This is a genomic window from Psychrobacter sp. DWR1-2-3 (assembly GCF_049896465.1).
GTDB lineage: Bacteria > Pseudomonadota > Gammaproteobacteria > Pseudomonadales > Moraxellaceae > Psychrobacter > Psychrobacter maritimus.
On record NZ_JAFCUJ010000001.1, the window covers coordinates 268,186 to 325,856 of the forward strand.

Consider the following 57,671-nt stretch of genomic DNA (forward strand, 5'->3'; position numbering starts at 1 on the left):
GTTGGTTGGTGTAAAAGATGCTAAGCCGAAGAATAAAGGCAAAGCCAAGCCAAGTTTGCATAAGTAAGACAATAGATTCAGCGTTGGTTTATGCAGGGCTAAGTAAGTATAAGCACAATGTAGCTTTGGAAATATACAGCGCTAATCTAAAAGACACCTCTTTAAAAGGTGTCTTTTTTTATGTGGCAGTTATGCTACCGTTAGCGCTTTTCAGCCAATAATGCTTGAATTTAGCAGTGCCATCCCCACTTTATACTGAGCAGCATCGAATAGATTTGCAATTTACATATTGGTAACGGATTATGCTCATTTCTAGGCTATGATTTTTTATATCACTATTTATCATATTACTTATAATAAAACTGTTGCCGCATAAATTTATAAACAAGGATTAACCATGACTGTATCTGTGAAAGTTTACACCACCCCTATCTGCCCATACTGCTCAAACGCCAAGCAATTGCTAAAAACCAAAGGCGTTGATTATGAAGAGATTGGCATGCATGATATAAGCCGTGAAGAGCGCCAAGCATTGATGCAAAAAACCAATAACTATCGCACGGTGCCACAGATTTTTATTGGCGATACCTTTGTCGGTGGTTTTGATGAGCTTAACCAAATGAACCAACAAGGCAAACTTGACGAGCTATTGGCAGGTTAATTTGCTATCTTGTTTTGCGGTCTGTTTTTATCGAGGTAAAAATAGACGGCGGCAAGGGTAAAGCACCTTGCTAAAAACTATATTGCTGAAAAACATCGAGATAAAATCTCAAAATTCTATCTCGATTTATATTACAATGATATTTTATGACAATGACCATTTGCCCATTATTTGATTAACTTTTAGAGGAATTACCATGGCTGAAGAACAAGCACAACCACAATTGGCACTAGAACGCATTTATGTAAAAGACATGTCACTTGAAGTCCCAGGTGCGGGCGTATTCACCAAAGAGTGGAACCCTGAGCTTGATATCAATCTATCTAGCAATGCGGAAAAATTGGATGACGACCATTACCAAGTAGTATTGACAGTCAGTGTAAACGCTAAAAACGCAGAAGAAGCGGCATTTATCGCCGAAGTTCATCAAGCGGGTATCTTCTTATTAAAAGATATTCCAGAAGACCAAATCGGTCAAATCCTAGGCGCTTACTGCCCGAACGTGTTGTTCCCGTACGCTCGTGAAGTCATCAGCGACATCGTAACGCGTGGTAGCTTCCCGCAGTTATTGCTTGCGCCAGTGAACTTTGACCAAGCATACGCACAAAGCCAACAGCAAGCACAAGTTGATGCGCAAGGTAATGCGTAACACTTAGCAGGATAAAGCATTAGCTAAGCTACATTAAACTAATAGTAGCGAAAAGCCGTTTACTTCTCTAAGTGAGCGGCTTTTTTTATGGAGGTTTTTTAGCGTTTATCTTGACCATTAAAAAACCCTGCTGCTTGTGATTACAAGTAGCAGGGTTTTGAATATGACTGTTAATCAACAAGTCCTATCAGCAATTCTAAAAAAGCATTAGCCTTTTAGCGCAGATAAAATTTGCTGTTTAACATCATCAATGCCTTGAGTGCCATCGAATTTGTCATATTTAGGAGCGTCGCCGCCTTCTTTGGCTTTATCTTGATAGAAACCAACCAAGGTTGACGTCTGCTCATGATAAGTCGCTAGACGGTCACGAATGGTAGATTCTTTGTCGTCTTCACGCTGAATCAACGGCTCGCCCGTCACATCGTCAATACCATCGACCTTAGGTGGATTGTGGTCGATATGATAAACGCGACCAGAACCTGCATGCTGACGACGACCTGATAAACGCTTAACGATTTCATCATCAGGCACGCTGATTTCAATCACATGGTCAATCGTCACGTTGGCATCTGCAAGCGCTTGGGCTTGTGGAATGGTACGCGGGAAACCATCTAAAATACAGCCGTTGACACAGTCAGGCTTAGCGATGCGTTCTTGCACGAGGTTAATGATAAGATCATCAGAAACCAAACCACCAGCGTTCATTACGTCTTTGGCTTGTTTGCCAAGCTCGCTGCCTTCTTTGATTGCGGCACGTAGCATATCGCCCGTTGAGATTTGCGGGATATCATATTCTTTAGAAATGAACTGGGCTTGGGTGCCTTTACCGGCGCCTGGTGGACCTAGCAAAATAATACGCATCATTATACGACTCTCCTTAAAAGATAGGATTTTGGGACTAATAAAACTTAGGGATTGGTGGGTTGCAGAGCTTACCTTACCTTGTGGCCTTCAAAAGCTCAAGTATTTTTAGTCTTGATGCAGCAAGTTACGATGACTTATCTGTTCATAGGATAAGATTGCGCGCCATCAGAAGCCCGATAGCGCGCAATTATTAACCACTTATATCTTGATATTTAGTCATTAAGGAATCTGCTGATTAATAGCCACATTGACCTGATTTTGGTCAGCGCTAATCACCACAGGATTACCAGATAAGTCGCCTGACTCAGCAGTAGCAGTACCGCTATGGCTGATACGCGCAATGACGGCAAGCTGAACTTTATCGCTGCGAGCAGAAGCCAGCGTACGCTCAGGCATCATCGCATCTAAGTCGCTTAGGCTAATATTTGCCTCACCTTGCTTAATCACGCTAATCGGTAAACGCTTGGCGGCAAATGGCGGCCCACCTTTGACATCACGGATAGCGACAAACAGCACATCATCCGCTTTGACCAATGGCAACAGACTGTCACTAATAGAGACAGTCACGTCAATGCCTTCAGAAGCTTGCTGCTGCTGCGTGCTTACATTCGCACTCAACTCATCAAGACTTGCCAGCGCTTGGCTATGGTCGCCCGGTTTGGCGGCTATACTGGCGCGTAGACGCTTAATCCAGCCTTGTGCTTGCTCAAAGTTATTACCGCGTGCCTCACCCATTGCCATTAGCATTTGAGCGCCTTCATGCTGCGGGTTTTTCGCCAGTACATCTTGTAAGACGCGGCGACTATTGGCATCGAGCTGGCCTTTATTGGCAAAAAAGCTGATTTGTGCATAAGTCGTGGCAATCTCTTCGTTGTCTGGTGACAAACGATAAGCGCGCGACAATGCTTCAAGTGCTGAATCAGTGGCTTCTAATGATAAGAATAGTTCAGACAGACGCATCCAGCGATCAGGGTCATCAGCATGACGATAAACGTTGGTCTGCATGGCACTAATCAGTTGCGTACCATCTTCAATCGCCCAAGCGGGCGGCTGATCGATTTTACCGGTCAATAAGTCATCTGCTACTTGCGCAACTTTATCTTCCGCTGCCCACAATTCAAACACCGGCGTGCGGTCGCTGATTAAAAAGTACGCTAGTCCCGCTAATGCTGGCACCCATACCATGATAATTAGACGGCTTTTGATACCGGGCGCAACCATCGGCGTTACGGTACGCTGCGCATCCAATAACTGACGCTCAAGCTCCAGCTTTTGATTTTGGTAATGCACTTCATCGATAGTGCCACCGTCTTTATCCGTTTGCAGCTCTGCTAGGCGCTCACGAAATACCGCAATATTAATATCTAGCAGCTGATTGTCAACCGGCTTGTCTCGTAAGCGTGATGCTCGTAACCATGGCATGATAACGATGACCGCCAGTAACAGCGCAATCAGTAAGCTTAGGGCAATAAATAAGCCAAAAGTAGAAAATAGGGTCATTTTTTGTCCTCTGTACTGGTGATGTCATGCTCGTTATTGTCATTGCTATGTTTATTGCTACGCGATAACAGACGATCAAGTTCCGCTTTTTCTGCCGCTGATAACGCCGCAACGCTATCTACGGTGACGCCGCTTTGACCACGGGCAACGCGCTGGCTGCGTTTGCTTTGCCAAAACCAGCCAATCACCAACACAATCAATAGTAATGGCGGGAAAAACCATAGTATCCATGTCGACGGACGTACGGGCGGCTTATAAGTAATAAAATCGCCATAACGCTCTTGCATATAAGCACGTATCTCGGTATCACTACGACCTTCTTTAATCAAATCATAGGTTTTTTGCTTTAAATCTTGCGCAATCGGCGCATCAGAACCCGCTAGATTTTGGTTTTGGCATTTTGGACAGCGCAGCTCTTCGATAAGACCGCGATACTGCGCTTCTTGTTGTACGGAGTCGAAGTCATAAACTTCAATCGCTGCATGCGCACTAAAACTAATGCCAAAACTGAGCAGACAAGCAAGCAGTAAGCCTGCTAGCTTTATCGTGAGGTTTTTCATTTGCATAACTGTTAGGTGCATTGCTTGTACGCGCCTAGCTTTTAAGTAGAGAGCCGTCATTTGCACATCTCCTTAACCTGAGTAGCGTCTGGGCTAACATTGTTCTTATCAGCTTCGTTGAGCAGCATCAAACAAGGCGTGATACGGCTTTGCCAATTGCTCTCATTAATTTCACCAACGATATGCTGACGAATAATACCTTCACCATCAACCACAAAGGTTTCAGGCGCGCCAGTCAGCCCTAAGTCTAGAGCAAATTGACCGGACAAATCCTGAATAGACATCGAAAAAGGATCGCCGCCGCGATTTAGATATCCTAGGGCATTACCGATATCATCTTTATAGTTCACCCCAACCAGATTGACACCGCGTTCTTCTAATTGCATCAAAAAAGGATGTTCGATGATACAAGTTGGGCACCAAGAGCCCCAAATGTTCATCAAAAACGGCTGATCCGGCAGATTGTCGTTGGTCATGATACGACTGGTATCTGACAATAATGGCAGCTCAAACGTCGGCACCGGACGCTCAAGGGCGGTGTTGGTGACGATATCCGTCGGCTGACCCAAGCGCATATATAGCATGACCACAAAACCAGCAAAGACAATCAGCGGAATCAAAAACCATATTTTCATCTGGCTTTTTTTCATGGTTTTAGTAGGTTTATTATTAGCAGCCGCTTTGTTGTTAGCAGCACCTTTATTGTCAGGCGTTTTTTGGGAAGAATTATCTGATGGACTCATCTTATTTCTCCCCTATTTCAGCTTCAGTGATAAAGCCGGCTTTATTTGCCGCAATTTGAGCGGATGTTTTAGTCTTTTTAATACGATAGCGGCTATCGAGCATACTTAATAAACCACCTAATGCCATGATAATCGCGCCAAGCCATATCCAGCGAATGAGTGGCTTAACATAAATACGTACCGCCCACTTATTGCTGTCTTCAGCGATAGGCTCGCCGAGTGCCACATAGACATCACGCATGAGGCTGGCATCAATCGCCGCCTCGGTCATTGGCATCATACTAATCACATAAGTACGTTTTTCAGGATATAAAGTCGTCACTTTTTGACCGTCTTTAGTCACCTCGACCTGCGCTTGCATACCATCAAAGTTACTGCCTCTGACTTCATGGAAGTCTTTAACTTCAAAATCATAGCCCTGCACATGCACGGTATCATTTTCGCCCAATGCCACATCACGCTCGATACTCAAGGTACTGGTAAAGGCAACACCTATGACGGCTATGATTACCCCAATATGCGCGGTCTGTTGACCCCAATAGCTCAAACGTAATTGACCTAGACCCTTAAAGAAACTCGGGGCATTTTTGGTTTTGTCTTTAAAGTCGACGACCATCCAAAATAAGACCCAAAAGCTCACCGCTAGCGTCACGCCAATATTAAGCATATCGGACGGGCTGACAAAATAAGCAATAATCGCCGCCAATACCAGACTGCTGACCGCAATGACCATGCCTGCGCCCAATAGCGGACGACTGTCTTTCTTCCAGCGGATATTAGAACCCATGCCCATCGCTATTAGCAGCAACCAAGTTAATGGCACAAATAGCGCATTAAAATATGGAGGGCCTACAGAGACCTGACCCAAATTAAAGGAGTCAGCGATAATAGGATAAAGCGTCCCAAGTAATACCACTAAGGTTGCAATGAGGATAATAACGTTATTAATCACTAAAAATGATTCACGCGATACCAGCTGATACTGACTTTCAACCGTCAAACGCCAACCGCGAATGGCAAACATCAACAGTCCACCACCAACGATAATGCCCAGAATCACTAAAATGACTAGGCCACGCGTTGGGTCAGCAGCAAACGAATGCACCGAGGTAATGACCCCTGAACGTACAAGGAAAGTACCCAAGAGACTTAAGGCAAAAGCAAAGATGGCCAGCATAATGGTCCACGCTTTAAACACACCGCGCTTCTCAGTCACTGCCAACGAATGCAGCAAGGCTAAACCGGCAAGCCAAGGCATCAGTGAAGCGTTTTCTACCGGATCCCAGAACCACCAACCGCCCCAGCCAAGCTCGTAATACGCCCACCAAGAGCCAAGTGCGATACCAATTGTTAAAAAGCCCCAAGCAGCCAGCGCCCATGGACGCGACCAACGGGTCCAGACTGCATCCAAGCGCCCTTCCCATAATGCCGCCATACAAAAGGCAAACGGCACAACCATACCCACATAGCCCATATAAAGCATCGGTGGATGGATAATCAAACCGAAATCTTGGAGCACAGGATTTAAATCCGCGCCATCGACCGGTAAGTTTGGCAAAGTGCGATCAAACGGTGACGAGGTGAAGATTAGCATCGCCAGCATCATCATCTGTACGCCCGCCAATATCACTAGTACGCGTGCGCGCATTGACAATGGCAAACCACGGCTAAAGTAGGAGACCAAGGCACACCAAGTGGCCATAATGGTCATCCAAAGCAATAGCGAGCCTTCATGCCCGCCCCACGTCGCGGACAATTTATAATACCAAGGCAACAAGGTATTAGAATGCTGAGTGACGTAGACCAAGCTAAAGTCATTAAAATAAAAGCCTGCCATCAATGCACCAAACGAGACAATCATGGCCGCAAATTGTGCCCATGCTAAGCTTGGTGCAAGACGCTGCCAAGCAACATGGTTATTCATGACGCCAATAGTTGGTAGTACCACCTGCAAAATCGCCAATACGAAAGCGGCCAGCAAGGCAAAATAACCCAATTCTGTGATTAACATACGGTCTAACCTTGTTTACCTTAATACGGTCATTGTTTATTTTAGGGATTGGTGTTGCGGGATATTCGAAAGTATCCCGTATTCGTTACTGTAGGTGTTTTCGGTTGCTATTATTATACGCTTATCGCCATCAGCCGTTGCAGCTTCAGGCGCTTACAGCATGGTACATTAGCGTCAACTTGTCACGTTTCTGTATCCACTCTGTATGCGATGTGTGTAAAGAACATAAAAAACCATCTATCACTGCATGGCAGGGAAAAACACCAAGACCAGATGCAGCCAACCTGCCAAAAAGCCTGTCAAGCCGCCCAGTACAATCAGCGTCATCTCATCTTCACGAAAAGCGGGACGCAATAGGTTTTGAAACTCATCGGGTGATAACGCGCGAATACGGTCGCGAAACAGCCCAAAAATTTTACTGGCTCGGCTTTCATTGAGCTCAGGGTCACGCAGTGGCACCATGGTAGCGACGATTGATTTGTCGATAATGGTATTTTTTAATTGTCCAAACTCACGGCGACCCAGTCCTACTCTTAATGTGGTACTGATAACTGGCGATTCTAACACCTTATACAGGTGAGATTTCATCAGCTCACGCGTTTCTATGGCGCGGTCACCATACATCATCTCATTCATGATGTTCTCAAGTGTCACCAAATCTTTGACCACAATCTCAGCAAAAACCTCAGAGACTTCCTCTTGGCGCTTCATAAAGCCACCTTGAAAGCGGTATTGAGCGATATGCGGTAGCTGCAGCTTAATAAATGGAAAGCGGCTTTGCAGCGCAAAAAACTTCACATAAGGGATAAAATGCGGCTCAACTGGGTTAAAGACCATCCAAATCGCAATCCAGTTGGTCAGAAAACCCCAAATGGCGGCAAAAAACGGTACGGTCCAATGCTGCGGCACCACCAAAAATATAAACATTTGGATAATACCGAATATCAAGCCAATCAAAGCACTGATATGCCAAATAAAATCGATCTCTTTTTGCCCGACTTTGAGGAACATATTGACCATCAAGCGACGGTCGCTTTCCATTTTATTGACAATCATCTTACGCATATCGACCAAATCTTCGACGTGATAGGTCAAATCTGTCACCAAGGATTGCATAATATTTGGCAACTCTTGATGCGCTTGGGCATAGACGCGGCGCTTTAATGCGTAAGGAAGATTGCCCCACAGCGCTGGCGAATGGTCAAGCATAATCTCATCAATCAATACTTCAAGGTTTTCATCGACCGCATTGGTGATAAATACCGCCATCTGCGCAGGCTCCATCGCCTGAAAAAACTCATCGAGCGAACCGAGCTTTGAGAGCGTCTGATCAACGATAACGCCCGATATCTTGCCAGCCTTTCGCGGTACAATACCTTGCCAACCTAACCCCGGTAAGCCAAAAAACGGGAAGTTTGGAATCCGAATGCCCCAAAACTTAACCGGATAAAATAGCATCTTGAGTGCCATCCACACATGTATCCAAGTGACAAATGCGGTCACCGGTGGAATGGTCAGCATAGCAAAAAACTCGGGATGTTCCGCTATCGTCTGCCACAATGAATTTGCATCCATGACTCTAATTATCCTTGAGGTAATGATTGTCGTTGTTAACCAAATATCCTGAGCAGATTAAGAACGCTTAACAAAAAGCCGCTCTATCCCCAATAACCACATAGCTAAGAAATAACGCGCTAACTGGCTAAAATAAATCGCCTGATTTTAGCATACTTGCTATTCATTAGCACATATCGACCCTCGGCAAGTTGTGACTAGCGATGACACGTTTTGCCCGCTACTCTCAACTCTAAAACCTTTACTATCATCTAGCAGCATGAACCATCAGCATATCAACCGTTACAGTGTCTAATTCGATGAAAAGAGAACCCAGATAGCCACACTAAAAACGGCGACAACAGCCATGCTAACAACAAAGATAATTATTATAATGACGACCCTCTAAAATAAATAACAGCGTACTGCGTCAATGCATTTGTTCTGTTATAATTTATGGTTGCCTTGCGTGAATGGTTAGCCGCTATACTCAAGCAAATCAATCGAGATTTATTGATAAAATATCAGGCTATGTTATTGAAAGAGTGTGGCTTATCCTTTATGCTCACCTCGCTTTAAATACCTGAACCTAGCACTCTATTTCTCACTAACTGTTATTGATTTATTCATTATCAACTTATCAATTCATAAACGACCGATTCACTGACCGTCCGGGTACTGACTTTATATGAACAAACCGCTCACTCCCGATACCGAACAGGTTAATCGCATATTTACCAGCCGCGTTATTATCCTTGGGCTGTGCATGTTTTTGGGTTTGACGGCTTTGATTGCGCGCTATGGTTATCTGCAAGTCTATGCCCACGATAAGTACACCACCCAAGCCGATAACAATCGCATTAAGCTGATTTCTGCGCCGCCCAGTCGCGGTTATATTTACGATCGAAACGGCGTTATCCTTGCGGACAATCAGCCAGTATTTACTGCCATGCTGAGCCCTGATGAAGTCGAAGACCCAGAACGCACGCTAAATTTGCTCGCGCCTATCTTTGATTTAACAGATGAAAATATCACCGATATCTTGGCTCGCTTAAGCAAAACCAAAAACGACCCTGTGACCATCAAGATTGATTTAACTGAAGCACAATTGGCACAGTTTAGTGAGCGAAAACCCTTTTTTCGTGGCGTCAGTATTCAGAGCAAGCTCACGCGCTCTTATCCTTATGATGAGCTGTTTGCCCATGTGATTGGTTACGTCGGACGGATTAACGATAAAGAGTCGAAGCAAATCAATAAAGATCGCTATGCCGGCACCGACCTTATCGGCAAGATTGGCATTGAAGATTTTTATGAAGATATTTTACTTGGGCAACCGGGCTATCAGTCCGTAGAAACCGATGCGCACGGCAATGTCATACGCCAGCTCGATACCAAAGCGCCAATCGCCGGTAATGATATAACTCTAAGTTTAGATTATGGCTTACAGACCATTGCTCAGCAGCAGCTTGATGGTCGCCGCGGCGCCATCGTCGCCATCGACCCAAAAAACGGCGATGTATTGGCGTTCGTCAGTAATCCAAGCTATGACCCCAATCCCTTTATCTCTGGTATCTCTTTTAGAGATTATGGCGACCTGCGAGAAGACCTTGATCAGCCGCTCTATAATCGCGCGCTACAAGGCACCTATCCGCCCGGCTCAACGATTAAGCCCTTTGAAGGTTTAGGCGGTATTCATTACGGCTTACGTGATTGGGAAACCACCATTTATGACCCCGGTTATTTTAGTCTGCCCGGTGATTCACACCGTTTTCGTGACTGGAAAAAAGGCGGACACGGTACGGTGAATTTAAAGAAATCTATCGTGATGTCGGTCGATACTTATTATTATAAGCTGGCATATGAGATGGGTATTCAGCGCTTGCACGACTGGATGGTACGCTTTGGTTTTGGCGAACAAACGGGTATTGACCTGCCCAATGAAAAACCAGGCATTATGCCCTCGCCAAAATGGAAAAAAGACACTTATGACAAGGGCTGGCTACCGGGTGAAACCATCTCTGTCAGTATCGGACAAGGGTATTTCTTGGCCACCCCGTTACAGATTGCCAATGCCACCGCCATGACCGCCAATAAGGGCTATCATATCACCCCGCATTTATTAAAAAGTAGCGATGGGGCAGCAGCGGTCGACGTGATTACCAAGCCTGATGGCAAAATCGAATACAACGGTAAACCTTCTGACTGGTTGCGTATGCACGATGCGATGGAAGACACCATCAAAGCAGGTACAGGGCGTGGTATTTATACGCCACGCTATCGCATTGCTGGTAAAACCGGAACGGCACAGGTGAAATCGATTGCCCAAGGTAAAAGCTATAACAAAGCCGCCCTTGATAAACGCCATTGGGATCATGCTTGGTTTAATGGTTTTGCTCCTGTTGAAGCACCAGAAATCGCTCTTGCGGTACTGGTCGAAAACGGCGGTGGCGGTAGTGCCGTTGCAGCTCCTATCGGGCGCGCCTTATTTGATTACTGGATGTTACAGCGTAAAACCGACCCTATTTTGCCACCTACTGCCGATCAATTAAAAGTCATTAAACGGCAAAAAGCGTTTGAAAAAGCCATGCGTGATGCGGTACGTGATAAAGAACAGGCGCTCGCAGAGCAAGCAGAAGCGCAAGGTGCGGAAACAACTACGACCGCTGCTACCTCTGAGTGAGGATAGCGTGAGTCAATAAAACGGTTGATAAGATGGTTAATAACAGGGTTAATAAGAAAGCGCTATGAAAAAAATATCCAGTACGCGACAGCCTAAAAAAACACATAAAGCAAAAACGAAAAACAGTGCTGCTGGTGATGTACGTATTATCGGTGGTCAGTTTAAGCGCCGTAGCGTGAGTTTTATCGATGCCGAAGGCTTGCGTCCTACCCCAGACCGCCTGCGTGAAACCTTATTTAATTGGTTGATTGCTGATATTCATGACGCCCAAGTGCTTGATAGCTGCGCTGGCAGCGGTGTTTTAGGCTTCGAAGCATTATCACGTGGCGCGGCGCATACTACCTTTATCGAAATAAATCCGGCACAAAGCAACATGCTGCGCCAAAGCACCGAGCAATTACGCCTAGCCACTAATACTTATCAAATTATCCAAGGCACAGCTGAGCAAGTACTGACCCAAAACCAAACCCTTCCTCATCATTTTGATATCGTCTTTATCGACCCACCTTATGCGCAAGATTTATGGCAGCCGATTTTAACGGCATTGATAAAACAGTCCTTAATCACCACAGAAACGCTGATTTATTTAGAAGCGGATAAAGATTTAACGCTGCAATTGAATCAATTGATAGCCAGTCTTAACGAAAGCTCTGCGCCTCAAGCAGAGACAACGCAAGGCATCATAGGTTTTGATTGCCTAAAACAAACTAAAGTCGGACAAGTTGTCGCTGGACTTTATCGTCTATCATCGTCATAATTGTCTGGTTAATAAAAACGATTAACAAATTTTACAAATGTTTAAAACCGCTAAAAAACTGGCCAACGCTGCAGTTTAATGTATATAAGGCGAAAATAAACCCCAATGCAGCTTGCAAGCGTAGGCGCTACTGCTTATAATGTGCAGTCTGTTTTTTGAGAGCCCCGTTCCCAGCTAAACTCTCAACGAATTCTAATTTTAAGGTTTTATCATGAAAACACTTAGTGCAAAACCAGCTGAAGTGACCCATGACTGGTATGTCGTAGATGCTGACGGCAAAACCCTTGGTCGCCTAGCTACTCAAATCGCTACACGCTTACGTGGCAAACATAAAACTTGTTATACGCCTCACGTAGATACTGGTGATTTTATCGTTGTTATCAACGCAGAGAAAATCGCGGTAACGGGTAAAAAAGCACAAGATAAAAAGTACTATCGTCACAGTGGTTACCCAGGCGGTATTAAAGAAACCAACTTCACCAAGCTGATTGCACATAAGCCTGAAGATGTTCTACACAAAGCGGTTAAGGGTATGCTTCCAAAAGGTCCTCTTGGCTACGCGATGATCAAAAAGCTGAAACTATATGCGGGTACCGAACATCCACATGAAGCTCAGCAACCTAAAGAACTAGACATCTAAGGATATACTTATGGAACGCAATTACGGAACTGGTCGTCGCAAAACTTCTACCGCTCGTGTCTTTTTAGCTAAAGGTACTGGTGCTATCGTTGTTAACGGCAAACCACTTGATGAGTATTTCAGCCGCGAAACGTCGCGTATGGTTGTTCGTCAGCCTTTAGAATTACTTGACACCCCTACTGCTTATGACCTTTACATCACTGTAAAAGGTGGCGGTATTAGTGGTCAAGCTGGCGCAATCCGTCACGGCATCACGCGTGCATTGATTGAGCTTGATGAGTCTAACAAACCTGCTCTAAAAGCAGCTGGTTTTGTTACTCGTGACTCGCGTCAAGTTGAACGTAAGAAATTGGGTCTACGTAAAGCACGTAAACGTCCACAATTCTCGAAACGTTAATCAAAGCTATCTCTTTGCTTTTTACTGCTGCCGTCTTTATCTCAGAGTCGCCATAGTAGTATTAAGCAAAAGAATAGATTTGCAAAACCTTATAAGCTGGTCACAGCTTATAAGGTTTTTTTATGGCTGGTTTATAGCGATTATTTTTAGCCATGCTTTTTTAACGACAGTTTTTAGCGAGGATTTTTGAATGATGGTTTTTAGCTGTGCCAGTTTTTGTGCATAAATCACCTTGCAAAGCCGCGCTCACTGCCTCATCATAATCATAACTTTTATTACCTTGTCCTTATTATGAAAGCCCCCGAACAATACGACCCTAGTAAGCCCGCAAAAACCGATATGCCTACACCGACGGCCGGTGAGCATAACAATAAACATAGCAAAATGGCTAAGTCACCTGCTATCCCTATCGGCACGCCAACGATTACGCAAACGCATAAGCAAACGGCGCAAGTGGATAAGAAACCCTTTCAATGGCAGTTTTTATTGCCTAAATATTGGGGTATTTGGCTAGTCTTGGCGATCTTTCTACCGATGATATATCTGCCATTACGTTGGCAGTTTTGGCTAGGTCGTAAGCTGGGTATTTTAATCTACAAAGTAGCAAGCTCACGCAGACGTGATACCTTGATTAACTTAAGACTGGCTTTTCCAGAAAAGCCAGAAGCTGAGCGCGAGCTGATGGCAAAGCAAGTTTTTGTCAATCAAGGTATTGGGGTGTTTGAAACGCTATGCGCTTGGTTTCGTCCCAATATTTTCACGCGTACGGTTTCTATCTCAGGCTTACAGCACTTAGTTAATGCCCAAAAAGAAGGTCGTCCTGTGATTTTGCTTGGGGCACATTATACGATGCTCGATCTTGGCGGTATGCTATGTACGCAGTTTTTCCCTATGGATGGCATGTATCGTCCCCAGAATAACGCTTTGCTCGATTGGTTTATCTATAATGGACGCACCAATATATTAAGTAAGCAAATAGCCAGTAGAGACATGCGTAGCTTTGTTGAGTCGATTAAAGCAGGCCACGTGATTTGGTATTCACCTGACCAAGATTACGGATTAAAACAAGGCGTCATGGCACCATTTTTTGGTGTGCCAGCAGCTACTATCACGGCCTCACGGCGTATGGCCAAACTGGGCGACAAACAGCATCCGCCTGCACTTATGGCACTGCATACCTATCGGCAAACGCCAGATAGCCTACCAAAGGGCAAACGTCCGCATTATCATTTAACCATTACGCCAGAGCTTGATAATTATCCAAGTGATGACGAGATTGCCGATGCAACGCGCGTTAATGAAGTGCTAGAAGGATTGATTCGTATCGATCCGACCCAGTGGATGTGGTTTCATCGCCGCTTTAAAAACGGCCCTAATGGTCGTACTGATATCTATCGGTAGCCTTTTTTGGCAATAACATCGCGACGAAATTTGCTATACTTTGTAGCTGATATTTTATCCTGTATATTATCTATATTATTAACTTAGTTATATTAATAACTCATTTACATCAATAACTCACTGATATCAATAATAACGTGAGAAACAAAATAACGGATTTTTCATGAGCACCCAAACTGACGCAGTTACAGACGCAGCTAAAATAGAAAGTAAACGTATCCTAACCGGCATCAAACCGACTGGTACTTTACATTTAGGCAATTACGTTGGCGCGATTCGTCCAGCGATTCAGTCTATCCAAAACAGTGACGACGAAGCGTTTTTCTTTTTGGCAGATTACCATGGCATTATTGGCTGTTATGACCCTACTATTATTCATGAATCGACCAAAGCCATTGCAGCGACTTGGATTGCCTGTGGTCTTGACCCTGAGCGTGTGACCTTTTACCGTCAATCAGATGTGCCCGAAATACCAGAGCTTGCCTGGATTTTAAACTGCTCATGCGCCAAAGGTTTGATGAATCGTGCGCATGCTTATAAAGCGGCAGTCGACATCAATATGCAAAAAGAAGATGTCGATCCTGACCAAGGTATCAATATGGGTCTATTTGGCTACCCTGTACTGATGGCAGCCGATATCCTGATGTTCAACGCCACGCATGTGCCTGTTGGTCGAGACCAGATTCAGCATGTCGAGATGGCACGTGATATTGCAGGTACCTTTAACCATCGCTATAAACCCCTCTTTACGCTCCCATCTGCGGTTGTAGATGACGATATCCCACTACTGACGGGTCTTGATGGACGTAAAATGAGCAAGAGCTATGGCAATACCATCCCATTATTTGGTGATTCTAATCCGCAAGTCAGCGCCGAAAAACAGATGCATAAAGCCATCATGAAAATTGTGACCAATTCGCAGTTACCGTCTGAGCCAAAAGACCCTGATGATTCAGCTATTTTCGAGATTTATAAAGCTTTTGCGACGCCTACCGAGATTGCAGATATGCGGGCGCAGTATGCCGCCGGTATTGGCTGGGGTGATGCCAAGCAAGCCCTGTTTGACAAAATCAATAGCGAGATTGCTCCATTCCGCGCACGTTATGAAGAACTGATGGCCAATCCAAAAGAGCTGGAAGAAATCTTACAGATGGGCGCAGAAAAAGCGCGACGCCATAGTCGTAAGCAACTAGATAAGACTCGTCGTGCCATTGGTATCCGTCCACTTGCTAAGCTTAAGTAAGTCTTTGACTGCTTTAACTTATCGTAATCAAAGCGGATGCTAAGCGTGCAGACTGAGCTAACAAATCAACCAGCGGCTTTAACAAAAGCCGCTTCTCTTGTAGGCGCGTATCAAAACTCTGAGCTTATAGATAGCAATGGCGAGCATGATGGCCAACACGAACATTTAGCTATCAATGACATGTCGCTGCGCATTTATCAGACGCCGGTGCAGCATCTACCAGAAGATTTATATGTGCCGCCGCAAGCGTTTGCCATTTGGTTAGAGCAGTTTGCAGGACCATTAGATTTTTTATTATATCTGGTCAAAAAAAATAACGTTGATCTGACCCAAATGCCGATATTGCCGATTACAGAGCAGTATTTGGCTTATATCAGTGAGCTGGATACCGAACATTTTGAATTGGCCGGTGACTATCTGCTGATGGCATCAACCTTGATTGCGATTAAAACCGAGCTGCTACTACCAAAGCCCGAAACGCCAAGCGATGAGCGTGATCCAAAAACTGAGCTGATTGAGCGCCTTGAAGAATATGCGCAAATTAAAGTGGCCAGTCAGCGTTTGGACAATCTGGTGCGTCTTGAGCGCGATGTGTTTTTAGCGATGGTCAGTATGCCCAGTCAAGACGTTATGAATGCGGAATTACCCAGTTACTCGCCGAACCTTTTGATTGATAGCTTATTTAAAATGCAGCTACAGCCTGATTATCAGATGCATACTATCAAAGTTGATGCCGTGCCCCTTTCCGACCGTATTGCCAGTATTAGTAGGCAGCTAAGCACGGATGGCGAGCACTCTTTTTATGAGCTGTTGGATAAAACCCAAGGTAAGATAGGTGTGGTGGTTAGCTTTGTCGCAGTCTTAGAGCTCATGAAACGGCAGTTGGTTGGTGTTATAAACGCTGATTTAAAAGGTCACGGTACTGCTGCTGACGATGAGTTTGCAGAAAACAGCCACATAGGACAATTAACGTTACAGTGGCTGGCTTAATGCTTAATGGTCTTCTTTAATAGAGAATATGTGCAATGACAGATACGCAGCAGCGACACTTAGAAGAGATGAGCAAGCATATCGAGGTGCTCCTGCACGCCTCTGAGGCGCCTCTTACGGCTAATGTATTAAAGAAGCAGTTATCGTTAAATACTAACGAGCTTGCGCGAGCGTTGGAGATATTACAACAGCGTCTAGATGCTGGTGTACTGACCTTACATGAGACGGCCAGTGGTTATCGGCTACAAATCGCAGATAGCTATAGTCCGTTAATTCAGCGTGTATTCCCGCAGCGACAAGAACGCCTCAGCCAAGCCCTGCTTGAAACGTTGAGTGTCATTGCCTATAAGCAGCCAGTAACACGCGGTGACATCGAGCACGTGCGCGGTGTGACGCTATCGAGTAATATACTGCGCCAATTATTTGATAAAGGTTGGATTGAAGAGAAAGGTTACAAAGAAACCTTGGGCCGCCCTGCACTGCTACATACCACGCCGCAATTTTTAGATGCGTTTGGATTGACCAATTTAGATGAGCTGCCCGCACTGCCAGATATGGAAGCCATCAAAGCGCTGTCTTAGCATCAAAGCCTTCTCTTAGATCGCTTAAAATAAGACCTGCGTATTATTCTTGCCATAATAAAAAAGGACAAACCGAATAGGCTTGTCCTTTTTTTGAAACCAGTTTTTAAAGCAAATTTTTAAACCAGTTTTTTTAAATAAGTACGGTTAGATTAACAGTACTGATTATTGATTAATAATTACTGATTAATAATATCAACGCCCTTTGGTGGCGTAAATTTAAACTGACTGCTACCGATACTTGGGTTCATTTTGATGCCACTAAACTTAATCGTCGTGGTTTGTCCTAAACTATCATTCAATACCATCATCACAGGCTTACCACCGCTAAAGCTCATCGATAAGCTCTTAAAACTGGCACTCTCTGACTTTGGATATAATACGTAGTAGTTTTTATTGGCGTATGGCTGAGTGATTTTAAAGTTCTTATCAATTTTGCTTGGATCACCTGACAACAATAGCGCTGGGGTATTACCCACTTGGCTATCGACATTTTGCTTGGTCGCTTGCTCCAAATCCTTATCATAAACCCACATCGAGCTGCCATTTGCCACAATCAGCTGCTCGGACGGTGACTTGGTTTCCCAGCGGAAGTTATTTGGACGCTGCACACTCATCGTACCCGTAAAGGTACCACTATTTGCGCCTTTGGTAGTTTGGCTAAAGTTAGCCGTCATGCTTTTGGTATTACTTAATAATTTGTTTAAGCGTTTGGCGGCAGTCAGATTATCAGCCGGAGCAGCCGTTGCCGATTGCGTTAAAGCCATCATCGGCGCGGCAACACCAAGTGAGGTCATCAATACACCCGCTAAAGCACCGCTCATTACTTTTTGTTTTAAGGTTGTTTTGTTGGTTAATAAAGTCATTATAAATCCTCTTTTAAATGCAAAATAGCATAAAGATAAAACGTTTTAATTAAAATTTTTGTTTTCAATAAGTGCTTATCTCACGATAGTCAGTTCAGAATCAATAAACTTAAACTGACGTGATTAAACAATGCAGACAGTGTGCCAGTTTTTTTATTACGCGCCTAGTCATGATTTGCAATCATTACTACCGCTGCCATACACGCTTGTAACCAGTAGCGTTACATAGCATTCACTGTTATTTGTTGTCTGTTTTATATATAAATTAGGGTTATTTAAAAGCAGTTTGCGAGCTATTGCTAATGTTATGACCTGCTATTTATAATCATTTGCTTTTAATAACCTGCTTTTAATAAAGAACCAGCACCATAAAAAAACCCTTACTACCAAACGGTAATAAGGGCTTTTTTTAGTCATCAAGCTATTTTAATCTTCGATTAAAATAACCCAGATGGGCAATTATGCGCTTTCAACCATAACATAACGACGGTTGAATTTACCTTTGGTCGCAAACTTTACCACACCGTCATTTAGTGCAAATAAAGTATGGTCACGACCCATGCCAACGCCTTCGCCTGCGTGGAATTCTGTACCACGTTGACGAACGATGATGTTACCAGCTGTGATAGCTTGGCCACCAAAGATTTTAACGCCTAGCATTTTTGGGTTTGAATCACGACCGTTACGGCTCGAACCGGCAGCTTTTTTATGTGCCATGAGAAAATCTCCTTGTTAATGTGACTTATCGCTAATGCGACAACTCTTAAGCATTTAGTGCGCTATTTAGCAGTAATTGCTAAGTGAATAATTAGGCATTAATAGCTTTGATTTTTAACAAGGTATACCATTGGCGGTGACCTTGCTCTTTGTGATAATGCTTACGACGGTTGTGTTTGATGATACGGATTTTTTCGCCGCGACCATGTTCAACCACTTCAACTTCTACGCTAGCGCCTTCAACGACAGGCTGACCGATTTTGACAGTTTCACCGTCAACAACCATCAACACGTCTTCAAATTTAATTGTTTCGCCTTTTTCTGCTTTTAGTAGTTCAACTTTAAGCAATTCATCGACGACTACACGGTGCTGTTTACCACCAGTTTTGATTACTGCGTACATTGTATGACTCCGTTTAACCCGTGTGCCGTGGCTGATATCATACCAACGCTTTTACGACGAACACGACAGGGAAAAATTAAAGGCAAGATTTTACGGCTTTTTGCTCATAAAAGCAAGCCGCATCTCTTGTTTTGCTCAGGTGGTAATACCAATAATACTGGCTCAAATGTTTGTCTATACTTATATATAAAAATGATGTGATTGATTAACAAGGGTATAAACCACCGCTGTTAAGACCACTATCTTTATTCAAGTATAAGACATCAAACCATCATTGGTTAAAATCCAACAGCGGCTATTATAACTTATATAATCAGTTACTTACAGTTTTTTGTAAATATTGGCTTATTATTACCCAATGCGGGTGAATAAATTCCAATCGATACGCTAATTAGCTTAATAAACATCCATCTATTATTGTTTAATTAGACGACCAATATATCAAAATATAGGGCTAAACAGATGGCTAAATATAAAGACAGCCCTGCATTCTGCTATACTTAAATCAACAATTGACCCAGATAGCTATGCTATTATGCGTCAAACGATAGCTTCACTATCAATACTTGTTATAAGCACTTACTATAAATAGATAGACCGCTATCCAAACCCTCTTTTATTTTCATTGGTATGACGACTCATTATGACCAGTAACTCTTTATCTAACGCCGCTGCAGCATCAACCACACCCTTAACTAACTTAGCAAGCACGCCAAGCAATGCTGAACCCAACCATGCTGACACCCTAAGCTATGCCGATATTCAAAGCATCGTTGCTGATGATTTTGACATTATGGACAAGCAGGTTTTTGGCAGTTTGAATTCCAAAGTTCAACTGGTCATGAGCGTCTCGCAGCATGTGATTAATGCTGGCGGTAAACGTATGCGCCCGCTCATTACCTTGTTATGCGCGCGGATGTTTAATGATGAGCCGTCGCAGCAAGCGATGCATTTGGCGGCGATTACTGAGATGCTGCATACCGCAACCTTAGTCCATGATGATGTGATTGACGAATCAGGTCAGCGCCGTGGTAAGCCAACCGCAAACGCTACTTGGGATAATGCCACGGCAGTGCTGGTCGGTGACTATTTGATTGCCCGCGCTTTTAACCTATTGGTTGGGTTTCAAAGCTTACCGTTATTGCAAGTGTTCTCAGATGGTACCTGTGATATCGCCGAGGGCGAAGTGTTACAGCTACAGCATCAGCACAATCCTGAAGCCACTGAAGCTGATTATCTAAATATCATCGATGGAAAGACATCACGCTTATTTATGATGGCGACCCAAGGCGCGGCTATTTTGCAAAATAAAACTGAGCACCTGCAAGCATTGGCTGATTTTGGTCAACATTTCGGTAATGCTTTCCAAATCGTCGATGACGTGCTCGATTATAGTGGCGATAGCGAGCTGATGGGCAAAAATCTCGGTGACGATTTGGCGGAAGGTAAACCAACGCTGCCAACCATTAAGGCGCTTGAGCTATTAAAAGACAGCGATACCGCAGGCTATGAGCAGTTACGTATCGCCGTGCAAACTGGTAAAACACCAAACGCTGAGCAGCTTATCGAACTGGTACGTCATTCAGGCTCGCTTGAATACTGTAAGCAGCGCGCATTAGAAGAAACCAAACTTGCCCAGCAAGCGCTTAGCAGCTTACCTGATAATCGCTACCGCCAAGGGTTATATCAATTGACGGAACTTGCCAGCGCGCGTTTAGTGTAAAGGCTATTTATTTATCTGATATATCGAGATTTTTATATATTCTCTATATACCAAGATTTCAATATATCAGATAAAGACCACTTTATTTATTAAAGGTTAAGTTAAGCCTGACTTTATAATAATAAGACATAAAAGATGAGGAGCGTTTGGCTATGATACTAGCAGTCTCCTCATTACTCATACCAAACACTGACTTAAGCGCATACGTTTTGCCTCCATATTTTAGCGTTCACACTTAAGTATTGCTAATACAGAATTTTTCTGTCTCCTTTGTTTTCTACTGTATTTTTATACAGCTTTCTTGCTACTATCTCTGAATCTCATTTAAAAAAACAAAAATTAACAATATTCTAGTTCAGCATTCATTACGAATTTTACAAGGTATTTTTAACGCTATGCTTGTATTATCAATGGCTGTTAGGCATTTATTGAGCTAGAAGACAATTGTGAGACGCAAAAACGGTTTTTTACACCTTGACTGTAGGGTATACCCTATAGTTTATAATCATTCATTAAATTAAATCTGCTTATCCGATTGTTACGCGTTTAGCGACTGATATATTGGCAACGGTAAATGCATATTACTTTCCATATCTACCACGTTAAGATTTACCCCTAAACTTTTAATACTGTAATTATTTATTATATGATATTTATATTGCCGAGGACATTGATGAAGCACTCTACTCTTGCGCTTGTAATAGCATCTGTACTATCTGGAGCTGTACTGGTTGGCTGTGACAAAAACGAGGACGCAGCTGGTGACGCAGCCGCACAGCAGCAAATGCCACCTGCTGTCGTCAACGTTCAGACTGTCACTCTAGATACCGTACCCCAAGTACAGACCTTTGCTGGACGTACCGCGGCTTATCAAACCGCAGACGTTCGCCCACAGGTTAATGGCATTATTGACGAGGTGTTGTTCCGTGAGGGCAGCAACGTCAAAAAAGACCAACCTTTATATCGTATCAATACTGATAACTACGCGACGTCTATTACCAGTGGGCAGGCGGCTATTCAGCAGGCTCAAGCCAACTATCAGACAGCGGTGGCAAACAATGCTAATGCTAAAGCTGAATTGGTCAGCCGCCAAGCATCATTATCACAAGCGCAGAATGATTTGCAACGCTTGCAAGGTTTGATCGAAATTGATGCTATCTCAAAGCAGCAATATGACCAAGCTGTCACCCAAGTTCGTACCGCTCAAGCGGCAGTCGAAAGTGCGCGTGCGGCTATCGGACAAACGCAAGCAGGTATTGAGAGTGCTAAAGCGGGCATCCAAACTGCCAAGGCAGGTTTACAAGCCAGCACGTTGGATTTAAACCGTACTATCGTACGTGCGCCGCTCTCAGGTCGTACTGACCGCTCTAGCGTGACTGCCGGTACGTTGGTTAGCGCCGGTCAACCTGATCCTTTAGTGACTATCTCACGCCTAGATCCTATCTATGTAGATATCAGCCAGTCTTCATCCGAATTGCTTAAGTTACGCCAGCAAATCTCTGCCGGTAAAGCACAAGCAGGCATGAACTCGGTTGAATTGGTATTAGAAGATGGCTCAACTTATCCTGTACGCGGTGAGCTTGCTTTATCTGAAGCAAAAGTTGATGAGTCAACCGGTGCGGTGACCTTACGTGCGGTCTTCTCTAATAAAAACAATATCTTATTGCCTGGTATGTATGTCAGCGCCCGCTTAACCCAAAGCGTCATTACCAATGCCGCCTTGGTACCGCAAAGTGCCGTGATGCGTACTCCGAAAAGTGAAACGCAAGTTTACATCGTTGATGAGAACAATAAAATTCAAGTACGTCCTGTCACTATTAATGGTACCTATAAAGGGCAATGGGTCATCACAGACGGCCTACAAGCAGGGGATAAAGTGGTGGTTATCGGCGGTGCAAAAGTGAAGCCTGAGCAAGAGGTGGTCGCCAAACCATTACCAGATGCCAATGCAGCCCCTGCTAAGCCAGGTGCACCTACTGCCCAAACGCCGCAGCAAGCTGCAAAAGCGATGGATAAGCCAGCTAGTAAAGATGCTGCTGCTAAAAAACCTGCAGAATCTACCGCTAACTAATTCCATTCAAAGATAGGAAGACTAGGGATATACTATGTCACGTTTTTTTATTAATCGCCCTATTTTTGCATGGGTGATGGCTATTTTGGTCATGCTCATCGGGGTGATATCGGTCATTAACTTGCCGATTGAGCAGTATCCACGTATTGCACCACCAACGATTTCGGTCAGCGCAAGCTATCCTGGTGCCAACGCTCAAACCGTTGAAAATTCCGTTGTACAGATTATTGAACAACGTATGAAGGGTCTTGATGGTCTGATGTATATGTCATCGTCAAGCTCGTCAAACGGTGGCGCGTCAGTAACCTTAACCTTTGAAAACGGTACTGATTCTGATACCGCGCAGGTACAGGTACAGAACAAACTTCAAGCCGCCATGAGCTCATTACCTGAGTCGGTGCAGCGCCAAGGCGTCAACGTCAATAAATCCTCTAGCAGCTTTTTAATGGTGCAAGGTTTTATTTCTGAAGACGGCAGCATGGATCGCGCGGATATCGCCGATTATATTAACTCAAACGTCGTTGACCAGTTAAGCCGTGTTGAAGGCGTGGGTGAAGTACAGGTGTTTGGTTCGGCTTATGCGATGCGCATTTGGCTCGACCCTGCCCGCTTACGTAGCTATAACATGGTGCCATCTGATGTGGTCAATGCTGTGCGCTCGCAAAACGCGCAAGTCTCGGCCGGTCAGCTAGGACAAGCGCCTGCTGATACCGACCAACAGGTTATCAACGCTACCGTTACGGTACAAAGCTATCTACAAACCCCTGAAGAATTTGAAAACATTCTGTTAAAAACTGATACCTCTGGTGCAAAAGTTCGCTTAGGCGATGTTGCAAAAGTTGAAATCGGTAGTGAAAACTATAGTGTTATTTCACTATATAACGGTAATGAAGCAGCCGGTCTAGGTATCTCATTGGCCGGTGGTGCAAACGCACTGGAAACGCGCGAAGCGGTTGGCGCACGTATGGCCGAGCTGGAAGCAAACTTCCCAGCGGGTCTGGTATCAGTCGTCCCTTATGACACCACGCCGTTTGTACGTTTGTCTATCGAGCAAGTGGTCAAGACGCTGATTGAAGCAATTGTCTTAGTATTTATCGTCATGTTCATTTTCTTACAGAACTGGCGTGCGACCATTATTCCGACCCTTGCCGTTCCTGTGGTTCTATTAGGTACCTTTGCGGTACTCTATATTGCAGGCTTTAGTATCAACGTCCTAACCATGTTTGCCATGGTACTGTCCATCGGTCTACTGGTCGATGACGCCATTGTGGTGGTAGAAAACGTCGAGCGTATTTTGGAGGAAGATCCTCATATCTCCATTAAAGACGCTACCCTACAATCGATGCGCGAGATTAGTAAAATCGTTATCGGTATTGCCTTGATTCTATCGGCGGTATTCGTACCGATGGCCTTCTTTGGCGGTTCAACCGGTGTGATTTATCGTCAGTTCTCAATCACCTTGATTACTGCCATGGTCTTATCGGCACTGGTCGCGCTTATCTTTACCCCTGCTCTGTGTGTGACCTTGCTCAAACGTAGCAAAAGCCATGACAAAGCCTCGACAGAAGAGAAAAAAGGCTTCTTTGGTTGGTTTAACCGCTCTTTTTATAAAGTCAGCCGTAGCTATGAAAACTCGGTTGGTAAAAGCTTCCGCTTTAAATGGTTATACTTAATCGGCTATGCTGCCATCATCGGTATCATGGCAGTAGTATTCTTACGTATCCCCGGCTCGTTCTTACCAGAAGAAGACCAAGGTATTATGTTTACCTTAGTTCAGCTTCCTGCTGGTGCGACGCTGGATGAAACGCAAGATGTACTCGATAAAGTCAGTAATTATTATGATACCCAAGAAGGCGATAATATTGCCTCTGTCTTTACCATTGCAGGTTTCAGTTTTGCTGGACAAGGGCAAAATATGGGACTGGCGTTCGTACGTTTATCTGACTGGGCTGATCGTCCTGGTGCAGAAAACACGGCAAAAGCGGTGGCCGATCGTGCCATGGGTTACTTCTTTACCCAGTTAAATGAAGCCCAAGTATTTGCGATTGTACCGCCCGCGATTACCGAACTTGGTAACGCCAGTGGTTTTGATTTAATGATTCAGGACACCGGCAACCTTGGTCATGATGGGCTACTTGAAGCTCGTAACATGCTCCTCGGTATGGCGGCGCAAAATGACAAAGTCGCAGGCGTTCGTCCGAACGGTCAAGAAGATGCACCGCAGTTAAAAATTAATATCAACCAAGAACAAGCTGCTGCTTATGGTTTGTCATTGGGTAATATTAATAGCGTCATCTCTACCGCTTGGGGTTCAAGCTATATCAATGACTTCGTCGACCGCGGTCGTATTAAGCGTGTGTTTGTCCAAGGTGAGCCAAGCAGCCGAACCAACCCTGATGATATCGGTAAATGGTTTGTCCGTAACGATAGCGGTGATATGATTTCATTCGATGCTTTCTCTAGTAGCGAATGGCAATCAGGCTCTCCGCGTTTGACCCGTTACAACAGCTTACCGTCAATGAATATTCAAGGTAGTGCCGCGCCCGGTTTGAGTACGGGTGAAGCAATGAGCTCCATGGAAGCCATAATGGAGAAGATGCCTGAAGGTGTTGGCTATGAGTGGACAGGTATGTCACTTGAAGAGCAAAAGTCAGGTGCCCAAGCGCCGATGCTTTATGCGCTGTCAATCTTAGTGGTATTCTTATGTCTAGCCGCCTTGTATGAAAGCTGGTCTATCCCCTTCTCTGTCCTATTGGTTATCCCACTTGGAGTGCTAGGTGCGGTGATATTTACGTGGCTACGCGGCTTTAATAACGATATTTACTTGCAAGTTGGTCTACTGACGGTGGTTGGTCTATCGGCCAAAAACGCCATCTTGATTATTGAGTTTGCAAAAGAACACCAAGAAGAAGGCTATAGTCTAAAAGAGGCGGTCATGACAGCGGCGCGTCAACGTCTGCGTCCGATTATTATGACCTCACTTGCCTTTGGACTCGGTGTTGTGCCATTATTCATCGCCACAGGTCCGGGCTCGGGCAGTCAAAACGCCATCGGTACTAGTGTGGTTGGTGGTGTTGTCACCGCAACTATCTTAGGTATCTTCTTTATTCCGATGTTCTATATTTGGGTACGTAGTATGTTCCCGCATAAATATGAGAACAACAAACCAAACGATAGAGATGATGGCAATGACGGCACACCTGGCCCGCAAAACCCAACGCCTTCTGACCCAATGCCTTCTGAGAGTTATCAGCCTGTAAGCCTTGGAGATAATACACAATGAGTGCTCAAAAAAATATTACCTTAAGCTCAGCAGCGGTAGCAAACATTGCTACCACTGCGCAACCGGCGCTTGCAGTACTGCGCAAAAATGGCGGTCGTCTAATCGGCTTGACCGCTTTAGCGTTAAGCATGGCGGCTTGTAATACCATTCCAAAAGCGGATATGCGCCCTGTCCTTGCTGAGCCGAATATACCTATCGAACAAACTTATGGCGCGTTTGATAAAGAAACCGTGAGTAGCGCTGATCAGCCAAGTATCGCCGGTCAACGCTGGCAGAATTTCTATAGCGACGAGCGCCTAAAAGGTTTAATTGCGTTAGGTTTAGAGAACAACAAAGACTTTGAAAGCGCCCGCTTAGCAATTGAGAAAGCACGCGCCCAATATCAAATCACCGATCTTAATGATTTACCTAGAATTGATGGTAGTGGCGGTTATAAACGCCAAGCGCAAAACAGAACTGACAAAAACCCTAACAGCTCCTATAACGTCAATCTTGGTCTTGCCAACTATGAGTTAGACTTTTGGGGTAAAATTGCCAGCTTAAAAGACCAAGCGTTACAGAATTTCTTGGCCACGACAGCGGCAAAAGATTCGACCCAAATCAGTCTAATCAGTAATATCGCTCAAAGCTATGCCAACTTAAGCTATAGCTTAGCGCAATTAAAACTGGCAGAAGCTACGGTTGAAAGTCGTGAGAAATCACTATTTATTGCTGATAAACGCTTTGAAGCAGGTATTGATCCTAAGCTGCCATCTTTGCAAGCCAGTGCGTCATTAGAAAATGCCAAACTTGCTGTCTTACGGGCGCAAAGCAGTATTCTAAAAGCGCGTAATGCCTTGCAGTTTTTGGTAGGTGGACCGATTCCAACCAACCTTATTCCAACGCCTGCGGTCAGTAATATCACAAATCAGCAGATATTTAACGCCGGCTTACCAAGTGAGTTGCTACGCTATCGTCCTGATGTGCTACAAGCAGAATACAATCTAAAAGCTGCTGGTGCCAATATCGAAGTAGCACGCGCATCTTACTTCCCGTCTATCAGCCTAGCCAGTAGCGTAGGTTTGAGTAGCGGCAGTTTAGATAACCTGTTTAAGAGTGGTTCGGTCGGTTGGTCATTTGGCCCAAGCATTAGCGTGCCTATCTTTGATGCTGGTCGCTTAGATGCCAATTACGACGTGGCGAAAATTGAGCGTGAACAGACGCTAGCTGGCTACGAGAAATCTATCCAAACCGCGTTCCGCGAAGTATCAGATGTGTTGGCAACACGCGCAACATTGGGTGATCAGCTCGCCGCGCAATACCGCTTGCAAGATAACTTTGAGCAGACCTATCAGATTGCCGATGCACGCTTTAAAGCAGGTATTGCAAACTATCTAGACGTGCTTGATGCGCAGCGCTCATTGTTCTCAACGCAGCAAGGTATCTTGGACTTAGAGCTACAAAAAATCATTAGCCAAGTCGAGCTTTATCAAGTCTTAGGCGGCGGCGCTAACCTTGACGTACCAACGGTGATTCCTGTACCGCATAAAAACTTAGTGCAATTGGTCAATCTACCTGCCAATAGCAATAAAGCAAAAGCGGTCGATGCCATCGATGCGGCTAGCTCAGCTCGTGTGGCTTCTGCACAAGAAGCGCAAGCGATTAAGCAGGCGCAACCAACAGAAAAGGCAACCTTTAAGCCGACCGCTGTGGTTGATGTCAATAATGATGGCAAAACAGACGCGGCGGTAGGCGTGGTCACTGAAAAGACGACCTTTAGCGACACCAGTGTTGAGCAAGTACCTGTTACCCAGATTGTTGAGCCTTAAACAGTCATAAAAGATATTGTGAGCGCACTACCCTCACATTGACAGTCGATACGTACAATCAGCCCTACCGACTTGGTAGGGCTTTTTGCTTTCGATAGCGACTATTGGTTATAGTGGCTACTGATTATAGTGGCTACTGATTATAGTAGTGCTGGGTATAATAGAACATTATATTAACGACGCTTTTATCACTTTAGTGGTGCCAATTTTATAAAAAACATGCATTAAAACAGCTTGTTTAATCAAGCTGATAAGTAACACATGCTTAATATCAAATAAGGAAACCTCATGACTTATACTTTTAACCGTCAATTCCCTGAAACTCGCCTACGTCGCTTGCGTTATAACGATAACGTGCGCGCGATGATTCGTGAAGTTGAGTTGCATCCCAAGCACTTTATCGCCCCTGTCTTTGTTTTAGAAGGCAATAATAAGCGCGAAGCAATCGCTAGTATGCCCGGTGTTGAGCGCTTATCGATTGATTTGCTGATTAATTATGCCAAAGAATTATTAGCGGAGGGTGTCACCACGATCGACATCTTCCCCGTTATTGATAATTCATTAAAAACGCCTGATGGTAAATCGGCTTATGATGAAAACGGCCTTAGCGCACGTGCAGTCAAAGCGGTGAAAGATGCCGTGCCAGAAATGGTAGTGATGACCGATGTGGCGCTAGACCCTTATACCTCACATGGTCAAGATGGGTTGCTTGATGACAGCGGCTATGTGGTCAATGACGAAACGGTGGAAGTATTGGTCAAGCAAGCGCTCGTCCACGCTCGCGCTGGCGCTGATATCATCTCGCCAAGTGATATGATGGATGGCCGCATCAAAGCCATGCGTGATGCCTTTGAAGCCGAAGGCTTTGTCAATACCGCTATCATGTCCTACTCTGCCAAATACGCCTCTGCTTACTACGGTCCGTTCCGTGATGCCGTCGGCAGTGCAGGCAACTTAAAAGGCGGTCATAAAAAGCAATATCAAATGGACTTTGGTAATCGCGCTGAAGCGCTTCACGAAGTCGCCATGGATATAGCCGAGGGCGCTGATATGGTGATGATTAAACCGGGTCAGCCATACTTAGACCTTATTCGTGAAGTCAAAAATACCTTTGGTGTACCGACTTTTGCGTATCAAGTGTCGGGCGAATATGCGATGCATATGGCTGCTATTCAAAATGGCTGGCTAACCGATGCGGTGATTTTGGAATCCTTGATAGGTTTCCGCCGTGCGGGCGCTGATGGGATTTTGACTTACTTTGCCCTAGAAGCGGCTCGTCAGTTGAATAATGCTTAATATGCATTAAATTGCTTTGTATATAAAAAAACCGCGCCAGCTTATGTATTAGCTGGCGCGGTTTTTTCTGTATTACTATTTTAAAAGCTTAATAAAAATTATAAATGCGCACGGTCATGCGCTGTATCAAAGTCAAGCAGCGGACCTACAGGGATGATACGCGTGGGATTGATATTGGCATGGCTGGTATAATAATGCGCCTTTATATGCTCGATACTTACCGTCTCTGCGATACCGGGCACCTGATATAAATCACGCAGATAGCCCCAAAGGTTGGGATAATCAACAATGCGGCGAATATTACATTTAAAGTGTCCAACATATACCGCATCAAAGCGCACGAGCGTGGTAAATAAGCGCCAGTCCGCCTCAGTAATCATATCACCTAGTAAGTAACGCTGCTCTATCAGACGCGCCTCTAACGTGTCTAGCGCATCAAATAACGTTATTACTGCTTCTTTATAAGCAGCTTCAGTTGTAGCAAATCCTGCTTTATAAACGCCGTTATTGACCGCTGAATAAACAAACTCATTAACCGTATCGATTTCTGCTAGCAATTCTGTTGGCAAAAAACTAACTGCTGTTGCCCCTACTTCGTCAAAGGCTGAGTTAAACATCCGAATAATCTCAGACGATTCATTACTGACGATGGTATTGGTTTCTTTATCCCATAATACTGGCACTGTCACGCGTCCCGTATAATCAGGCTTCGCGGCAATATAAACTTCATATAGATAGTCTGCTTTGACGATTGGATCAGCAATAACGCCTGCGCCCTCTGCAAATGTCCAACCTTTATCGCCCATAAAGGGATGCACTATAGACAGTGAAATCATGTCCTCCAAGCCCTTTAACTTACGATAAATGGTGGTGCGATGCGCCCAAGGACATGCAAGCGAGACATATAAATGGTAACGATTGGGCTCAGCTTTAAAGCCACCGATACCTGATGGGCCTGCGCTGCCATCAGCCGTGACCCAGTTTCTAAAACCAGCATCTTCGCGCTCAAAGCGTCCTTCGCTCGCCTTGGTGTCATACCATTTATCTTGCCATTGACCGTCGACTAACAATCCCATATCTTGCCCCGCTTTATTTTAGTTTTAAATCTATGTGATTAAAAATGACAACTATCAAACGATGCAAATAAAATAATTGCTATCGTCATATTTATTCAACTTTAAAGCTCATAGTAACATTTCTATGTTGCCCAGCCATTAAGCTTTGTTTGTTTCTCAAACAGCATAGATCTTAAAAGGCAGAGTTATGGTGCGGATTAAATCTAGATAGATTTTTTTAGAAAAAGTCAAAAAACTTATTTTAAGAGGCAGGCGAATTATAAAGTTTGAGCGTCCTACAGATACGAAATTTCGATCTCCGCTACAACCCCTATAAAACGGGCATAAAAAAAGCCCCAATCATAAAGATTGGGGCTTTCGAATCTGGTAGGCGTAACTAGATTCGAACTAGCGACCTCTACCATGTCAAGGTAGGTCAACCAAAACCCATAAATGTATCTTATATTACATCCCTTTATTTATAATGCCTACAGCGATTTTTAACTTCACGAAAACGCAAAGTTATTTAAAATCATATTAGATTTATTTCGTAAATAGGCACTATAAAATTATAGTGTTTTTACCTCCACTCCCCCCTCGGTTTTTTGAGCTAATTACCTATATTTTCTCCACTTTTTCTGTCCTTTTTACTAAAAAGGCTAGGTTTAACTCATCATTTCGGCGATGACTTTCCTTGTTTATTAAGTCTAATCTCTGCATAATATAAGGAGAATAGCCCTCTAACTTCTGCAGGTTTTGGTCTTATTATGAAACACGTTACTTATATTCATGAACACCCCAATTGGACAGATTGGCAATGGTCAGATAAAAAACTGTTGCCGCTGGTAAGCCAAGTGCGATTGCTTCAAGGTCAGCTTCTCGGAAAATTGCTGACACTAGGATTTGATTTAAATGTTGAAGCTCAGTTAGACGCCGTTACTCTTGAAATCGTTAAAACATCTGAGATCGAAGGTGAAATTTTAAAAACAGATCAAGTAAGATCCTCTGTTGCTCGGCATTTAGGGGTTGATGACCATAATATGCCTGCAGCCTCACGAGAAATTGATGCAGTGGTTGAGATGATGCTAGATGCAACATTCCACTATCAAAAGCCCTTATTGTTAGAAGATTTGCTCGGTTGGCATCGAGCGCTGTTCCCAGAAGGCTATAGCGGGCTTTATCGTATTAAAGTTGGCAAGCTTCGGGATGATAGTCAAGGCGCTATGCAAGTAGTTTCAGGAGGCTATGGCCGAGAGCGAGTGCATTTTGTTGCTCCTCATGCAGACAGGATTTTTGATGAGTTGGATCTTTTTTTACAGTGGCTTAATATGCCGTCTAGCCAGCAAGATAATTTAGATTTGGTCATTAAAGCGGGTATCGCGCATTTATGGTTTGTGACGTTGCATCCTTTCGATGATGGTAATGGACGGCTGACAAGAGCAATCACGGAGCGAATGCTAGCAAAAAGTGATGGTAGCGCTCAGCGCTTTTATAGTATGTCCGCGCAAATTCTAAATCGGCGCAATGATTATTATAAGGTGTTGGAACGTACACAAAAAGGCGATCGCGATATTACTTTGTGGCTGGTTTGGTTTTTAGAAACGCTGAAAGACGCTTTACTTGCAGCTCAAGCGACCACCGATAAAATTATGGATAAAGCCAACTTTTGGCAGATGCATCGACATCATGCGTTAAATGATAGACAGATTAAGATGCTTAATAGTTTGATGAGTGACTTTTACGGCAAGTTGACCACTAAAAAATGGGCGACTATTAATAAGTGCTCGATTGATACCGCACTTCGAGATATCAATGATTTGATAGAAAAAGGAATGTTAGAGAAGTCCGCTGCTTCAGGGCGTAGTACAAATTATGAGATTGTTTTATAAGCTTGGGCACTGATTGACAGCTAGTCCTAGTTATACCCTCCCGCAACCTTCTTGACAGCTTCATTCTTAAATTTGGCTCTGGGAGGTAGTTTTCTTGTTTCTGGTAAGCTCCGATTAATACGCTTAGTTTACCAAGTTTACCTCTACGGTTTCTTCAGCATAGCTCACTCAGCTCATTGCTCATAACCCTGCCTACCCCATTATTGATAGTAGATTCACTGATTTTTAAATTCTAGGCGTCGCTGTCGAACACCGAAGCAAACTTAAATAACTTATGACGCATTATCTAAAATCACTAACTCTTCATCCGTAATCAATACCATATAAACAAAAAATCGCAGCAACGGAGAAAATTGCCATTTATCATTTACAGAGGATCTGTTATCAATCAAAGCGATTCCAATGTTGAACGTACCCATACTATCTTTACTGATGCTACGCAATCCCTTCATATCAGCTAAATTAAGATGGACTTGTGATGCCGCAGGATGAGCAACTAGCCAATTTTTCGCTGGCAGTAATTGTTTGGCAATTTTGATAAAACGTCGTAACGCTTTCTTTTCTTTGATTGAAAAAGGAACAAACGCCTTACTGTAAGATAGATGCTCTTGGCATAGAGCTATAAACCACTGCCAATCATCTAATGAGTTATCTCGTAGTTTTTGAGCACTGCTTTGCAGTGAAGACAGTAATCTATAATCACTTTTGTACTGAATACTTTTTGGAAGGCCATTTGTTCCAATGAATCTAGGGTTATCATGGCTCGAGGTCACATTGGCTACTTTTCGCGCTCGATTTATAATGATATCTGCGTCGTGTAAATCAATATTAACCATTATTGCAGCCTGCTTTAAAGCTATGCCTAAAGCATTTTGCTGTAATAAGAACCAAATGCTATTCATGCCATAGCGCATAAATAACGTTTCTGTCCTACTTTGTGAATCGACTAAAAGGGTCGTGTTTTTAATACATAAGCGAGGCGCTTCATATTTGCGCTGACTAAGACTTCGAAACAACAACTTTCGGACGCTAGTTAGGCTGACGTCGTTATGGTCGATAATGGCATCATTCTCTTTAAGCCTTTTTCTATTGATGCCAGTGACGTTGTTAATGGCACCAACTGGCAGCTTAATATTAGCGCCGCTCAGCGCATAAGTTGCCATTAAAACAGCGATATGGTTGTAATACTCAAAACTGCGCTGCGGTGATAAATGACCCATGATTCCAGATAGAGCGTACCAGCGATCTTGCGCATTAAGATGCTCACCAAGAACGCCATATTTGATCCGTTTAATGTCTTCTTCGTTATAATCAGTCAAAGCTTTAACAAGCTCAGTATCACCACATAGTACAAGTGATAAATTAGTAACCGCCGTATGTCGAAACGCATGAAAGGTTTGCTCCGGCTTATTACCTGGCTTTTTTGGGATGTCCTGTAAGATACGTCTTAGCAGTTGTAGCGGTACGTGATCATCAATTGGCGTCTTTTCAGAAGATAGTGTGAATATAAAGCTTCTAGGATTAAGACCGACAGTACTTTGTGTGTATCTTATAAATAATGCCAACTCGTCTGGCTGCAACAAAGCATAAATAGGGATTCTACGATTGCTGCCAGCTGTTTTTAAATCACGATAAGGATTACTACGAACAACAAGTGACGGAGACGGTGAATTTAGGCCTTCTATATCAATGTACCGTAATCCTAACAGCTCCTTTTTACGCATTCCTGTTCGATAGACCAGCATAAACATCAAAGCAAACATCTCTCGCTCTAGAATATCCACGCTATGCAAAATCTGTGTAATAATCGCGTGATACATATGAAGGGAAATCAACTCAGCACGAACGCGTCGACCCTCTTTTTCATAGGCAATCGTTACTTGTGGTAGATCGTAATTTTCATGAGCAAAGTTATGAAGGCGTTGTAACAGCTTTGCATAATAAGAAATATTTATGTGACGGCGAACTGTGGTTTTGTACTCCAAAATATCCTCATAGAGCACCTCAAAGTCCTCTTCATCCCAACCATCAATAGGCTGATTCATTGAAAAATACAGCCATTCATAGCCAATGCTTCTAATGTATTGCAACACGGAAGTACTTTTAATAGAATTGTCCAACTCATCTTTTAAAAGAGCCAGTATCCAATCTAAAAACACCCTCTCATTAACTGCAGTGTATTGCTCATACCTTTTTTCTATCCTTTGGATCAAAGTAAGCGGTTTATAGCCTAATCTCTTACTTTTTAGACTTCCTACAATTTTAAAATCACTAGCGATATCCGTAATCAGCTCTGAGCGCCGTACTTTTCTACCATGTAGGCTTGGAGTCGTGCTTTTATCTAATATATTTTCTGATCCTTTTATTGACAACTTTAGAATATCGTCTAAGTCGTAATTTTTTACCGATTTCTTATATTGTCCTTCTAAAAATTCTTTAAACTTCTCTTTGGTCAGCCCTGCTGTATTTTGCTTGCTACTCAGTACCGCTACGGAAGCTTGATCAATATCAGCACCATCAAGCATCTCCCAATGGTAACTTGCGTAAGACAGCATCTGCGGAAAAGTTAAAATCGTCAAACCCCCATTGTTAAGCACTGGTTTTAAAGCGTTTATCAAGTAACTCTCAGCACTTTTTTTTAAACTTTTTTCAGCCTCATCATTGATAGCCAGTTTATTTTTTGCTTGGCGATATCGTAGCAACCAGCATTGGCTGACCATATCTAGAACAATTTGCTGAGTGTTGTAAAGCTGATTTTGCGTGTTACTACGCTCATTGCCATAATACGCTTGTAGAAACCGGACTGATATTAGTAATCGCTTATTGATAAATGGCTGGTATTTTTCATTTATTAGAGCCTCAAGCCAACTTTCAAGTATGGCTTTACTATTAATGCCACCATACATGATGCCAGAGTAAACCAGCCATCCTAATATTTCTTCTAAGCTATACTCACTCGTTTGTGTCCAGTGGTGACTTACCGCTCGTACCATCTCATTAATTTGCTTACCTTTAGTGATCCAATCATTATTAATGAGGAGCGGATTAAATTTTGTGGGCAATACAGTCTTGATATTAGGATAGCGATAATCATTAAGCATAAAATGCTTGTTTTGATAGTCAATAAAACGATTTACCACTTTATAGGCTTGTTTAACTCTTTTCTCTGTTTGGCATGTCTGCGTGATGGTTTGATGAGCATAGCTTTGAAACTCTAAAAACCCTTCTGCATCTATGGGCCTGATTTGTTGATTTAAAACAATATTGAACTGTTGCAACAGCAAATCCCAACGCCACCAGCGCTTATCAAAATATATAATGCGACATCTATGCTTCTCTACTAAAAAAGTATGGCTATGATAAGCACAAGCTTTACGAGAGTATTTTTTAGTATCTTTTAGTATCTTGATATTATCAGGATACGCTTGACGTAGTTGCTCCCATTTGGTTTGAAACTTAGCAAGCAATCCAATTTCAAGCTGCTTGGCCTTCCCTACCTCTTCTAGTATTTGAGGGTCAGGGATATAAGCCTTTTTTCTTCCATCAAATTTTGCCAGTGTATCTATAATTTTAGGCAGCTTGATTTCATTTACGAGCACGACATGCTCCATTCATCATGATTGTTTTTGATATTAATTTCTTTTAAACCCAATGTCTCTGCCAGCTGTTCAAACTGATCACCCACTTGTTTAATCTGATGCTTACTAAGTGATGAGAAACGTCCTAATGCATGTTGGCGCGCTTTTTCATGACCAACAACTGCATTGATGAGCACCATATCAACGCCTAGTCTTTCAAGTTGGGTCCGTACAAAATGACGGGTCCAATAAGGGTCAGTGTCAATAATATCTTTGGTCATATGATAAGCGTCGCCTCGTTTGATGACATCAAGTGTACTGAAGTTCTCTGATAGCAGTCGCAATAATGCGATCTCATTACCTAGACGTATCTCATCAATACATTCGCTAATTTCCTGTTTCAATAAATTATTAAGCTGATAACCAATTAAATAGCTCCGGTAATCGCTTAGTAAGCGTATGAGTGTCGAACATAAAGGTATGAGTCTATGACTCTTTGATTTTCGATTGGGTTTGTCATCAATCATTAGCCAGCCAGCCTCAAGATCGATATCGCTCATCAGTCCGATACCGTTATTTGGTCGTACACCCGTCAATAAACAAAGTACAAACCATACGAAAATGCTGATACGATTAAAATGTGTATTGGCATCAGTACTGCTGTCCGCCCATGCTTGCAGCTCAGTGATAATCTCACGAACATAATTTGGCGTAAATGCAAATCCAGAACCTAACGTGTACTTGTGCCAAGGGGTGATATATGACATATCAAAGTGATTGTCTTGATTAAATATACTCAGCGCTAATTTATAGTGAGACAAAATCTCTTCGCTAAGATGACTGCTGTAATACATGGCTGGAGCTTGAGAGGCAGGCGTTCTGCAAATCAGGTCAGCGATGTGAGCATTGCTGTTTGGCGTGTAGCGAGAAAGCACCACATGCAGTGCAGTCTCAATACGATTTGTTGATAAGTATGGCAAACTTATTTTAGCGCGTAGATAGGTAAGATATTCTTGAATATCATTATCTGATGGTAGCTCACCTGTTAATATTTCATCGATAAGCCATTGCGGGACAGGAATTTTAATGATATCAAGCTGATTTTCATACTTACTACCATCAAACGCTTCTTGCCGTTTGGTAATACCAAGCGAATGCTGAATGTAGCTTCGATTCAAACCAATTTTAAAAATACTCGGATGACCAATGTATCCTGCAATAGTTAAAGATTTAATGGGCAACGCTGTAATCATAGACAGCAACAAAATGTAAGCACAGTCCCGATTGGAAGTGTTGGTTGAAAACTGAGTATCTTGGCAAAGCGCTGAAAATATCCGCTGATAGCTGGACTTTGGTAGTACCCGAACGTTTGAATTGAGCGCGAGTTCTTGTTGAGAAATGTGGTTTTGTTGCAGCGATAAGTCTATCGTTTGGAGCGGAAAAGACAGCCCTTTTGGCAAGTCAGTAGTGACTTCATAACTTATAAAGGGCGGGTCATAATGATCAATACTTTCTTCATATGTGGTGGTTAAGCCCTCATAACTCTCAGTCATCGCCGTATAAAACTGCGATTGCGACTCTAATACGAAATCTTCAAAATGTTCATCATTCGACCCTAGGTCATTTTGAACATTATTGACTGCTAACAATACAGGTTGATTGGCTAGGCTAATAGGCTTTATCTGGTTATTGGGTTCTATTTTTAGACGTTTTTTCACATAGTGAGCATCTTGATAAGACGCTATGATCTTATTAATTTGTCTGACATCAGGAAGCTTTAAAAACTCTTTTTGTGTACGATCACCATACTTAATCGCTAAACGCTTTGACACATCTTGTAGTGATATCAAGATATTATCTACTTTTTGCTCTGGTATCTCAGGAAGCTCACGCCAAATCCAGGTTCGTGTTGCTGCCTTTGAGAATTGAGCCAGTTTAAATTGCATCAAAATATTGTGCATATGCGTCTTTTTGCCATGATACATAAGCAAAACCGCAGTGTGTAACGCAATTGCAAGCCAATACAGCTTCTGCCGAAGACGAACGGTTTGACGACGCTTATACATGATATTTTGCATCAAAATTAAGACTTGCATTATAAGCGGCTTTTCACTGAGCTCAGATCTGCCAATGTGCATATCACGCTCGGCAACCGGTCTCTCATGCAATATTTTTATCACTTTATTAATCAGTTGCTCTTGGTGATCAGCATTGCAATAACCTTCCTGAACCACTGCTACGATATCACCAATAGCTGCTACTGCCCTTTCTCTATTCTTAAAATCGTCATGATCGCCTTGGTGGTTGATGGTCTGTTTGATAACGTCGAGACTCGGTACATCGCGAAGATGGTAGTGAGACTTAATAGTTGACATTATTTTTGTCCTTTTTATAACGTTTATAATAAGTCTGCTCATGAATGTTAATAAGATTACAAAAAGTACCGATAGAGAATTTTTTTGAGCTAAAAAGCTGCTGGTTTATATCAGCAGTGAGAAATCTATTTAAATGAATATAAATTAACCTGATATCTAAATATTTTTGATATCTACATATAATGTCAATCAATTCATAAAATGCATATTTAACCTCGAATTGCGCTTCATTAATTTTTACTATGGATACTTTCTCTGCGCACAACTCTTGGTTAAGATCTACAGTTTTTAACAGATAAAAAACTTCAAAGTTATTCACTAATTGTATTACTTCGCCGGTTTTTATAAATAGTATAGGCTTGGCTAGCGTCAGATTTTGATAAGCTATAAATGTGTTCGAAGATTTAATTTGCGGACGAATGAACTGATTATAGATTTCAAACAATTTGACGATGTCATTAACAATCACGACTGAAGTCTTTTGTAACTTAGCAATAGTGACATTATCCATTTTATATTCCTCTAAAATTTGACCTCTACCCTTGTTAAATACCTTACAACCTTAAAGGATATTAAAAAAGCTGCTCTGAGAGATAAGCGTCAATTGGTGTCGCATATAATTAATTCTGATTTTGATGCTAAAGTGGATGAGAATGACTTGTATTCTAGTTAATCCCCTTACTCACGAGGAACAGGGCTGGTAGCGTAAAGTGATGTTAGCATGCAACGTTTTTATAGCGTGTCGGCTCAAATACTTAAACATCGTAATGATTACTACAAAATATTAGAGCGTACTCAAAAAGGGAATGCAGATGTTACTGAATGGTTGATTTGGTTTTTACAAGCTTTAGAGTAAACACTATTATGCGCACAGAAAACCACGGATAAAATCATCAGTAAAGCCAGCTTTTGGCAGACCCACCGTCAGCAACTATTGAATCCAAGGCAAGTAAATATGGTCAATGTACTGTTGATTAGTGTTTAAGGCAAACTCATGATCAAAAAAAGGGGGGGATAATGACGAAGTGTTCGGCGAATACTGAATTGAAAGCTATTAAGGATTTGGTAGAAAAAAGCATATTAGAGAAGTCTACTGCTTAAGGGCGCAGTACGAGTTATGAGCTAGTCTTATAAAGCTTACTCTCTATCGTAAAAAAACAGTATGACCAAAGAAAAATCAATATACTCGAGAATTCTAAGTTAGTCAGATATCCCTGACCACAGGATGGCTGCTAAACATAGTTTGTTATAAGTGATTCCATTATAGCAGGCTGTTTTAAGTGGTTTGTTAATAGGTTTAGAGGGTGAAATAGCTGGTTCCGTTGGGGTATACATAACAGTGTATTTTTTGAGGATGTTTTTTACGGTGTGATGATAAACTTTAGCGCTAGATTATGAATGACTAAAGGGGTAAGTTTTTTGTCTGAATTAAAAACAGTTGGGCTTTTTGCCATTACGGCATTAGCAGAGATTGTAGGTTGCTATTTGCCATACTTATGGCTGAGAGAAGGTAAGTCAATATGGCTACTTGTCCCTAGTGCGCTTAGTTTGGTCGCTTTTGTATGGTTGCTGACTTTACATCCAACCGCCGTTGGCAGAGTTTATGCCGCCTACGGTGGAGTGTATGTAACAATGGCAATTCTATGGTTATGGGCTGTTGATGGTATTCGACCAACAACATGGGACATATTAGGTACAGCAGTGGCACTTCTAGGTATGGCTATTATTATGTTTGCACCGCGCAATACATAGGATACGGTTGTTTTAACCATCACGTGCTAAAAACTCCAATAGAGTGGGAACATTCTCTCTAGCACTGCGTCCAGCACCAATCAGAGTGGCAGAACCTGGGCTTGCCCAGTCACCATAACCAAATAACCATAACCGAGGCTCCTTGACCGCTTGCCCATCTTTAACTTGCACTTTTCCATCAGCTTCTAAGACATTTAAAGGTGCTAGATGGTCAAGATTTGGTTCAAACCCAGTACACCAAATAACGGCATCTATCGTTTCTTCACTACCATCAGCCCAAATGACGCCTTGTTGAGTAAATTGGCTGAACATAGGTACTGAATGTAAGATACCTTTGTCACGTGCCGCCTTGACGGGAGGCACCATGACGATATCACCGATACCGCCCTCAGGATCACCATTATTGCTGCCAGTAATACGTGCTGTTGCTCTTTCAAACAGGACACGTCCATCGACATCATCGGCTAAAAACAATGGGGGCTCACGTGTTACCCAGCTGGCGTTAGCCACTTCAGCCAGCTCCGCATAGATTTGTGCACCTGAATTACCACCACCTACTACCAATACGCGCTTATTTCTGTAGGCGTCTGGGCCTTCATAATGCGCGGAGTGGCATTGCTCCCCAAGATACGCTTGCTGACCTTTGATAGAAGGAATTATAGGATTGCTCCAGGTTCCCGTTGCGCTCACGACGGTTTTTGCCAACCATGTAAAACTTCCATCAGTCACCCGTAAGCAATTGTTTTCATCATCACGCTGTACGCTTTGGACTTGATAAGGTCGGTAGATTGGTAACTTATAATGTTCTTCGTAGTCAGCAAGGTAATGGATGACCTCGTCTCTATGGGGATACTCTCCATCTTTTGCTTTTGGCATCAAGCGACCTGGCAAGGAGCTCATAAGAGCAGGAGAAAATAGGCGTAACGATGGCCAAGTATGCTGCCACGCGCCGCCACTTTGGTCTTGATTGTCAAGAATGATGAAGTCAAGTTTCGCACGTCTCAGATAGTAGCCAACGGCTAAACCGGCTTGACCACCGCCGATAATGATGGTGTCGAATACTTTAATTGACATAATGCTCCTTAGTGTCTGCTACCAGAAAAATCAATTGCTCATACTGAGGCTTGCTTTTTACTCTTCAGATCTTAATTGAATACATGTTTTGACGAAATTTTTATCGACATCTTGATTCAGCTTATCATGCAAATAATCTTGCATCGCTCCAAAATATCATTTCACTAACTAAAGCCAATAATAACTATTAAAAGACTGTACATATGAAATATTATATATACAATATTTCATATGTACAGTCTTTTAATAGGGTTAGGTTATGGAACATTCAAATAAGAAAAAGGTATTGTTTCTCTGTACCAGCAATTCAGCCAGATCACAAATGGCTGAGATATTATTAAAGTATAAAGCCGGTGATATCTATGATGTCTATAGCGCAGGTATAGAAAAAGGCGAAGTAGATGAACGAACCATTCAAGCCTTAGAAAGGTTCGACTTCGACGCCAGTGGCTTAAGATCCAAGCACGTTGACGAGTTTGAAAGCCAGTTTTTTGACTACGTCATTACTTTATGCGAAAAGGCCAGTACCGAATGCCGAAGCTACCCCAATACGGCCAAGCAACTGGCGTGGGATATCCCTGACCCAAAAACACGTGCTGGCAGTCATCCCTTTACCACTACCTTGAGTGAATTAAACAGTCGCTTAACGATGTTTCTGTCTGTAGAAAAACATAACCTCACAAAGACTGCCGTCAATACAGAAGACACGGCATCATCTGACTTTGATCCCATTACCTTTTACAAAAGCTTGACGGATGACGTTCGACTCAAAGCGTTGATGCTGATCGAATATCATGGTGAGCTGTGTGTGTGCGAATTGATGGAGGCCTTGGAAGAAGACAGTCAGCCCAAAATCTCACGCAATCTTGCTGTGTTAAAAAAGGCAAACGTCATCACTGATCGAAAACACGGTCAGTGGGTATTTTATCGTATCAATCCTGAGTTACCTGTATGGGCAAAGATTGTGGTTGCAAAAACCACAGAAAACAACACTCACTTAATTGAGCGTGAGATAGAGCGGTTAAATGTCATGCAAAACAGACCTGACAGAGCCGGTTTTTGTAAATAATTAATAAATAACTATCAAACATTAAGAGAATCGTAATGGGCATTTTTGAGCGCTATCTATCGGTCTGGGTGGGTTTAAGTATTATTCTTGGCGTGGTGATGGGTTTATGGCAACCTGATTTATTTCAGTTAGTTGCAAACCTTGAGATCGCTCATGTCAATCTTGTTATCGCGGTATTCATTTGGGTCATGATTTATCCCATGATGGTACAGATAGACTTTTCTGCCATTAAAGATGTGGGTAAAAATCCAAAAGGATTGTTTTTAACAATCGTTATTAACTGGTTTATTAAGCCTTTTACTATGGCCGGTCTAGGCTGGTTATTTTTTAATATTTTCTTTGCCAATTTGGTGGATCCAGCATCGGCTCAAGAGTATATTGCGGGAATGATTTTATTAGGCGTGGCGCCTTGTACGGCCATGGTCTTTGTCTGGTCACAGCTGACCAAAGGTGATCCCAATTACACCTTGATACAAGTGTCCGTTAATGACGTCATCATGATATTTGCCTTTGCGCCTATTACCGCTTTTTTGTTAGGCGTTAGCGATATTCAGGTGCCATGGGAGACGTTAATCATCTCTGTGGTGCTTTATGTTCTGCTTCCTTTGATTGCTGGTGTACTGACCCGCAATATGCTCAATAAGCGCCGTGATAAAGCGGCACTGGATAATCTATTGTCAGTGCTTAAACCTTGGTCAATGGTAGGTTTACTCGCCACTGTGGTTCTGCTCTTCGGCTTTCAAGCTGAAACCATCGTCAGTAAACCTCAAATTATTGGGCTGATTGCCATTCCTCTCATCATTCAAACTTATGGCATTTTTGTGATTGCCTACATCGCTGCCATGTGGTTAAAACTTCCGCATAACATCGCAGGTCCTGCTTGTTTGATAGGCACGTCTAACTTTTTTGAGCTGGCTGTTGCGGTGGCTATCTCGCTTTTTGGATTACATTCAGGCGCTGCACTGGCGACTGTCGTCGGCGTGTTGGTTGAAGTGCCTGTGATGTTATCGCTAGTTTATATTATCAACCGCACACAACATTGGTTTAAAAAAACCTAAGCATTTTTAATATTTTTTTCTGATAACACTTGGACAAGATAAAGGACAATTTTATGACAATCAAAGTAGGTATCAATGGTTTTGGACGTATGGGACGCTTGACCATGCGCGCGGCATTTGACTGGGATGACATTGAGATCGTCCACATCAATGATCCGGCGGGCGACGCTAAGACCCTTGCGCATTTGATGACGTTTGATTCTGTGCATGGTCGCTGGCATCACGACGCTACCCACGAAGGCACGTCCATGATTATCAATGGCAAAGCCATTCCTTGTACGCAAAACAAAGCGACCGAAGACACCGACTGGTCACTATGCGATGTGGTCATCGAAGCCTCAGGAAAGATAAAAACCAAGGCTTTACTACAAGCGTATTTAGACCAAGGGGTCAAACGCGTCGTTGTCACAGCCCCCGTCAAAGAAGAAGGCGTGTTAAATATCGTTATGGGTGTAAACGAGCATTTATATGATAAAGACATCTATCCCATTGTGACTGCGGCCTCTTGTACCACCAACTGCCTAGCGCCTGTGGTTAAAGTGATACACGAAAAAATCGGCATCAAGCATGGCTCGATGACCACCATTCATGACATCACCAATACCCAAACGATACTAGATGCACCGCATAAAGACTTACGCCGGGCACGTGCTTGCGGTATGAGCCTTATCCCGACTACAACGGGTTCTGCAACCGCCATCACGCATATTTTTCCTGAGCTAAAAGGCAAGCTAAACGGTCATGCCATCCGTGTGCCTTTAGCCAACGCCTCGCTGACCGACTGTGTGTTTGAAGTGGCGCGTGGCACCACGGTTGAGGAAGTCAATGAACTACTCAAACAAGCATCTGAAAATGAGCTAAGAGACATATTGGGCTTTGAGACCCGTCCACTGGTATCGATTGATTACAAAACCGATCCTCGTTCAAGTATCGTCGATGCGCTATCGACGATGGTCATCAATGACACCCAAGTAAAACTCTACGTTTGGTACGACAATGAGTGGGGTTACGCCAATAGAACGGCTGAATTGGTCCAAATGGTTGGTCTAGCAGATAAGGGTTAATCATGGGACTGCTATCCGTTACGGATTTATCGTCGCAAGTGAAGCAATACTTAGTCATCACTGGCAACTATTGGGCATTTACCTTAACGGATGGCGCATTGCGAATGCTCGTTGTGCTGCATTTTTATCAGTTAGGCTATAGTCCGTTAAGCATAGCGATGCTATTTTTGTTTTATGAGATTTTTGGGGTTATCACCAATCTGGTTGGTGGTTGGCTTGGCACCAGTCTTGGGCTCAACAAAACCATGAATATTGGGTTGGCCATACAGATCGTCGCCCTTGCCATGCTTGCTGTGCCTGCGGATATGCTGACTGTGGTTTATGTGATGATCGCCCAAGCGCTCTCAGGTATCGCCAAAGACTTGAATAAAATGAGTGCCAAAAGCGCCATCAAATTATTAGTGCCAAAAGATGCTGAGAGTAAGCTTTATCAATGGGTGGCATTACTCACAGGATCTAAAAACGCGCTAAAAGGCGTGGGTTTTTTTATCGGTGGTTTGCTACTGACCTTGATTGGGTTTAAAGGCGCTATGATACTGATGGCATCACTTTTGGCCATCGTCTGGGTGTTTAGTTTAATAGTCTTAAAAGAAGACATCGGCAAAGCCACCAACAAACCTAAATTTAAAGACATTTTTTCTAAAAGCCCTGCTATCAATATCCTCTCCGCTGCCCGCATGTTTTTGTTTGGGGCAAGAGACGTTTGGTTTGTGGTGGCCCTCCCTGTGTTTTTGGCAGCGACTTTTGACTTGAGTCACTGGTGGGTTGGCAGTTTTATGGCAAGCTGGGTCATCGGTTATGGCATTGTCCAGTCGGTTGCGCCTTACTTTACGGGCAAGAAAAAAGGCGTGTTGCCAACGGGTCGTGCAGCCTTTTTGTGGGCAAGCTATCTGACGTTTATTCCTGCGGCGATCGCGCTGGCTTTATATTTTGATTTTTATATTCAAGCATCGGTTATTCTTGGCTTGCTGATATTTGGCGTGGTTTTCGCCGTCAATTCCTCGTTACACAGCTATCTGATCGTCAGCTATGCTGATAGTGATGGCGTGTCATTGGATGTGGGGTTTTACTATATGGCAAACGCGATGGGCAGATTGATTGGTACGGTGCTGTCAGGTTGGGTCTACCAAGAATTTGGTTTAGAGGCGTGTCTTTGGATATCGAGTGCGTTTGTGGCAATCGCCGCGTTACTATCACTAAAACTGCCTAATACGTACAAAGCGGCGGTATACTAATTATATTTTTATCAATGAATCTGTTGTCTATTTAAAATCAAAACACACTTATGATGATATAGAGCTGGGATAAAACTCTTGCCACTTGCTGCGCTGGTATATGCAGCAGTGGTAAAGTTTTTATCCTAGCCCTACTGTATTCGTTTTCTAATGAATTGGCTACACTAAGAAGTTAGCGAACCAAAATTACTGGTGATAGCGTCTTAGCAATGATTTTTGTCGTAGTACTGCCAACAAATAACTGTTGGAATTTAGAATGTCCGTAAGCGCCAATGACAATAATATCGACCGCATTTTGCTTTTGAAAAGCCAATAATCCATCAACAGCATCGGAGGCAGACACATGATGTGCGTCTACTGTAAAGCCTGCTGCTGTTAGCTGCTCAGTTGCTAGTGATAGGCTTTTTTTGGAGGTCGCATCCTCATTACCTGGCATATTCATAAACTGTCTCAGTTATGCAGTGTTTATTATATGTGGCAACACACTTTGAGCATTGCCACACAGGGAAGCTTCTAAAAATTGACTTCTAAAGAACTAGAATTTATAGGTTTGACCATCATTAGGAACAAGCGCACGCTGTTTGTCTAAGTGTTTTTCTTCGATAAAACGGCGCAGCTCTGCCTTCGACAGTGCGCCATGATTGACCGTATCCATGTGCACATTAATTATCTGAGCATTAGGTGAGAATTGATACGCACGGTATACATCGTCTTTACCCATAATAATAGAGTCATCGACAAAGGTAGACAGCTTTGCATAGCCTGTATTAAGGATGACCGCATCAGGCTTGTAGCGAGTCAGCGCATTCTCTACGTCTTTATTCCAAATGGTATCCCCTACTACATAGACGGTCTTGTAGTTTGGCTTTTGGAACACAATACCCATCGTTTTACCAAGTGCCTGAGCAAGCGCTGGAACTTTGTACATCTCATCAGTGCCATGCTGTCCGATGGTTTTATTGATTCTAGTGCCTTTAAACACCACCCCTTGCTCTGTCAACACTCTGACATCGGTAAAGCCATCTTTACGCACGATTGCCGCATCGGCTTCATTTTGGGTAAAAATTGGCATATTACGAGGGACCAGGTTGCGTGCAGCATCGTCCCAATGATCCGCATGTAGATGGGTTAAAATAATGGCGTCAGCCTTTAGCACCTCTGCAACAGATACCGGCAAATCTACCATTGGATAGCGTATTTGGCTATTTAACGTATCTGCAAACCCTGGATAAGCGTTTTTAGCCGCGAGCATAGGATCCACTAAAAACGTGGTACCGTCATAATCAAGCTTAATCGTGGCATTACGGATTTGCTGAAATTGAACGGTATTGGTCGCCGTCTGTTTTACCGCGTTAGAATTGGACGCTGGACTGGCAAAGGTGGTACATGCGGTTAACAACATGACACCACTTAATAGTGTGGTGCCGGTCAGAGATTTCGATATTTTCATAATTTGATGCCTTATTGATGAGTCTATATTATGAGTTAATAATGGTTTGCTTAAAAACTTATAACTAACGCGCAATCCAAGTTTGGGTGTCAATCACTTCGCCATATAGAAACTCAATCGCTGCCATAATGGTGGCATGAGCATGAGCTGCGGGTACGGTCGTGCCATTAAATTCAAGATCAAGCGTGGCACAGGCATCATGGATGGTGGTCGTTGTATAGCCAAAGTCAACCGCAGCACGAACGGTTGCATCAATACACATGTGGCTCATGGCGCCAATCACGGTAACGTCTTTGATGTCTTCTTTATCAAGCAGATCTTTAAGAGAGGTCTCACGAAACGAATTGGGGTAATGCTTCACAACAACGGCTTCACCTTCTATAGGCTTTACTTTCTCATTGATTTCTACACCATCAGTACCAGGCGTAAAGATTGGTGCGTCAGCAGAAGGCATTTCATGACGAACATGAATGACGGTATGGCCTTTTTCTCTAGCAGACTCAATCACCAAAGCTGCATTATCAGCGGCTTCATTAATACCAACGAGTGATAATTTACCTTGCGGAAAATACTCATTTTGAATATCGACAACGATCAGTGCTTTTGTGCTCATGATGATTCCTTTTTTTATCAAAGTGACTGTATAGGCGTCTATTTTACAAGCTCTGTGCTACACTAACGAGTGGCTACATCGACACATAAGAGGTTAATAACGACATATGAATCAAAAACATGCTATTGAAATAGGCTTGATTGTCTATGAGAAAGCACAAATGGCGGCCATCCTTGGGCTGACTGACTTACTGATGGTGGCCAGTAAAATCGCTGCCAAACATCAAGATACAACGGATCTGCCTTTACAGGTCAGTCACTGGGAAATTAAGGGTTCTAATCTGCGTCCTACCTGCAATTTTTCGAGCAATCCTGATGGCTCAGGAAGGTTAGCAGCTATCATCATTCCACCCACGTTAGAGACGCCAATTGCAAAGCAAGCAGCGGCACCATGGCTGGAATGGCTAAGAGATCAGCATTCCACAGGTGTGATACTGTCATCCGTCTGCGCCGGTGCTTTTTTACTGGGCGAGACGGGACTCCTATCCAAACGCAAAGCAACGACGCATTGGGGTTATGTAGAAGAGTTTGAACAGCGCTTCCCTGATGTCGATCTGGATGTCGATCGCATTATTATCGAAGACGGTGATATTGTGACCGCTGGTGGCGCGATGGCTTGGACGGACTTGGGGCTTAGGATGGTTGACCGCTTTCTTGGCTCACAGGTCATGAATGAGGCCGCTCGTGCATTGTTAATTGACCCCTCAAGGCGTGAACAATGCTATTACAGTGCGTTTTCTCCCAACCTCACTCATGGTGATGCCGCCATACTAAAGGTGCAGCATTGGCTACAAAAAACAGAAGCACGGGTTATTGATTTATCCACCCTAGCCAGTTGTGCGCAGTTAGAGGAGCGCACTTTTCTGCGCCGTTTCCATAAGGCGACGGGCATGACATCAACAGAATACTGTCAGCGATTACGCATTGGTAGTGCAAAAGACTTTCTACAGTTCTCTTTAATGCCTGTTGAGCAAATAGCGTGGAAGGTGGGTTATAGTGATGTTAGTGCATTTCGTAAAATATTTAAGCGCATTGTTGGTTTGACCCCTAGCGAATATCGGCGCAGATTTACTCTGGATGAAGAGTGATAGGTTTAGGCGATTTCTGGATTAAAGGTAGGTGCATTGACTGCTTGTAGGCAGGAGATAGGTTTAATAAAACGGTCCCAATGTAGTTGCGACCGCCTTATCCTTTAATGATAATTAATCGGAAGATCTTGTTTTAAAACGCAGTAAACGCAATGCATTCAGCGTCACCAGTACTGTAGCACCAGTATCCGCTAGCACAGCAATCCAAAGCCCTGTCACGCCGAGCACAGTGGTTATCAGAAATATGCCCTTTAACCCAAGTGCAAATATGACATTTTGATGGATATTTCTCATGGTGGCGCGGGATAAGGCAATAAGGTTAGCAACGTCTATCACGCGGCTTTTTAATAGGGCAATATCAGCCGTTTCGATAGCCACATCCGTGCCACTGCCCATCGCAATGCCAATGTCTGCCGCTGCCAAAGCGGGTGCATCATTGATACCATCACCAATCATCGCTATTTTACTATTGCTTTGCATCTCACTGAGTAGACGTAGCTTGTCTTCAGGTAACAGCTCAGCTTTCCACTCTATATCTAACTGACTGGCAAGCGCTTTTGCCGTACGACTGTTGTCACCTGTGAGCATGACGGAGCGCACGTTCATCTTGTTAAGCTGGGCAATGGCCTGCTTTGCATCCTCTCGTAACTCATCACGTAGAGCGACCAAACCGAGCGCCTCCCTCGTTTGCTCATCAAACAAAATAGAAACCGTTTTACCATCATTTTGTAGCATCTCAATTTGAATCTGCTGCTCAGCTGGCAACATCACTTTCTCAGCGACGTAGACTGGTGAGCCGATGGCCAAAGAGCGTCCAGCAACCGTTGCATGAACCGCTTTACCTGCGGTCGCAAAGGCGTTGGAGGATCCAGGTATGACTACCTTAGCGGCTTTGGCATGATCCACAATAGCGATAGCAAGCGGATGACTGGAGGTAGCATCGACACTTGCAAACAGTGACAGTAGTTTATCGCGACCCTCAGCATCGCCATGTACTGTTTTAAAATCAATGATATCGGTTACTCGAGGTTTGCCCTCGGTCAAAGTACCCGTTTTATCAAAAGCGACAGTGTTGACCTGACCCACCAACTCCATGACATTACCTCCTTTGATAAGCAGTCCATGGCGCGTGCCGACAGCCAAACCTGAGGCAATAGCGGCAGGTGTTGACAGCACAAGAGCACAAGGACAGGCGATCAGTAATAGCGCTAAACCACGGTATAGCCATACTCCCCATTCTGCTCCCATCAGTAGAGGTGGGATAATAATCACTAAAGCCGCAATCGCCATAACGATAGGCGTATAGTAGCGGCTAAAGGCTTCAATAAAGCGTGCAGTCGGTGCTTTGGACGCTTGTGCCCGCTCCACAAGCTCAATAATACGAGCAATTGTATTATCTGCCGCTGTTTTTTCTACGCGTATTTGTAGTACCCCATCAACGTTGATAGATCCAGCAAAGACCTCATCGCCTATGGTTTTGGCAACAGGAACAGATTCTCCCGTCACAGGTGACTCATCAAGGCTAGACGTACCTTGAACAATCACGCCATCAGCAGAGACTCTATCACCAGGACGCACAAGCACCTTATCATTCACTTGTAGTGAAGTCGCTGCCACCTGACGTTGTTGTCCTTGCGCGTCCAGTAAAATAGCTGTCTTTGGCACAAGCGACGATAATGCTCTGATTCCTGCGCGCGCACGATTAGCTGCGACACTCTCTAATAGCTCCCCAACCGAGAATAAAAAGACCACGGCAGCCGCTTCTTCAGCTTCACCTATGATAAGCGCGCCAATAGCCGCAACAGACATGAGCATTTCAATTGAAAAAGGCGATCCTGCTAACGCCAGTGCAGAAGCTTTGCGAGCAAATGGTAGGACACCGATAGCCACAGCGGCAATAAAAGCCCATGCGCCATATTCAGGGAAAATTAAAGACAATACATATGCGGCACCCATCAAAAGCCCCGTACCAATGACCTGTTTGCCTTTTATGGTTTGCCACCAGCGCTGATTGTCCACCGCTGATTGATTACCATCATTGCCCCTCTCATTTTGTTGACCCGTTAACGCTGACACACCAAACCCTAGGCTTTTAATGGTTTTCTCGATATCTTTAACGCCAGTATTCGTATCAGGCGCCAAGGTTAGCTCTAGCTTTTGAGTCGCAAAGTTTAACTGAACCTCAGAGACACCAGGTATTCGCATTAACGCCCGCTCGATTTTACCAACACAACTGGCACAGTCCATACCTTCAATATGATATTGCATAATCACTTCTCCTCTTGTTAAAGGCAGTATGAACCCTATAGTAACTTTAGGGTCAAGACTTTTAACGATAAAGAGGTTTGATTTTTTATCAGCAAACCTTATAGTTACTTTATTGTTTAGATAATAGAAAATACTATTTAAGGAGATACACATGCTAATCAAAATTGGTGAGCTTGCCACGCGCACCGGTGCGACGGTCGAAACCATTCGCTATTATGAGAAAGAGAGGTTATTACCAAAACCTGCGCGTAGCCAAGGCAACTATCGTTTGTATAATGAAGCGCATTTTGAGCGTCTACAATTTATCCTGCACTGCCGTACGCTCGATATGACTTTGGATGAAGTACGAACCCTGCTTCAATATAGAGATAAACCTGATGAAAACTGCGGTGAGGTCAATGTGCTATTGGATGAGCATATCGATGCGGTAGAGACACGTATGGAAGAGCTGATACAATTAAAGCAACATCTACTAGCGTTGCGGCAAAAATGCGCAAGTGAAGCGCTAGCTGAATCCTGCGGAATATTGCATGCGCTTGCCGATAACTCGTGTCATAGATAAAGTATTCATTTTGATAACACTGTCCACTTTTTATCATTAAAAGTAGACCTATAACCAAAGGCGCGGGGCAAACGCATCACTAAGATGCAGTTGCCCATGTCAGATTTTTTTCAACTGGTCAATATTTTCAGATGTGATTCAGCCCATCGTCCTTTCTGTCAAACAGATAGGCTGCGCGTTTATAAGGCTGATTCATTGCGCTTGTGCAGGGAAACCGCCTTTTGCTAAAGCAGCTGTCATCTGCTCAATACTGGCGATGGTTTCGATACTGACCACTTTGGCTGCTAAATCAATCTTAACCTTGGCCTTTGAGTCGATATTCTGAATAGCTGCTGTCACACCACGGGCACAACCGCCACAGTTCATATTTGCAATCAATAGTTTCATACCCTTTCTCCAAATAAGTTTTATTTCATCACTAAGCTTAAGCCTTGTCATCATGGTAAGGTCAAACACATTTTTGAAAAAATATACTTGACCTTACCATGATGTCAACCTATATGCTGTTGATAATAGATTGAACATGATAGAGGCTGTTATGAATTCAGAAAATAGTAAGTCTTATCTTTATAGTGAGACATTGCCCATTGAGGGTATGACTTGTGCTTCATGTGTGGGACGAGTAGAAAAAGCATTAAAAAAAGTTGAAGGTGTTGAAAATGCTGAGGTGAATCTTGCGACTGAAAAAGCCATGATTTCCTCATCTCAACCTTTAGACCTTATCGCAGTAACCAAAGCCGTAGAACGAGCCGGTTATAAGATCTTGGCATCTCAGCCGATTGAGCTGTCGATAGAAGGTATGACTTGTGCTTCCTGTGTTGGACGGGTAGAAAAAGCATTAAAAAAAGTTGAGGGCGTACAACAAGCAAACGTCAACCTTGCTACTGAACGCGCATGGGTACAAGGCAACGCTCAAGTACAGAGCAGCGATTTGATTCAAGCCGTTAAAAAAGCGGGATACACAGCTAAGCAGATTGAGCAAAGTGTGAGTGTTCAACAGGATAAAAAAGCCACGGAACAGCAACAGCTGAAACGAGATTTAATGATCTCTTTAATTTTAGCCATGCCTGTTTTTATTCTAGAAATGGGATCACATATGATTCCAGCTTTTCATATGTGGGTCATGGACAATATCGGCACGCAACAAAGCTGGTTGATTCAATTTGTTTTGACGACGCTGGTTCTTATCTTTCCAGGGCGACGTTTTTATCAAAAAGGTATTCCGGCATTATGGCGTTTTGCCCCAGATATGAACTCATTGGTGGCGGTTGGAACACTGGCGGCTTATAGCTTTTCTCTCATTGCAACATTTATTCCACAAGTTCTACCCGAGGGCACCGTGAATGTGTATTATGAAGCGGCCGCTGTGATTGTGAGCTTAATTTTATTAGGGCGTTATTTTGAGGCAAAAGCCAAAGGACGTACCTCTCAAGCCATTCAACATCTAGTGGGTATGCAGGCAAAAACAGCGCGTGTTCACCATAATGGGCAAGTGAATGAAGTACCGATTGCAGAAGTAACCACAGAAACGATCGTTGAGATTCGTCCCGGTGAGCGTGTTCCTGTTGATGGTGAAGTGGTTGAAGGTCAAAGCTATATTGATGAATCCATGATTACGGGTGAACCCGTTCCTGTTAAAAAACAAGTGGATGATCAAGTGGTAGGAGGGACGATCAATCAGAATGGAACTTTGAATTTTCGGGCAACGGCCATTGGCGACTCTTCGGTATTGGCGCAAATCATTCGCATGGTTGAACAGGCTCAAGGATCTAAATTACCGATTCAGGCATTGGTTGATAAAGTCACTATGTGGTTTGTTCCCATGGTCATGTTCTTAGCAGCTCTGACTTTTGCTGTGTGGTTTGTTCTTGGTCCTGAGCCTGCTTTGACGTTTAGTCTCGTTAATGCCGTTGCTGTCTTAATCATTGCTTGTCCCTGTGCAATGGGATTGGCAACCCCTACCTCCATTATGGTTGGTACAGGTCGCGGTGCAGAAATGGGCGTCTTATTCCGTAAAGGTGAAGCGTTACAAGCTTTACAGGAAGTTAAAGTCATTGCGGTCGATAAAACCGGCACCTTGACCGAAGGTAAACCAACCTTAACGGATTTTCATGTCCAACAAGGGTTTCAACATGAGCAAGTCTTGCGTATTGTGGCATCGGTTGAAGCAAAGTCTGAACATCCCATTGCCGTAGCCATTGTTCAAGCCGCAGAACAACAAAATATCAGCTTATTACCGATTACCGCCTTTGACTCTGTGACCGGACTAGGGATTAAAGCGGAAGTGACAGGTCAAACCATTCATATTGGTGCTGATCGTTATATGAAGCAATTAGAGCTTGATGTTACACCTTTTGAAAATGAGGCTGCACGCTTAGGACAAGAAGGTAAAACCCCACTTTATGTCGCGATTGACCAAAAGCTAGCAGCCATTATTGCCGTTGCAGACCCTATTAAAGATACCACTTATACTGCTATTGCAGGTTTACATCAACTGGGCTTAAAAGTGGCAATGATTACAGGCGACAATCGGCATACCGCCCAAGCAATTGCAGCAAAATTACATATTGATCAAGTGGTCGCAGAAGTGTTGCCTGATGGAAAAGTAGATGCACTACGTCAGCTGCAACAACAGTATGGACGAGTGGCTTTTGTTGGTGATGGGATTAATGATGCCCCTGCTCTTGCTCAAGCGGATGTCGGTCTGGCAATTGGGACAGGGACAGATGTGGCAATTGAAGCAGCAGACGTGGTGTTGATGTCAGGTAGTCTACAAGGCGTCCCTAATGCGATTGCTTTAAGTAAAGCGACTATCAAAAATATTCGACAGAATCTATTTTGGGCATTTTTCTATAACATTGCCCTGATTCCAATTGCCGCAGGGGTTTTATATCCAGCATTTGGTATTTTGCTGTCACCCATTTTTGCCGCAGGAGCAATGGCGCTATCCTCTGTTTTTGTGCTAGGTAATGCCTTACGTTTAAAGTACTTTCAGGTGCCAGCGATTAAAGCATAGATTATATTAAGATAGGGTTAAAGTAGCCGTTTGGCTTTAACCCTTTTTATATCAGGAGGAAAGTTATGAATATCGGTCAAGCGTCAGAGCGATCAGGAATCTCTCCCAAAATGATTCGCTATTATGAACAAATCGGTTTGCTTGATACCGCCAAACGCTCGAATTCAGGTTATCGAATCTACTCTAATCAAGATATAAAAAACTTATGCTTTTTAAGACAGGCTCGTGATTTAGGTTTTTCCTCCAAACAGATGAAAGAATTGCTTAATTTGTGGAAAAATACAGATCGGCAGAGTGCTGATGTTAAACAATTGACACTGCAACATATCGCAACTTTGAAACAAAAAATAGCTCAATTGCAAGATATGGTGAGCTTATTACAGATTTCTGCTGATCATTGCTCAGGTGATGAAAACGCAGAGTGCGCCATATTAGAAGATCTTGAACAGGGTGAATAAAATAAATTGCATTTGATCTTATCTATTTCCTTATCTATATATCAGTCTGAAAAACGTATACCCCAAGGGAACCAGCTATTTGACCCTTCAAACCTATTAACAAACCACTTAAAACAGACTGCTATAATGGAATCACTTATAACAGACTATTATAGATGTTTATGTTTATCAGAGCGTATCTACGAGCGTCTACCAAAGAACAAGACGCTAAGCGTGCCAAAAATGAGCTTATACATCTTGCTAATGATCATAAAATTGCTGCGTTTATGTCTAGAATAAATCAGGAGCAAAGCTAGTACTTCCAAAGCTGATGCAGCTGATGCAGCTGATCGAAAATGCTAATGCAAACGATGTGATTTTGGTTGAAAAAATAGACCGACTTAAGCATTTAAATCCACGGATCCTTGATGGGCGTGAATAACGCAGTACTATTACGTTGATCATGGAGGGACCTCTTTCTAAGGTCTGCAAGTGTGAGAATTTTCATTAATCATTTCTCTATTTCATAAACTCAGTTAATTTATAGTCTTTTAAATTTGTAGTATCTCTATTCTAAAATCCAATCTTAGTAAACACTCATAATATAAACGACACTAAGTGTCGTGCTATCTCTGACTGACTATTGTTTAATAGTACTATCTTAACTATATTAAACCCATACATATGATATGGCTTTTTGCCGCGAAATGGAAATATAATGAGCAAACCTAGCAACCCTTATACTGATAATAGCTTTGCCTCTTCAGACCTTAAAACCATTTTGCACTCTAAACGTGCCAATATCTATTATCTATCGCATTGTCGAGTCATGCAAAAAGACGGGCGTGTGTTGTATCTTACCGAAGATGATAAAGCGAACCTCTACTATAACATTCCGATTGCTAACACTACCTCACTATTGCTTGGTACTGGCACATCTATTACCCAAGCAGCGATGCGCCTGCTTTCTCAAGCGGGTGTATTAGTGGGCTTTTGTGGTGGTGGTGGCATGCCATTATTTATGGGCAGCGAGCGTGAAGTCTATGTCGAATGGATGACTCCGCAAAGCGAGTATCGACCAACAGAATATGTTCAAAGCTGGATGAGCTGGTGGTGGGACGATGATAAACGTCTTGCCGCTGCCAAACAGTTGCAAATAGCCCGCATTGCTTATCTGCAAGCGGTATGGAATAAAGACAGTGATTTTAAACGCTGGGGTTTTGATAGCAATATCGATGCGGTAGAAATATTGCTTAATGATAATATCCAGCAAATCGATAAGCAGACCGAGGTCATGCATTTATTACAATTGGAAGCTCGCCTGACCAAACAGCTGTATAAATTAGCCGCCAAAAATACTGGTTATGATGGCTTTACTCGTGAGCATGAAGGTATTGATAAAGCCAATGGTTTCTTAAATCATGGCAACTATCTGGCTTATGGACTCGGTGCCACTACAGCATGGACACTCGGCATTCCGCATGGTTTCGCGGTGATGCATGGTAAGACGCGACGCGGTGCCTTGGTGTTCGATATTGCCGATATCATCAAAGATGCTTTAGTGCTACCCCTCGCCTTTATCTGTGCTAGTGAAAATATGAGCGAGCAAGAGTTTCGCCAAGAGTGCATTAATATGTTTACCAAGCACAAAGCGCTGGATTATCAGTTTGAGGTGGTTAAACAGTTGGCGATGACTAAGTGGAAGGTGTAGAAAATGATTGTTACCTTTGTCTCCCAATGCGAGAAAAAATCACTTAAGCGCACACGGCGTATCTTAGACTCCTTTGCTAACCGCATTGGTGATAACGTTTGGCAGACGGCTATTACTGAGGATGGACTTACAACGGTTAAACAGCTACTGCGTAAATCAGCCACCAAATCGACGGCGGTCAGCTGTCATCGTAATAAGACCCGCCAGCTGACAGAATTAGTATGGGTGGTGGGCAATAAACGTCAGTTTAATGAGGTTGGGGTGGTGCCTGTGAACCGTACCAAAAGAAATATACTGCACAGTGAATGGGAGAATGAATGGAGTTATGCCAGTAGTATTCAAATTATCGCTACTATATCTGCCCTACTTCATGACATTGGCAAATCAACCATTGGTTTTCAAGAAAAGCTCAAGGAAGGTAGCAAACAAGGTGACCCTTATCGACATGAATGGATATCCCTAAAATTATTTGAGCTAATAATTGAGAACTGCAAGACTGATGAAGCTTGGCTTAATCGTTTTATACAGCTTAATGAATGGCTAAAAAATAACGATATTGAAAAGTTGTTGGCTAGTGCAAACCATGATGCTGTAAATGTTCAAGATATGCCACCACTCGCTCAATGGGTAGCTTGGTTGATTGTCACTCATCATCGCTTACCGCCGATAAATAAGGTTTATTATTCTCCAAGACAAATCGAGCGACTCAAAAGCTCTAGAGGTCTAATAGATATCAAGGTTGAGTTAAATCAATTTTATGAAAAATTAAATCCTATCGACTACTGGGTTAGAAATCCAACATCTTTACTATCAAGCAAAGATGGGGGTATGACCAAAACTCAATTAAAAGACTTTTGGCAATTTGAGCAATTGGTCATTAATAGCACAGCTTGGCAAAAAAATATCAGACGTTGGGCTAAAAAAGCCCTAAATGACCCGACGTTGATGCAAATAAGTCAACAAGCGATCGATTATGATAA

Annotated in this window: 47 protein-coding genes (2 of these 47 only partly in view); 28 read left to right on the forward strand and 19 right to left on the reverse strand. The window is 43.3% G+C overall.

Annotation, left to right across the window (positions count from 1 at the left end; genetic code table 11):
- The 3 genes from ACP7AA_RS01040 to secB all read left to right on the forward strand — a co-directional run.
- Positions 1–67, forward strand: the 3' end of a protein-coding gene (locus tag ACP7AA_RS01040; protein ID WP_201565188.1) for a rhodanese-like domain-containing protein. The gene continues 389 nt to the left of window position 1, outside the view; only the last 67 of its 456 coding nucleotides appear in the window; its start codon lies beyond the left edge, outside the window; it ends in the stop codon at positions 65–67.
- Between the two features lie 330 nt (positions 68–397).
- Entirely contained in the window at positions 398–661 is a 264-nt protein-coding gene (grxC, locus tag ACP7AA_RS01045) for a glutaredoxin 3 (protein WP_201619759.1), read from the forward strand.
- Between the two features lie 196 nt (positions 662–857).
- Positions 858–1,310 (forward strand): protein-export chaperone SecB, encoded by a 453-nt coding sequence (gene secB / locus ACP7AA_RS01050; RefSeq protein WP_149488954.1) that lies wholly within the window; start codon positions 858–860, stop codon positions 1,308–1,310.
- 207 nt (positions 1,311–1,517) lie between these two features.
- On the opposite strand, the gene adk is transcribed toward secB, so the two are convergent.
- From adk to ACP7AA_RS01080, 6 genes are all read right to left on the reverse strand, one after another.
- Entirely contained in the window at positions 1,518–2,174 is a 657-nt protein-coding gene (gene adk / locus ACP7AA_RS01055; protein ID WP_201565190.1) for an adenylate kinase, read from the reverse strand.
- A 219-nt stretch (positions 2,175–2,393) separates the two neighbouring features.
- Entirely contained in the window at positions 2,394–3,674 is a 1,281-nt protein-coding gene (gene ccmI, locus ACP7AA_RS01060) for a c-type cytochrome biogenesis protein CcmI (protein ID WP_201625096.1), read from the reverse strand.
- Positions 3,671–4,234, reverse strand: a complete 564-nt coding sequence (locus tag ACP7AA_RS01065; protein ID WP_374220415.1) for a cytochrome c-type biogenesis protein — start codon at positions 4,232–4,234, stop codon at positions 3,671–3,673. Before ACP7AA_RS01065 ends, ccmI begins: the two co-directional genes overlap by 4 nt.
- Before the next feature lie 56 nt (positions 4,235–4,290).
- Positions 4,291–4,977 carry a DsbE family thiol:disulfide interchange protein gene (locus ACP7AA_RS01070; protein WP_271134147.1) on the reverse strand — a complete coding sequence of 229 codons (687 nt, stop codon included), beginning with the start codon at positions 4,975–4,977 and terminating at the stop codon, positions 4,291–4,293.
- Position 4,978: 1 nt separating this feature from the next.
- Positions 4,979–6,988, reverse strand: coding sequence for a heme lyase CcmF/NrfE family subunit (locus ACP7AA_RS01075; RefSeq protein WP_201565193.1), 2,010 nt, complete (start codon positions 6,986–6,988; stop codon positions 4,979–4,981).
- Between the two features lie 240 nt (positions 6,989–7,228).
- Positions 7,229–8,563 carry a hypothetical protein gene (locus ACP7AA_RS01080; protein ID WP_426222394.1) on the reverse strand — a complete coding sequence of 445 codons (1,335 nt, stop codon included), beginning with the start codon at positions 8,561–8,563 and terminating at the stop codon, positions 7,229–7,231.
- 667 nt (positions 8,564–9,230) lie between these two features.
- Here ACP7AA_RS01080 and mrdA point away from each other — a divergent pair.
- The 8 genes from mrdA (at position 9,231) to scpB (ending at position 17,231) form a co-directional block, all read left to right on the forward strand.
- Entirely contained in the window at positions 9,231–11,222 is a 1,992-nt protein-coding gene (gene mrdA / locus ACP7AA_RS01085) for a penicillin-binding protein 2 (protein WP_426222395.1), read from the forward strand.
- A 64-nt stretch (positions 11,223–11,286) separates the two neighbouring features.
- Positions 11,287–11,979 (forward strand): 16S rRNA (guanine(966)-N(2))-methyltransferase RsmD, encoded by a 693-nt coding sequence (gene rsmD / locus ACP7AA_RS01090; RefSeq protein ID WP_426222396.1) that lies wholly within the window; start codon positions 11,287–11,289, stop codon positions 11,977–11,979.
- 211 nt (positions 11,980–12,190) lie between these two features.
- On the forward strand, positions 12,191–12,619 hold the full coding sequence (gene rplM / locus ACP7AA_RS01095; protein WP_183620736.1) for a 50S ribosomal protein L13: 429 nt from the start codon (positions 12,191–12,193) through the stop codon (positions 12,617–12,619).
- Between the two features lie 10 nt (positions 12,620–12,629).
- Complete coding sequence (gene rpsI / locus ACP7AA_RS01100; RefSeq protein ID WP_183620735.1) at positions 12,630–13,016, forward strand: 30S ribosomal protein S9; 387 nt, start codon at positions 12,630–12,632, stop codon at positions 13,014–13,016.
- Positions 13,017–13,307: 291 nt separating this feature from the next.
- Positions 13,308–14,417, forward strand: a complete 1,110-nt coding sequence (locus ACP7AA_RS01105) for a lipid A biosynthesis acyltransferase (RefSeq protein WP_426222397.1) — start codon at positions 13,308–13,310, stop codon at positions 14,415–14,417.
- A gap of 163 nt (positions 14,418–14,580) precedes the next feature.
- Positions 14,581–15,660, forward strand: coding sequence for a tryptophan--tRNA ligase (locus tag ACP7AA_RS01110; protein WP_426222398.1), 1,080 nt, complete (start codon positions 14,581–14,583; stop codon positions 15,658–15,660).
- Between the two features lie 180 nt (positions 15,661–15,840).
- A complete protein-coding gene (locus tag ACP7AA_RS01115; protein ID WP_201625127.1) occupies positions 15,841–16,650 on the forward strand; it encodes a segregation and condensation protein A in 810 nt (269 codons plus the stop codon).
- A 35-nt stretch (positions 16,651–16,685) separates the two neighbouring features.
- Positions 16,686–17,231, forward strand: coding sequence for an SMC-Scp complex subunit ScpB (scpB, locus tag ACP7AA_RS01120; RefSeq protein WP_201625090.1), 546 nt, complete (start codon positions 16,686–16,688; stop codon positions 17,229–17,231).
- Positions 17,232–17,410: 179 nt separating this feature from the next.
- On the opposite strand, the gene lolA is transcribed toward scpB, so the two are convergent.
- The 3 genes from lolA to rplU all read right to left on the reverse strand — a co-directional run bounded on the left by lolA (position 17,411) and on the right by rplU (position 19,217).
- Entirely contained in the window at positions 17,411–18,097 is a 687-nt protein-coding gene (gene lolA / locus ACP7AA_RS01125; RefSeq protein WP_201565200.1) for an outer membrane lipoprotein chaperone LolA, read from the reverse strand.
- 459 nt (positions 18,098–18,556) lie between these two features.
- Positions 18,557–18,814, reverse strand: coding sequence for a 50S ribosomal protein L27 (rpmA, locus tag ACP7AA_RS01130; protein WP_055123782.1), 258 nt, complete (start codon positions 18,812–18,814; stop codon positions 18,557–18,559).
- Between the two features lie 91 nt (positions 18,815–18,905).
- Positions 18,906–19,217 carry a 50S ribosomal protein L21 gene (gene rplU / locus ACP7AA_RS01135; RefSeq protein ID WP_144297745.1) on the reverse strand — a complete coding sequence of 104 codons (312 nt, stop codon included), beginning with the start codon at positions 19,215–19,217 and terminating at the stop codon, positions 18,906–18,908.
- A gap of 793 nt (positions 19,218–20,010) precedes the next feature.
- Between rplU and ACP7AA_RS01140 the strand changes: the two genes are divergently transcribed.
- The 5 genes from ACP7AA_RS01140 (at position 20,011) to hemB (ending at position 29,398) form a co-directional block, all read left to right on the forward strand.
- Positions 20,011–20,940: a polyprenyl synthetase family protein gene (locus ACP7AA_RS01140; RefSeq protein ID WP_201619809.1), complete on the forward strand. Its 930-nt coding sequence runs from the start codon at positions 20,011–20,013 to the stop codon at positions 20,938–20,940.
- 673 nt (positions 20,941–21,613) lie between these two features.
- Entirely contained in the window at positions 21,614–23,011 is a 1,398-nt protein-coding gene (locus ACP7AA_RS01145) for an efflux RND transporter periplasmic adaptor subunit (protein ID WP_426222399.1), read from the forward strand.
- 34 nt (positions 23,012–23,045) lie between these two features.
- On the forward strand, positions 23,046–26,294 hold the full coding sequence (locus tag ACP7AA_RS01150) for an efflux RND transporter permease subunit (protein WP_426222400.1): 3,249 nt from the start codon (positions 23,046–23,048) through the stop codon (positions 26,292–26,294).
- Positions 26,291–28,102, forward strand: a complete 1,812-nt coding sequence (locus ACP7AA_RS01155) for an efflux transporter outer membrane subunit (protein ID WP_298909128.1) — start codon at positions 26,291–26,293, stop codon at positions 28,100–28,102. Before ACP7AA_RS01150 ends, ACP7AA_RS01155 begins: the two co-directional genes overlap by 4 nt.
- A 288-nt stretch (positions 28,103–28,390) precedes the next feature.
- Complete coding sequence (gene hemB / locus ACP7AA_RS01160) at positions 28,391–29,398, forward strand: porphobilinogen synthase (RefSeq protein WP_201625085.1); 1,008 nt, start codon at positions 28,391–28,393, stop codon at positions 29,396–29,398.
- Positions 29,399–29,496: 98 nt separating this feature from the next.
- Here hemB and ACP7AA_RS01165 read toward each other — a convergent pair whose 3' ends face one another.
- Positions 29,497–30,474, reverse strand: a complete 978-nt coding sequence (locus ACP7AA_RS01165; protein WP_426222401.1) for a glutathione S-transferase family protein — start codon at positions 30,472–30,474, stop codon at positions 29,497–29,499.
- A 746-nt stretch (positions 30,475–31,220) separates the two neighbouring features.
- On the opposite strand from ACP7AA_RS01165, the gene ACP7AA_RS01170 reads away from it, so the two are divergent.
- Positions 31,221–32,342: a Fic family protein gene (locus ACP7AA_RS01170; RefSeq protein ID WP_011960001.1), complete on the forward strand. Its 1,122-nt coding sequence runs from the start codon at positions 31,221–31,223 to the stop codon at positions 32,340–32,342.
- A 272-nt stretch (positions 32,343–32,614) separates the two neighbouring features.
- On the opposite strand, the gene ACP7AA_RS01175 is transcribed toward ACP7AA_RS01170, so the two are convergent.
- The 3 genes from ACP7AA_RS01175 to ACP7AA_RS01185 are packed head-to-tail and all read right to left on the reverse strand — an operon-like array spanning position 32,615 to position 38,806.
- Entirely contained in the window at positions 32,615–35,941 is a 3,327-nt protein-coding gene (locus ACP7AA_RS01175; protein ID WP_426222402.1) for a tyrosine-type recombinase/integrase, read from the reverse strand.
- Complete coding sequence (locus ACP7AA_RS01180) at positions 35,932–38,295, reverse strand: hypothetical protein (protein ID WP_426222403.1); 2,364 nt, start codon at positions 38,293–38,295, stop codon at positions 35,932–35,934. The genes ACP7AA_RS01175 and ACP7AA_RS01180 overlap by 10 nt, the downstream gene beginning before the upstream one ends.
- Complete coding sequence (locus tag ACP7AA_RS01185) at positions 38,282–38,806, reverse strand: hypothetical protein (protein ID WP_068037374.1); 525 nt, start codon at positions 38,804–38,806, stop codon at positions 38,282–38,284. Before ACP7AA_RS01185 ends, ACP7AA_RS01180 begins: the two co-directional genes overlap by 14 nt.
- 908 nt (positions 38,807–39,714) lie before the next feature.
- On the opposite strand from ACP7AA_RS01185, the gene ACP7AA_RS01190 reads away from it, so the two are divergent.
- On the forward strand, positions 39,715–40,047 hold the full coding sequence (locus tag ACP7AA_RS01190) for a YnfA family protein (RefSeq protein ID WP_201564455.1): 333 nt from the start codon (positions 39,715–39,717) through the stop codon (positions 40,045–40,047).
- A 12-nt stretch (positions 40,048–40,059) separates the two neighbouring features.
- Here ACP7AA_RS01190 and ACP7AA_RS01195 read toward each other — a convergent pair whose 3' ends face one another.
- Complete coding sequence (locus ACP7AA_RS01195; RefSeq protein ID WP_201587234.1) at positions 40,060–41,121, reverse strand: ArsO family NAD(P)H-dependent flavin-containing monooxygenase; 1,062 nt, start codon at positions 41,119–41,121, stop codon at positions 40,060–40,062.
- 259 nt (positions 41,122–41,380) lie between these two features.
- Between ACP7AA_RS01195 and ACP7AA_RS01200 the strand changes: the two genes are divergently transcribed.
- From ACP7AA_RS01200 to arsJ, 4 genes are read left to right on the forward strand one after another with little or no spacing between them, the layout of a single operon-like run.
- Positions 41,381–42,190 carry a metalloregulator ArsR/SmtB family transcription factor gene (locus ACP7AA_RS01200; protein ID WP_201564451.1) on the forward strand — a complete coding sequence of 270 codons (810 nt, stop codon included), beginning with the start codon at positions 41,381–41,383 and terminating at the stop codon, positions 42,188–42,190.
- A 35-nt stretch (positions 42,191–42,225) separates the two neighbouring features.
- Positions 42,226–43,248 (forward strand): ACR3 family arsenite efflux transporter, encoded by a 1,023-nt coding sequence (gene arsB / locus ACP7AA_RS01205; protein WP_144297051.1) that lies wholly within the window; start codon positions 42,226–42,228, stop codon positions 43,246–43,248.
- Positions 43,249–43,301: 53 nt separating this feature from the next.
- The gene (locus ACP7AA_RS01210; protein WP_201625968.1) at positions 43,302–44,312 is read left to right on the forward strand and encodes an ArsJ-associated glyceraldehyde-3-phosphate dehydrogenase; all 1,011 of its coding nucleotides are present in this window, start codon (positions 43,302–43,304) and stop codon (positions 44,310–44,312) included.
- 2 nt (positions 44,313–44,314) lie between these two features.
- A complete protein-coding gene (gene arsJ / locus ACP7AA_RS01215; RefSeq protein ID WP_426222404.1) occupies positions 44,315–45,547 on the forward strand; it encodes an organoarsenical effux MFS transporter ArsJ in 1,233 nt (410 codons plus the stop codon).
- A 172-nt stretch (positions 45,548–45,719) separates the two neighbouring features.
- On the opposite strand, the gene ACP7AA_RS01220 is transcribed toward arsJ, so the two are convergent.
- The 3 genes from ACP7AA_RS01220 to ACP7AA_RS01230 form a co-directional block, all read right to left on the reverse strand.
- Positions 45,720–45,989, reverse strand: a complete 270-nt coding sequence (locus tag ACP7AA_RS01220; protein WP_144297048.1) for a universal stress protein — start codon at positions 45,987–45,989, stop codon at positions 45,720–45,722.
- 93 nt (positions 45,990–46,082) lie between these two features.
- Positions 46,083–46,997, reverse strand: coding sequence for an MBL fold metallo-hydrolase (locus ACP7AA_RS01225; RefSeq protein WP_192993341.1), 915 nt, complete (start codon positions 46,995–46,997; stop codon positions 46,083–46,085).
- Between the two features lie 64 nt (positions 46,998–47,061).
- A complete protein-coding gene (locus tag ACP7AA_RS01230) occupies positions 47,062–47,610 on the reverse strand; it encodes a cysteine hydrolase family protein (protein ID WP_144297046.1) in 549 nt (182 codons plus the stop codon).
- A 106-nt stretch (positions 47,611–47,716) separates the two neighbouring features.
- Here ACP7AA_RS01230 and ACP7AA_RS01235 point away from each other — a divergent pair, with 106 nt between their 5' ends.
- The gene (locus tag ACP7AA_RS01235) at positions 47,717–48,697 is read left to right on the forward strand and encodes a GlxA family transcriptional regulator (RefSeq protein WP_159768146.1); all 981 of its coding nucleotides are present in this window, start codon (positions 47,717–47,719) and stop codon (positions 48,695–48,697) included.
- 114 nt (positions 48,698–48,811) lie between these two features.
- On the opposite strand, the gene ACP7AA_RS01240 is transcribed toward ACP7AA_RS01235, so the two are convergent.
- Positions 48,812–50,965 (reverse strand): heavy metal translocating P-type ATPase, encoded by a 2,154-nt coding sequence (locus ACP7AA_RS01240; protein WP_068406856.1) that lies wholly within the window; start codon positions 50,963–50,965, stop codon positions 48,812–48,814.
- Between the two features lie 151 nt (positions 50,966–51,116).
- On the opposite strand from ACP7AA_RS01240, the gene cadR reads away from it, so the two are divergent.
- Positions 51,117–51,527 carry a Cd(II)/Pb(II)-responsive transcriptional regulator gene (cadR, locus tag ACP7AA_RS01245; protein WP_068406859.1) on the forward strand — a complete coding sequence of 137 codons (411 nt, stop codon included), beginning with the start codon at positions 51,117–51,119 and terminating at the stop codon, positions 51,525–51,527.
- A gap of 192 nt (positions 51,528–51,719) precedes the next feature.
- Here cadR and ACP7AA_RS01250 read toward each other — a convergent pair whose 3' ends face one another.
- Positions 51,720–51,914 carry a heavy-metal-associated domain-containing protein gene (locus ACP7AA_RS01250; protein ID WP_025646094.1) on the reverse strand — a complete coding sequence of 65 codons (195 nt, stop codon included), beginning with the start codon at positions 51,912–51,914 and terminating at the stop codon, positions 51,720–51,722.
- A gap of 151 nt (positions 51,915–52,065) precedes the next feature.
- On the opposite strand from ACP7AA_RS01250, the gene ACP7AA_RS01255 reads away from it, so the two are divergent.
- The 4 genes from ACP7AA_RS01255 to cas3f all read left to right on the forward strand — a co-directional run.
- Positions 52,066–54,543 (forward strand): heavy metal translocating P-type ATPase, encoded by a 2,478-nt coding sequence (locus ACP7AA_RS01255; RefSeq protein WP_426222405.1) that lies wholly within the window; start codon positions 52,066–52,068, stop codon positions 54,541–54,543.
- 65 nt (positions 54,544–54,608) lie between these two features.
- Positions 54,609–55,001, forward strand: coding sequence for a Cu(I)-responsive transcriptional regulator (gene cueR, locus ACP7AA_RS01260; protein WP_036600606.1), 393 nt, complete (start codon positions 54,609–54,611; stop codon positions 54,999–55,001).
- 697 nt (positions 55,002–55,698) lie between these two features.
- A complete protein-coding gene (cas1f, locus tag ACP7AA_RS01265) occupies positions 55,699–56,691 on the forward strand; it encodes a type I-F CRISPR-associated endonuclease Cas1f (protein WP_201594478.1) in 993 nt (330 codons plus the stop codon).
- Positions 56,692–56,694: 3 nt separating this feature from the next.
- On the forward strand, positions 56,695–57,671 hold the start of the coding sequence (cas3f, locus tag ACP7AA_RS01270; protein ID WP_068406871.1) for a type I-F CRISPR-associated helicase Cas3f. It continues 2,527 nt past the right edge of the window; the window shows 977 of its 3,504 coding nt (coding positions 1–977); it begins with the start codon at positions 56,695–56,697; its stop codon lies off the right edge, out of view.

Bases quoted from the DNA above. Each gene is read 5' to 3' on its own strand.
- ACP7AA_RS01195 (WP_201587234.1), bottom strand. From the start codon at position 41,121: ATGTCAATTAAAGTATTCGACACCATCATTATCGGCGGTGGTCAAGCC.
- ACP7AA_RS01115 (WP_201625127.1), top strand. From the start codon at position 15,841: ATGTCGCTGCGCATTTATCAGACGCCGGTGCAGCATCTACCAGAAGAT.
- rplM (WP_183620736.1), top strand. From the start codon at position 12,191: ATGAAAACACTTAGTGCAAAACCAGCTGAAGTGACCCATGACTGGTAT.
- lolA (WP_201565200.1), bottom strand. From the start codon at position 18,097: ATGACTTTATTAACCAACAAAACAACCTTAAAACAAAAAGTAATGAGC.
- hemB (WP_201625085.1), top strand. From the start codon at position 28,391: ATGACTTATACTTTTAACCGTCAATTCCCTGAAACTCGCCTACGTCGC.
- ACP7AA_RS01110 (WP_426222398.1), top strand. From the start codon at position 14,581: ATGAGCACCCAAACTGACGCAGTTACAGACGCAGCTAAAATAGAAAGT.
- grxC (WP_201619759.1), top strand. From the start codon at position 398: ATGACTGTATCTGTGAAAGTTTACACCACCCCTATCTGCCCATACTGC.
- ACP7AA_RS01070 (WP_271134147.1), bottom strand. From the start codon at position 4,977: ATGAGTCCATCAGATAATTCTTCCCAAAAAACGCCTGACAATAAAGGT.
- ACP7AA_RS01210 (WP_201625968.1), top strand. From the start codon at position 43,302: ATGACAATCAAAGTAGGTATCAATGGTTTTGGACGTATGGGACGCTTG.
- ACP7AA_RS01170 (WP_011960001.1), top strand. From the start codon at position 31,221: ATGAAACACGTTACTTATATTCATGAACACCCCAATTGGACAGATTGG.
- ACP7AA_RS01220 (WP_144297048.1), bottom strand. From the start codon at position 45,989: ATGAATATGCCAGGTAATGAGGATGCGACCTCCAAAAAAAGCCTATCA.
- ACP7AA_RS01155 (WP_298909128.1), top strand. From the start codon at position 26,291: ATGAGTGCTCAAAAAAATATTACCTTAAGCTCAGCAGCGGTAGCAAAC.
- cadR (WP_068406859.1), top strand. From the start codon at position 51,117: ATGCTAATCAAAATTGGTGAGCTTGCCACGCGCACCGGTGCGACGGTC.
- rsmD (WP_426222396.1), top strand. From the start codon at position 11,287: ATGAAAAAAATATCCAGTACGCGACAGCCTAAAAAAACACATAAAGCA.
- adk (WP_201565190.1), bottom strand. From the start codon at position 2,174: ATGATGCGTATTATTTTGCTAGGTCCACCAGGCGCCGGTAAAGGCACC.
- ACP7AA_RS01225 (WP_192993341.1), bottom strand. From the start codon at position 46,997: ATGAAAATATCGAAATCTCTGACCGGCACCACACTATTAAGTGGTGTC.
- ACP7AA_RS01140 (WP_201619809.1), top strand. From the start codon at position 20,011: ATGGACAAGCAGGTTTTTGGCAGTTTGAATTCCAAAGTTCAACTGGTC.
- arsB (WP_144297051.1), top strand. From the start codon at position 42,226: ATGGGCATTTTTGAGCGCTATCTATCGGTCTGGGTGGGTTTAAGTATT.
- ACP7AA_RS01185 (WP_068037374.1), bottom strand. From the start codon at position 38,806: ATGGATAATGTCACTATTGCTAAGTTACAAAAGACTTCAGTCGTGATT.
- ACP7AA_RS01230 (WP_144297046.1), bottom strand. From the start codon at position 47,610: ATGAGCACAAAAGCACTGATCGTTGTCGATATTCAAAATGAGTATTTT.
- ACP7AA_RS01180 (WP_426222403.1), bottom strand. From the start codon at position 38,295: ATGTCAACTATTAAGTCTCACTACCATCTTCGCGATGTACCGAGTCTC.
- ACP7AA_RS01080 (WP_426222394.1), bottom strand. From the start codon at position 8,563: ATGGATGCAAATTCATTGTGGCAGACGATAGCGGAACATCCCGAGTTT.
- ACP7AA_RS01250 (WP_025646094.1), bottom strand. From the start codon at position 51,914: ATGAAACTATTGATTGCAAATATGAACTGTGGCGGTTGTGCCCGTGGT.
- ACP7AA_RS01105 (WP_426222397.1), top strand. From the start codon at position 13,308: ATGAAAGCCCCCGAACAATACGACCCTAGTAAGCCCGCAAAAACCGAT.
- secB (WP_149488954.1), top strand. From the start codon at position 858: ATGGCTGAAGAACAAGCACAACCACAATTGGCACTAGAACGCATTTAT.
- ACP7AA_RS01150 (WP_426222400.1), top strand. From the start codon at position 23,046: ATGTCACGTTTTTTTATTAATCGCCCTATTTTTGCATGGGTGATGGCT.
- ACP7AA_RS01200 (WP_201564451.1), top strand. From the start codon at position 41,381: ATGGAACATTCAAATAAGAAAAAGGTATTGTTTCTCTGTACCAGCAAT.
- rpmA (WP_055123782.1), bottom strand. From the start codon at position 18,814: ATGGCACATAAAAAAGCTGCCGGTTCGAGCCGTAACGGTCGTGATTCA.
- ACP7AA_RS01235 (WP_159768146.1), top strand. From the start codon at position 47,717: ATGAATCAAAAACATGCTATTGAAATAGGCTTGATTGTCTATGAGAAA.
- mrdA (WP_426222395.1), top strand. From the start codon at position 9,231: ATGAACAAACCGCTCACTCCCGATACCGAACAGGTTAATCGCATATTT.
- ACP7AA_RS01240 (WP_068406856.1), bottom strand. From the start codon at position 50,965: ATGCAATATCATATTGAAGGTATGGACTGTGCCAGTTGTGTTGGTAAA.
- ccmI (WP_201625096.1), bottom strand. From the start codon at position 3,674: ATGACCCTATTTTCTACTTTTGGCTTATTTATTGCCCTAAGCTTACTG.
- ACP7AA_RS01075 (WP_201565193.1), bottom strand. From the start codon at position 6,988: ATGTTAATCACAGAATTGGGTTATTTTGCCTTGCTGGCCGCTTTCGTA.
- cueR (WP_036600606.1), top strand. From the start codon at position 54,609: ATGAATATCGGTCAAGCGTCAGAGCGATCAGGAATCTCTCCCAAAATG.
- scpB (WP_201625090.1), top strand. From the start codon at position 16,686: ATGACAGATACGCAGCAGCGACACTTAGAAGAGATGAGCAAGCATATC.
- ACP7AA_RS01145 (WP_426222399.1), top strand. From the start codon at position 21,614: ATGAAGCACTCTACTCTTGCGCTTGTAATAGCATCTGTACTATCTGGA.
- ACP7AA_RS01065 (WP_374220415.1), bottom strand. From the start codon at position 4,234: ATGAAAAACCTCACGATAAAGCTAGCAGGCTTACTGCTTGCTTGTCTG.
- rpsI (WP_183620735.1), top strand. From the start codon at position 12,630: ATGGAACGCAATTACGGAACTGGTCGTCGCAAAACTTCTACCGCTCGT.
- ACP7AA_RS01165 (WP_426222401.1), bottom strand. From the start codon at position 30,474: ATGGGATTGTTAGTCGACGGTCAATGGCAAGATAAATGGTATGACACC.
- rplU (WP_144297745.1), bottom strand. From the start codon at position 19,217: ATGTACGCAGTAATCAAAACTGGTGGTAAACAGCACCGTGTAGTCGTC.
- cas1f (WP_201594478.1), top strand. From the start codon at position 55,699: ATGAGCAAACCTAGCAACCCTTATACTGATAATAGCTTTGCCTCTTCA.
- ACP7AA_RS01255 (WP_426222405.1), top strand. From the start codon at position 52,066: ATGAATTCAGAAAATAGTAAGTCTTATCTTTATAGTGAGACATTGCCC.
- arsJ (WP_426222404.1), top strand. From the start codon at position 44,315: ATGGGACTGCTATCCGTTACGGATTTATCGTCGCAAGTGAAGCAATAC.